The organism is Pseudarthrobacter sp. PvP090, from assembly GCF_040547365.1.
Classification (GTDB): domain Bacteria; phylum Actinomycetota; class Actinomycetes; order Actinomycetales; family Micrococcaceae; genus Arthrobacter.
Window position 1 is genome coordinate 115344 of record NZ_JBEPPO010000011.1, and the last position, 57671, is coordinate 173014.

Sequence of the window (57671 nt, forward strand, 5' to 3'; positions counted from 1 at the left end):
CCAGACATATTCGCCGCTGTCGAGGTACTCCTGGGCGACCTCTTCGCTGGGCTTTTCCACGAATTCGACGACGGTCTGGGCGCTGGGTGCCCCGGACACGCCGAGGTTCTTCCCGGCGCGGATGTAACCGAAACCGGTGGAAGGATGCGTGGGCTTGATGCCGATCGTGACGATCTTCCCGGCCGCGGCCGCGTGGATGGCCTCCCTGACGGCGTCATGGAATAACTCGTCGGGGCTGATCACCTGGTCCGCGGCGAAGGAGCCCATGATCGTGTCCGGGTTGCGCTCGTGCAGGATGGCCGCGGCGAGGCCGATGGCGGCCCCGGAGTCCTTGGGCTCGCTCTCCAGCACCAGGTCCGCGTCGTCAATCTCCGGCAGTTGGTGGCAGACCGCATCGCGGTGGGCCTTGCCGGTCACCACGAGCATGTGCTTGCCGGCGAGAGGTTCCAGCCGGTCGTACGTGGACCGCAGCAGGGTACTGCCCGAACCCGTGAGGTCGTGAAGGAATTTGGGGGCTGCTGCCCGCGACAGGGGCCAGAGGCGGGTCCCCACACCGCCTGCCGGAATCACCGCAATAAACCGGCCCAGGGCCGAATTGTTGAGTGAATCCTGGCTTGTCGCTTTGTCTGTAGTCATCACGGCTACTTTAGCCGAACGCCATGGGCCCGTCCTTTATCTGATGGAGGACACGGCCCCGCACCGGCCTCCCGGGGCCAGCCATGAGGCCGTACGGGTACTCCCCGGCAGACAATCGAATGTGGCGTTTGTCTCAAAACCGGACGAAAACCCCGCCGGGGCGCCGTCACCAACGGGTGGCTGAATTGAATAAGCTGTAAGCGAAGCCTAGATTTAGGCTTGAGCTTACGAGTGCTCTCGCAGCAGGCGTTCCCCCCGCGTGGATCCCATGCCAGCGCCGCTGTGTTGCAGGGAGGTTTATTCAGTGCCGACAAAACCAGCTGGCACCTTGTACCGCGGCCGTGAAGGCATGTGGTCCTGGGTCGGACATCGCATTACCGGTGTAGTGATCTTTTTCTTCTTGTTGGTCCACGTCCTGGACACCTCATTGGTGCGTGTGTCCCCGGAGGCCTACACCGCCGTGATCGGTGCCTACAAGAACCCCCTGATGGCCCTGGGTGAAACGGGCCTTGTCGCAGCGATCGTGTTCCACGCCTTCAACGGCCTGCGGATCATCGCCGTCGACTTCTGGAAGAAGGGCGCCAAGTACCAGCGCCAGATGCTGTGGACGGTGCTCATTCTCTGGGCAGTCGTCATGGTGGGCTTCTCCATCCGCCACCTTTCCCTCGCCCTTGGAGGTCACTAGCCATGAGTGCAACTCAGATTGAGAGCCCGCGCAGCCCCAAGGCGCCCGCTGCAAAGGTCGGCAGCAACCGGATTGCGCCGCAGTACCGCCGCAACGGCAGTTCCAAGGGGAACTTCGAAATGCTCGCATGGCTCTTCATGCGGCTTTCGGGCGTGGTGCTGGTTGTCCTGATCTTCGGGCACCTGACCGTCAACCTGCTGGTGGGCGAGGGCATCCACGCGATCGACTTCGGTTTTGTGGCAGGCAAGTGGGCCGATCCGTTCTGGCAGATCTGGGACCTCGCCATGCTGTGGCTCGCCATGCTGCACGGCACCAACGGTGTGCGCACCATCATCAACGACTACGCCGAAAAGGACGCCACGCGCCTGTGGCTGAAGATCGTGCTGTACGCGGCCACCACCGCCATCATCATCCTGGGCACCCTGGTCATCTTCACCTTTGACCCGTGCCCCGTGGTCAACGGTGTCCAGCTGCCCGGCGGGTTCTGCCCCGCGCCGTAGCGGCGCAGCCCCAGCGGCACCCGATCCCTTGCCTGCCCGGTGCGGGCAAGGGATTTCCACGAGGTTTCACCGGTCTGGCTCCGCCGGCCGGTGCTGTTAGCGAATTTTGAGAGAAAGAGCGTCTGGTATGCAGGTCCATAAGTACGACGTCGTCATCGTCGGTGCCGGTGGCGCCGGGATGCGCGCGGCGATCGAATCAGGTCAGCGCGCCCGAACAGCAGTACTGACCAAGCTGTACCCCACCCGCTCCCACACCGGCGCGGCGCAGGGCGGCATGTGCGCGGCCCTGGCCAACGTCGAGGAAGACAACTGGGAGTGGCACACCTTCGACACCATCAAGGGCGGCGACTACCTGGTTGACCAGGACGCCGCCGAGGTCATGGCGAAGGAAGCGATCGACGCCGTCCTGGACCTGGAAAAGATGGGCCTGCCGTTCAACCGCACGCCCGAGGGCCGGATTGACCAGCGCCGTTTCGGCGGCCACACCCGCGACCACGGCAAGGCACCGGTCCGCCGTGCCTGCTACGCCGCCGACCGCACCGGCCACATGATCCTGCAGACCCTGTACCAAAACTGCGTCAAGCACAACGTCGAGTTCTACAACGAGTACTACGTCCTTGACCTGCTCACGGTCGAGGAAGACGCTGTCCGCGAGGACGGCACGCCGTACAAGCAGAAGCGCACGGCCGGCGTCGTGTCCTACGACCTCGCCTCCGGCGAGCTGCACGTCTTCCAGGCCAAGTCCGTGGTGTTCGCCACCGGCGGCGCCGGCAAGGTCTTCAAGACCACGTCCAACGCCCACACCCTCACCGGCGACGGCATGGGCATCGCGTTCCGCCGCGGCATCCCGCTGGAGGACATGGAGTTCTACCAGTTCCACCCGACAGGCCTCGCCGGCCTGGGCATCCTCCTCTCCGAGGCCGCCCGCGGCGAAGGCGCGATCCTGCGCAACTCCGAGGGTGAGCGCTTCATGGAGCGCTACGCCCCGACCATCAAGGACCTCGCCCCCCGCGACATCGTGGCCCGTTCCATGGCCAACGAGGTCCGTGAGGGACGCGGCTGCGGCCCGAACAAGGACTACGTCCTCCTGGACCTGACGCACCTTGAGCCGGCGCACATCGACGCCAAACTGCCGGACATCACCGAGTTCGCGCGCACCTACCTCGGTGTGGAACCGTACACGGAGCCGGTTCCGGTCTTCCCGACGGCGCACTACGCCATGGGCGGCATCCCCACGAACATCACCGCCGAGGTCCTCCAGGACAACGACACCGTCGTTCCGGGCCTCTACGCCGCCGGTGAGGTTGCCTGCGTCTCCGTTCACGGCTCCAACCGCCTGGGCACCAACTCGCTGCTGGACATCAACGTCTTCGGCAAGCGCGCCGGCATTGCCGCCGCGGAGTACGCCAAGACCGCCGACTTCGTGGATCTCCCCGTTGACCCGGAGGCGTACACCCTGGACCTGCTGAACCACGTCCGCACCTCCGACGGCACCGAGAAGGTCGCTGCGATCCGCAAGGAACTGCAGGACACCATGGACGCCAACATGCAGGTGTTCCGCACCGCCGAGACGCTGAACCAGGTCCTGAGCGACATCGCGTCCTTCGAGGAGCGGTACCAGCGCATCAGCGTCCAGGACAAGGGCAAGCGCTTCAACCTGGACCTGCTCGAGGCCGTGGAGCTGGGCTTCCTGCTGGAGCTCGCCAAGGTCATGACCGTGGCGGCCCTGCACCGCGAGGAATCCCGCGGCGGCCACTTCCGCGAGGACTTCCCCGAGCGCGACGACGACAAATTCATGAAGCACTCCATGGCGTATAAGGATGAGCATGCTCCGGCGGATGGTTCCGCTGAGGCGATCGCGGGCATCCGGCTTGCCACCAAACCGGTGGTCTTTACGCGCTACGAGCCGATGGTGAGGAAGTACTAAGATGACCGCTGAACTCGCTGAGCCAGCCTCCAAGATCGAACTGCCCGCCCACATCGGTGGCGGCGGGGACATCCCGTCCTTCGACGTCCACCTGCGCGTGCGCCGCTACAACCCGGAGGTCTCCGACGAGTCCACCTGGGATGACTTCCACGTGACCATGTACGGCACGGACCGCGTCCTCGACGCCCTGCACAAAGTCAAGTGGGAAATCGACGGCAGCGTCTCCTTCCGCCGTTCCTGTGCGCACGGTGTCTGCGGTTCCGATGCCATGCGCATCAACGGCCGCAACCGCCTCGCCTGCAAGACCCTGCTGAAGGACCTGGACACGTCCAAGCCCATCACGGTCGAGCCGATCAAGGGCCTCCCGGTGGAGAAGGACCTGATCGTGGACATGGAGCCGTTCTTCCAGTCCTTCCGCGAGGTCATGCCGTTCCTGATCAACCGCGGCCACGAGCCCACCAAGGAACGCCTGCAGTCCGCCGAGGACCGCGAACGGTTCGACGACACCACCAAGTGCATCCTGTGCGCCGCGTGCACCTCGTCCTGCCCGGTGTTCTGGACCGACGGCCAGTACTTCGGTCCGGCGGCGATCGTCAACGCGCACCGCTTCATCTTCGATTCCCGTGATGATGCGGGCGACATGCGCCTGGAGATCCTCAACGACAAGGAAGGCGTGTGGCGCTGCCGCACCACCTTCAACTGCACCGAGGCATGCCCCCGCGGCATCCAAGTCACGCAGGCAATCGCAGAGGTCAAGCAGGCCATCCTGTCCCGCAAGATCTAGCGTTAGCTCCACAAGAATCACGACGACGGCGCCTCTCACCTTCCGGGTGGGGGCGCCGTCGTCGTTTTACCGCATGAAACGAAAGGTCCACGTGTCCCGCTCCGAAAAAGTCTCCTTCCAGGGTTCCACCGGCGAGCTTCTCTCCGGCATCGTCGACGTCCCCGAGGGGCCGGTGAAGGGCTGGGGCGTGTTCTCGCACGGCTTCACGCTGGGCAAGGACAGCCCCTCGGCCTCGCGGCTGTGCAAGGCGCTGGCGGACAACGGCGTGGGCATGCTCCGCTTCGACAACCTGGGCCTCGGCGAATCCGCCGGCCTGTGGTCGGAGGGCTCCTTCAGCCACAAGGTGGCGGACACCGTGAAGGCCGCCGAATTCATGCGGGACTCCGGCCGGCCGGTCTCGCTGCTCGTGGGCCACTCCTTTGGCGGAGCCGCCGTGCTGGCGGCCGCGCGGGAGATCCCGGAGCTCGACGCCGTGGCCACCGTGGGCGCGCCGTTCTCCCCCAAGCATGTGGCCCATGTCTTTGACGCCGCCCTGGACCGGATCCTCAGCGAGGGCAGCGCCGAGGTGGACCTGGGCGGCAAACGGGTGGAGATCCGCCGGCACTTCGTGGAGGACCTGGAAAACGCCGACCTAACGGACTGCATCCGGCGGCTGGGGAAGCCGCTGCTGGTGCTGCACTCCCCCACCGACAACACCGTCGGCATCGAGAATGCCAGCACCATCTTCCAGACGGCACGGCATCCGCGCAGCTTCGTGTCGCTGGAGGGCAGCGATCACCTGTTGACGGCCAAAGGCCAGGCGGCCCGCGCCGGGAAGATTATTTCAGCCTGGGCCGACCAGTACCTCGACGCCACCTCGTAGCCGCTGCCGGGCGGTGGCTCTCCCCGGACTCCACGGGAGTCTTGCCCGGCTGGACCCGGCGGGCACCCCACCCGGTCGTTTTGTTGGCGGGCGCCAGGCTGAGGTCCTGCTCTCGGATCGCCACCCACGCGGCGCAGATGACATAGACCTGGCTGACCAGGTTGAACCAGATCAGCAGGCCGATGATGATGGCGAAGGGCGCCAGGATAGGGTTCTTGCCCGCACTGGCCAGCAGCTGCGTGCTGAAGATCTGCAGCACTGTGGTGCCCACCGCGGCGAGGATCGTCCCTTCCAGCAGTGAGCGCCGGGCCGGCTTCAGCCCCGCAGCCACCCGGAACATGATCAGGGCGGTACCCCAGCCGAGCAACAGCGGCACGAGGATCGTGACGGAGGTGGTCAGGGGCCCGGCCAGCAGCGGATCGAGGTCCAGCTGCGCGGCCACCCAGTCCGCCGCGGTGCCGAACACCAGCGAAACGGCCGCGCTGGTCACCAGGGCCACCCCCAGCAGGAGCAGGGTGCCGACGTCGCGCAGGATCTGCAGGACCGGATTCATGCCCCGCGGGCCGAGCTGCATCATGCCCCGCACGCCGTCGCGGACGCCGCTGATCCAGCCCAGGGAGGTAAACACCGTCACCGCGGCGGCGATCACGGCCGCCCAGCCCAGGCTGGCGGGGTTCAGCAGCGCGTACGGGTCAACCAGCCCCTCGCTGCCGTCGACCTGCAACAGGCCGGGCGCGGTCAGGGCCACGCTCTTGATGATCTGGTCCAGCAACGCAGGCTGTCCGCTCAGGAAAAGGCCAGCCAGGGACAACCCGGTGGCCAACAGGCCCGTGACGGAGAAAAACATCCTGAACCCGATGCCGGCGCTCATCAGCGGCCCGTGCTGGCGTCCGTAGTGCTGGAACGCGCGCAGCGGCAGGATCGTGTTGAGCCGGGCCAGCAGCCACGCCACCATTGCCATCAGCGACGCCATGCCCCCGCCGCCGGAACGTCGAACCTTGCCCCAGTCGACCCTCTTCCGGATGACTTCCAGTTTCAGCCCGGCCAGATCGGTGGGAAGGGGCGGTTCAGCGGGCGCCCCGGGCACCGTCCTCGCCTCGGTCGTTGTCACGTTCGGTCCCAAAGTCAAGCTCTTCCCGTAGCTGCCAGATGCCGTTGTCATCGTGCTCGTAAAGTCCCATGCTAGCCACCGGGAACGTGGCCCTGTAATCCTTAAGCGCCGTTTCGGCCTCATCGAGACTCTCGGGGGCGACGTCGTGGGCGACGGTGACGTGCGGGTGGTACGCAAACGGCAGTTCCCGCTCCAGCGGTCCGGCCTGCAGCTGCTGGTGCAGGCTGACGCAGTCCCCGAAGCCGTCCTCCACGTTGAGGAAGACCACCGGAGACACCGGCCGGAAGGACCCGGTCCCGGCGATGGTCACGTTGAAGGGCTCCTGCCTGCTCGCCACGTTGCGCACATGGTTGCGCGTCGCTTCCCAGTCCTGGGTCATGGTGGTGGTCACCAGCGTGATGTGGGCGGGGATGACGCCCGCCATGGGGTCACCGAAGGACGCCCGCCAGCGCTGGAGCTCTTCGGTGATCTCCGTCGGGAACCCCAGGATCACGCCGATGCTGATGCCTTCGGTGCGCTGTCCGTTGCCCGCGGCGTCCTGGATCTCTGCAGCCGCGCTGCCGCCGGCCCGCGCGGTGGTGCGTGCCGGCTTGTTAGCGGTGACTTTGCTGACGGAGGACATTGCGCTAGCGGACTCCCTGGGTTCCGGCGTAGGGCAGGAACCCCACCTTGGCGTAGACGTCGCGGAGGGTGACCGAGGCGATTTCGCGGGCCTTGTCGGCGCCGAGCGCCAGCAGCCGGTCCAGCTCCGCGGGGTCATCCAGCAGTTCGTTGGCCCGGTCCCGGATGGGGGTCAGGCGCTCCGCGACGACCTCGGCGAGGTCGACCTTGAGGTGGCCATACATTTTGCCCTGGTAGGCCGCGACAAGGGACTCCACGCTCTGCCCGGTGATCGCCGAGTAGATGGTGAGGAGGTTGGAGACCCCGGGCTTCGCCTCGCGGTCGAAGCGGATCTCCGTCTCCGCGTCCGTCACCGCGGACTTGATCCGCTTGGCGATGACCTTGGGGTCGTCCAGGAGGTTGATCAGCCCCGCCGGCGACTCCGCCGACTTGGACATCTTGGCGGTGGGGTTCTGCAGGTCGTAGATCTTGGCGGATTCCTTCTGGATGAAGGGCGCGGGCACGTTGAAGGTCTCGCCGAAGCGGGTGTTGAACCGATGGGCCAGGTCGCGGCTGAGCTCCACGTGCTGCCGCTGGTCCTCTCCCACCGGCACGCCGTGCGGCTGGTAGAGGAGGATGTCCGCGGCCTGCAGGACCGGGTAGGTGAACAGGCCAACGCTGGCCTGGTCCGAGCCGTGCCGGGAGGCCTTGTCCTTGAACTGGGTCATCCGGGAGGCCTCGCCGAAGCCGGTGATGCAGTTCAGGACCCAGGCCAGCTGCGCGTGCTCGGGCACCTGGGACTGGACAAAGAGCGTGCACTTGTCCACGTCCACGCCGCCGGCAATATACTGTGCGGCCGTGACCCGGGTGCGGTGGGCCAGTTCGGCGGGATCCTGCGGAACCGTGATCGCGTGCAGGTCCGGGATGAAGAAGATGGCGTCAAACTCATCCTGCATCCGGACCCAGTTCACCAGGGCGCCGAGGTAGTTGCCCAGGTGCAGGGAATCCGCCGAGGGCTGCATGCCGGAGAGGATGCGCTGCCGCGTCCCGGAGGGGGCAGCGGCGGAGGCGGGGGCTGCGGCGGCGGAGGCAGCGGCGGTTTCGGCGGCAGCGTCGCTGACCGGGGTCACGGTGGAAGGAGAAGTCATTCGTGGGAGCCTTAAGACTAGAGCCGGTAGTCCACTACCAGCGGGGCATGGTCGGAGAAGCGGGTGTCCCAGGACGGTGCCCGGTCAACAACGGCTGACACTGCGGCAGCAGCGAGAGCGGGCGTGGCCATGTGGTAATCAATGCGCCAGCCGGTGTCGTTGTCGAAGGCCTGTCCCCGTTGCGACCACCAAGTGTAGGGGCCGTCGACGTTACCCGCCAGGCCCCTGTGAACATCCTTCCAGCCGATATCCTCGCCAAAGAAGCGGTCGAAGTAGGCCCGCTCCTCCGGCAGGAAGCCGGCACGTTTGACGTTGCCCTTCCAGTTCCTGATGTCCAGTTCCGTGTGGCCGACGTTGAGGTCGCCCACCACGAGGGCATGGTCGCTGTGTTTGGCCAGTTCGGGAAGCCGGTCGACCATGACGTCGAGGAAGCGGAACTTGTCGTCCTGCTTCGGGGTGCCCGCCTCGCCGGAGTGCACATAGGCGCTGGCGACGGTCAGCTGCGAGGCCTCCCCCGCCGCGTTGCGGACGGTGTAGTCGGCTTCGACCCAGCGGCCGGCGGTGGCGAAGTAGTCCTCGCCGATGCCCACGCGGGTCTGCAGGGGTTCGGTCCGGGAGGCGATGGCGACGCCCGCGCGGCCCTTGGCCTCGGCTTCCGCGTGCAGGATGTACCAACCCTCGCCGAGCAGTTCGTGGACGATCGCGTCGGGTGCGCGGACCTCCTGCAGGCAGAGGATGTCCACTTCGCGGGGCTCAAGCCATTCCGCCATGCCCTTCTTGTAGGCGGCACGGAGGCCATTGACGTTGACTGATGCGATGCGAAGGTTGTCCTTCTTCAATGCCGAACTCACCCGATCCACTCTAGTCGACAATGGTTCCGGCGACGGGTTCGTCAGCGCCGCCGGAGGACTTGATCATGTCCCGGGCGTTGGTGGCGGTGATCTCGATGGTCTCGAGCGCCCGGCGGATGGTGTCCTGGTCCGAGGCGGCGCCCTTCGCCCGCTCCTGCTCGACAACGCGGACCTGCACCTGCACGATCTTGAAGGAGTGGTCGAGTTTCAGGTCCCGGACCTCGTCGGCTTCGCGGCGGACCTCCACGAGGCGGGTGCTGCCGTGGTCAACACTGCCCGACGACGGCGCCCGGCCGGCGGCCGCGTTGAAGGCGTTCTGCGCCTCGGTGAGCCTGGCGCCGGCCTTCCTGGCTGCCTTCTGGATGCTGAAGACGACGAAGGAGGCCAGGGCGAGCCAGAACCCGGCAATGATCGCCACGATCCAGCCGACGACGTCATTCTGGTTCGCGGCGAAGATGACCGCGACGACGAAGGCGATGATAAACACCATCATCCCGGGACCGCTGATGCGGAACATGGAGAACTTGCCCGTGGCGGTGTTGTACGCGGACGGCTTGGAAGACTCGGAGTTGCCCAGAGATTGCATGAGCCTATTATCGCAAACCCCCGCTGCGCCCCGGCGCGCTTCCACCCGGGGCGAACAGGCGCCCCGCCACGCCCCGGGCCCGGCCGGGACCGCATGCTCCTGTGCCGAAGGACGGCTACTTGAGGAACAGCTTGCGCAGGCGGCTCGTGGTGAGCAGGACGCCGAGGGCAATCATGACGAGGTAGTAGCCGATGTGCACGGCCGTGGCCGGGGTGAAGACCCCCACGCTGATCTGCCGGAGCAGCTCCACGCCGTGCCACAGCGGCATGGCCTGGATGAGCCACTGGATGTACTGCGGGTACACGGTCAGCGGGTAGAAAGTGGCGCTGAACAGGAACATCGGCAGCATCACGAAGTTGATCCAGTCCATTTGCTGGAACGTCTTCATGAAGCTGGTGATGCCCATACCGAAACTCGCGAATCCAAAGGCGATGAGCACCGACGCCGGGATCATCAGGATGGCCCAGGGCGTGGTGATGAGGCCCATGACGCCCATGACGGCCGTGAATCCGGTGGCGTACATGGCCCCGCGCAGCAGGGCCAGGAAGATCTCCCCCATCGCGACGTCCAGCGGCCCCAGGGAGGTGTAGAGCATGCCCTGGTACAGCTTGGCGAAGTTCATCTTGAAGAAGACGTTCCAGGTGGAGTCATAGACGGCGCCGTTCATGGCGGAGACGGCCAGCAGCGCCGGGGCGATGTAGGCGGCGTAGGAGATCTCCCCGCCGCCGGGCCCCTGCACCGTGCCGACGATCGCGCCCAGGCCCACGCCCATCGCGATCAGGTAAAGCACGGGCTCGAAGAAGCCGGAGAGCATGACCATCCAGTTGCTGCTCTTGGTGGCCATGAGCCCGCGGGCGACGACGGCGCGGACGTTGCGGGAGTACAGCGGCCCGAAGCGCCGGCGGCGTGCGGCGTCCGTGACGCTGCGGTCCCCCGCATTGAAACTTCCGGTCAGCACGCTCATGATGCCATCCTTCTGGCGAACCGGCGTTTGGTCAGGACCCAGCCGGCAGCCGCCAGGCCCAGCAGGAAGACGAGGTGGACGATGGTGAGCCATGGCTCTTCCTCGTACCCGTAGCTGACCACGCGGCCGAGTTCCGTTCCGTGCCAGATCGGGGAGATCCAGCCGATCCAGCGTACGGCGAGGGGCAGGGTGTCCAGCGGGAAGAAGGTGCCGGAGAACAGGAACAGCGGCATCACGATGAAGCGCATGACCATGGCGAACTGGCCCTTGTCCTCCCTGATCGAGGCGGCGTAGGCCATCAGCGGCAGGCCGAAGGACAGCCCGGCGAGCGTGGCGATGAGGATCGAAACCCAGGCCCAGGCGCCGGGTGCGGCCCCGAACAGCGCGACGACGGCAAAGTAGATGGCCGACTGCAGCAGGAAGCGGATGCTCACGGCGATGACCTGGCCGCCGGCAATCTGCTCCGGAGTCAGCGGCGAGGCGTGCGGGCCGTAGTAGACCCGGCGCCATTTGAAGCCGTCCATCACCGGGAACGTGAACTCATTGGCGGCCGTCATGACGGCCGCCGAGATCAGCAGGGCCGGCGCGATGAAGGTCAGGTAGCTGACCCCGCCGAAGACGCCCGCGCCGTTGGCCTCGACCAGCGTGGCCAGCCCCACGCCCATCGCGAAGAGGTAGGCCACCGGCTGCCCCACTCCGTACATGACGATGGTCCAGCCGTAGCCCTTCATGACCCGCAGGACCTGTTCGGCGTAGTAGAAGGCGCCCCAGCGCCGGGCCCGGGCGGCCGAGACTTCCGGCGGGTGCGCGCGCAAGCCCGGCGGCGCCGTCGTGCCCGCCGTCGCCTGTGGTGCCGACGCCGGTGTCGCCGACGCCGGTGTCGCCGACGCCGCTTCTCCCTTAGTCAACGAGGCTCCTGCCCGTCAGGCGCAGGAAGACGTCCTCGAGCGAGGACCGGCGCACCAGCGAGGTCACTGGGCGCAGTCCGCGGGCGGAGACCTCTTCGAGGGCGGCCTCGCCGTCGTGAGCGTAGATCAGGACGCGGTCCGGGAGGGTTTCCAGCCGTTCGCCGATGCCTTCGAGTTCGGCGCCGATGGTGGCGTTGCGTTCCGAGCCGAAGCGCAGCTCGAGGACCTCGCGGGTGGAGTATTCGCGGATCAGGCTGGCGGGCGAGCCCTCGGCCATGATCCTGCCCTTGTCCACCACGATCAGGCGGTCGCAGAGCTGCTCGGCCTCGTCCATGTAGTGGGTGGTGAGGATCAGGGTGACGCCCTGCTCCTTGAGCCGGAACAGCCGGTCCCAGAGGATGTGCCGGGCCTGCGGGTCCAGCCCGGTGGTGGGTTCGTCCAGGAGCAGGATCCGGGGTTCGTTAATGAGGGACCGCGCGATCGTGAGGCGGCGCTTCATGCCGCCGGAGAGCGCGTCGACCTTGGACTTGGCCTTGTCCGTGAGCTGCGCGAATTCCAGCAGCTCGTCCGCCTTGGGCCTGAGGTAGCTCATGGGCAGCCCGAAGTAGCGCCCGTAGACCAGGAGGTTGTCCCGGACCTTGAGTTCCTCGTCCAGGTTGTCCTGCTGCGGGACGACGCCCAGGTGCGCGCGGACCTCGGGCCCGTTCTGGTCCGGGTCCAGGCCCATGATGCTCAGGCTCCCGGAGGTCCGCTGGGACACCCCGCCGATCATCTTCATGGTGGTGGACTTGCCGGCGCCGTTGGGGCCCAGCAGGCCGAAGGCCTCGCCGGCGGGCACGGAGAACGAGATACCGTCGACGGCGACGACGTCGCCGTAGCGTTTGGTCAGGTTCTCGGCGGTGATCACATACTGCGGCGGGCCGGTTTCGGCGGGGCTGCTCACTGGCGCGTCCTTTTGGGAGGCTTCCTTGGCTGAGGATTCTCTCGAGACTAGTTCAGGCACCCGAATCACGGTAGTGGATCCCGCCGAACTATGAAAGGGTCTCTTCGTAAAAAATCCAGACGTTTGCCATTCCGTGATGTCCGGGGGCTTAAACGGCGACTTAAACGGCACAGGGCGCCGCCTCCGGGACGGAAGCGGCGCCCGTGGACAGGCGGGCTCAGACGGTGCCGGAAGGGCCCGCCTCCGCCAGGTGGCGTTCGGCGGTTTCCACCACGTTGGCCAGCAGCATGGCGCGGGTCATCGGGCCCACTCCCCCGGGATTCGGGGACAGCCAAGCGGCGACGTCGGCAGCGGCGGGGTCCACGTCCCCGGTGACCACAGCCTTGCCCGAGCCGTCATCGACACGGCTGACGCCGACGTCGAGCACGATAGCGCCCGGTTTGAGGTCCGCCGCCTTGATCATGTGCGGCTGGCCGGCCGCGGCAATCACGACGTCGGCCTGCCGGAGTTCGGCGGGCAGGTCGACCGTGCCGGTGTGGGCCAGGATGACCGTGGCGTTGACGTCCTTGCGGGTGAGCAGCAGTCCCACCGGGCGGCCGATGGTGACCCCGCGGCCCACCACCAGCACGCGCTTTCCGTTGAGGCTGATGCCGTGCCGGGTGAGCAGCTCCACGCAGCCCTTGGGGGTGCACGGCAGCGGGGACTTCATGGGGCCGCTGACGTTGGCCACGAGCCGGCCCAGGTTCATCGGGTGGAGGCCGTCGGCGTCCTTGTCGGGGTCCATGGCCTCCAGGATGACGTCCTGGTCGATGTGCTTGGGCAGCGGGAGCTGGACGATGTAGCCGGTGCATTCCGGGTTGTCGTTGAGCTCCCGGACCACGGCCAGCAGTTCCTCCTGGGTGGTCTCCTCCGGCAGGTCGCGGCGGATGGACGTGATGCCCACCTCGGCGCAGTCCTTGTGCTTGCCGCCGACGTACCAGGTGCTGCCCGGGTCGGAGCCGACCAGGATGGTGCCCAGGCCCGGGACGATCCCGCGGGTCTTGAGCGCGGCCACGCGTTCGGTCAGTTCGGCCTTGATGGTGGCGGCGGTGGCCTTGCCGTCGAGGATGCGGGCCTTTTCAGCCGTGTGTGCAGTCTCTGCAGAGGTCATGGCCTACCACTGCTCGTGCTGCGGGTACAGCGGGAAGTCGGCGGCGAGCTTGTCCACGCGGGACTGGAGCGCCTCGATGTCGGTGGCGGCACCCGCCTTCAGCGCGGTGGCGATGATCTCGGCGACCTCGGTGAACTCCTCGGCGCCGAAGCCGCGGGTGGCCAGCGCCGGGGTGCCGATCCGCAGGCCGGAGGTGACCATCGGCGGGCGCGGGTCGAACGGCACGGCGTTGCGGTTGACCGTGATGCCCACCGAGTGCAGGAGGTCTTCGGCCTGCTGGCCGTCGAGCTGGGAGTTGCGCAGGTCCACCAGGACCAGGTGCACGTCCGTGCCGCCGGTCAGGACGGAGACGCCGGCGTCGGACACGTCGGACTGGTTGAGGCGGTCGGCGATGATCCGGGCGCCCTCGAGGACGCGCTCCTGGCGCTCCTTGAATTCTTCGGTGCCGGCGATCTTGAACGCGACGGCCTTCGCGGCGATCACGTGCATGAGCGGTCCGCCCTGCTGGCCCGGGAAGACGTTGGAGTTGATCTTCTTGGCCCACTCCTTCTTGGCCAGGATCACGCCGGAGCGGGGCCCGGCGAGGGTCTTGTGGACGGTGGAGGTGACGACGTCGGAGTACGGGACCGGGCTCGGGTGCAGGCCGGCGGCCACGAGTCCGGCGAAGTGCGCCATGTCGGTCCAGAGGAGGGCGCCGACTTCGTCGGCGATCGAGCGGAAGGCCTCGAAGTCGAGGTGGCGCGGGTAGGCGGACCAGCCGGCGATGATCACCTGGGGCTTCTCGGCGATGGCCTGCGCGCGGAGCTTGTCCATGTCGAGGCGGAAGTTGTCCTGCTCGACCTGGTACGCGGCGACCTCGTAGAGCTTGCCGGAAAAGTTGAGCTTCATGCCATGGGTCAGGTGGCCGCCGTGGGCCAGGGACAGGCCCAGGATCTTGTCACCCGGGGTGATCATCGCGGAGAGTGCCGCGGCGTTGGCCTGGGCGCCGGAGTGCGGCTGGACGTTGGCGTATTCGGCGCCGAAGAGCTCCTTGACCCGGTCGATCGCGAGCTGCTCGGCGATGTCGACGTACTCGCAGCCGCCGTAGTAGCGGCGGCCGGGGTAGCCCTCGGCGTACTTGTTGGTCAGGACCGAGCCCTGGGCTTCCATCACAGCGCGCGGGGCGAAGTTCTCGGAGGCGATCATTTCCAGGGTGCCGCGCTGGCGGCCAAGCTCCTGGGCAAGGACTGCGGCGATTTCGGGGTCAAGGTCGGCCAGCGGCTGGTTGCTCACGGCGGCTGAGGAAAGGCTAAGAGAGGTGGTCACGGGGAACTCCTGGCTAGGCAACGGGCACTGCTTAAGGTCAGGTTACCGGCTGGCCCGCGGCGGCGCCCCTAGATTACGGCCCCGGACAGCGGGTACGCGACAAGGCGCCGGCACCCGTGCGGGGTGCCGATGCGGGCCGGCAGCTGGTCGCTGCCAACCGGAAAAACATGACCCTCGGCCCAGGCGTACGATCCGTGGTCTTCGTGAGTGCCGCTCCCTGGTGGTTAGCCACCCAACGCCAGTTGCGACCGTTCCAGAGTACCCCAGACCCGCGGCCCGGACCGAGCCCCCGGTGGACCGCGGGTAGGCTTGTCTTCCGTGACTGACGACCAGCTGACTGCTTCCTATATCCTGACCCTCTCCTGCCCGGACCGCCAAGGCATCGTGCACGCCGTGGCGGGCGCCCTGCTCGTCGCGGGCTGCAATATTACGGACTCGCAGCAGTACGGCAGCCAGAGCACCGGCACCTTCTTTATGCGCGTCGAGGCCACGACGGCGTCCTCCCAGCTGGAGCTTCAGGCCGCCCTGGAGCCGGTGGCCCAAGCCTTCGGCATGCAGTGGAGCCTGAACCCGGCCGGGCGGAAGGTCCGCACCCTGCTGATGGCCAGCACGTCGGCGCACTGCCTCAATGACCTGCTGTTCCTGCAGCGCTCCGGCACCCTGCCCATCGAGATCCCGGCCATCGTGTCCAACCACCGTGACCTGGCGGGCCTGGCCGAGTTCTACGGCATCCCCTTCCACCACATCCCGGTCACCGCGGACACCAAGGTCCAGGCCGAGGACGAGCTGCGGAAGCTGATGGCCGAGCATGACATCGAGCTCACCGTCCTTGCCCGCTACATGCAGATCATCTCCGACGACCTGTGCCAGCAGCTGACCGGCAAGGCCATCAACATCCACCATTCCTTCCTGCCGTCCTTCAAGGGCGCCAAGCCCTACCACCAGGCGCACGCCCGGGGCGTGAAGCTCATCGGCGCCACGGCGCACTACGTCACCGCCGCCCTGGACGAGGGTCCGATCATCGAACAGGAAGTCATCCGGGTCGACCACCGCCGCACGGCCGAGCAGTTCGTCCAGATGGGCCGCGATGTGGAGGCCCGCACGCTGGCCCAGGCCGTGCAGTGGCATGCCGAGCACCGGGTCCTGCTGGACGGGAACCGGACGGTTGTTTTCAACTGAGCCCGGTTGGATTTTCCCGGTTGTATTCAGCTGACGCCGGTCATTGAATAGGGGTATGGCACATTCCCCGGAAGACCCGCTGACCGAGTTCGTGGCCCTGCTCAAGGCAGAGGGCCGCAGGGGTGTCCTCGGCCTGGACTGCGGGCAGGGCTCGGACGGGCTGCGCTTTGTCCAGTCCGGCATCCACTTCACCGGCGTCGACCCCTCCGAGGAGAACATCCACACGGCACGGGCCCGGGGCCTGGAAGCCTCGGTCGCGGCGGCCGGCTCCCTGCCCTTTGCCGACTCGGTGTTCCCATCGGTGTGGGCGGTCGACGCCTTCGCGGCGCTGCCCCCCGAGGCATGGGACGACGTCGTCCGGGAACTGGAGCGGGTGGCCGCGCCCGGGGCTCCGATCGCCGTCGTCCTCCCCGAAGACCGCCATCCCGCCCAGGACCCCGAGCAGGACTTTCCAAAACAGGGCCCCGGCGTCACGGTGCTCCGTTCCCCCGCCTGAAAACACCCGTTGCCCTATCACTTTTGGTCGTTCCCAGCGCTCAGAGTGACCATATGTGATAGCGCATCGGGCTCAGGGGCGGCGCACGCTGCGCATGTACCCGCCCAGGAAGCCTCCGACGATCAGCAGGACGCCGCCCAGCCGGGCCAGCTGCACGCCCAGGTCGTGCCGGCCGCGGGAACGTGCGGCCCACGAGGCCAGGAAGACCAGCGTCGCCGTGCCGTTCGCAGCGGCGTGGACGACGCCGACGCGCCGCGTGGCGTGGTCCGCCCGGGCCCATTCGGCCCAGCCGCTGAGTCCGGTGGGGGCGGCCGCGGCGACGCCGAGGGCCACGAGCCGGGTTGCTGCCCGCCGGGTTCCTTCGTCCGGGAAGAGGTCCAGGAAGATCGCCATGAACCAGGCCCCGAACGGCACATCGGTGGCGATCGTGTGCGGCGGGATGCCGGTGGCGTCGCCCCGGAAGAAGCGGCGCAGCCTGGCGTTCGCCACCAGCCGGCCGGCGAGCGGCTCCGCCACCCGGACGGCCGGGTCGAGGCGGTCCGACTGCTCCAGCCGCCGCATCATTCGCAGGAACATCCCGTCTTCCGTCACCACGGACCCACCTTCCGGACAACGCCGTTGATGGCCCCGATCCTACTCAGCCCCGGCGCCCGTTCAACCCCCGTTGACCTATCACTTGTGGTGGTTCTCAGCCCTGAGAACCACCACAAGTGATAGCGCAACGGGCTGGGGGTGTGTCCTAGGGTGGAGGCATGGCTCCCATTTACGCTTTCGCCGGGGACACTCCGGCCGTCCACGAATCCGTCTTCATCGCACCGAGCGCGTCGGTGATTGGCAAGGCAACGCTCGCCGAGAACTCCAGCGCCTTCTACGGCGTCTCCGTCCGGGCCGACACCGCCGCGATCAGCGTGGGCGCCGGCAGCAACCTGCAGGACAACGTGGTGCTGCACGCCGACCCGGGCTTCCCCTGCACGGTCGGCGCCCGGGTCAGCGTCGGGCACAGCGCCGTCGTGCACGGCTGCACGGTCGAGGACGACTGCCTGATCGGCATGAGCGCCACCATCCTCAACGGCGCCGTCATCGGGGCCGGCTCGCTCGTGGCCGCCGGCGCCGTCGTGCTGGAAGGCACCGTGGTTCCGCCCCGCTCGCTGGTCGCCGGGGTGCCGGCCAAGGTCCGCCGCGAACTCAGCGACGAGGAGTTCGCGGGCGTGCAGCAGAACGCGGCGCACTACCAGGAGCTGGCCCGGGCGCACCGCGAACTGCACGGCTGAGCACGCCGGGAAACTCAGTCGAGCGGGATCGGGCCCAGTTCGTCCAGCACGTCGCCCGGACCCGGGTTCCCGGGCGCCGATGACCCGCCCAGGTGGTTGACGACGCCCCAGACGGCGTTCAGTCCGGTGGTCACGGCGCCTTCGGCCCACCCTGCGGTGAAGGACACGTCGTCGCCGGCCAGGAAGATCCCGCGCTGCGCCTCCGGGAGCCGGTCCTGTTTGAAGTGGCTGAAGAGGCGCTGCTGGTAGCGGTAGTGTCCCGGCAGATTGGCTTTGAAGGCCCCCATGAAGTTGGGGTCCGCTTCCCACGAGACGGTGATGGGCTGGCCGACGATGTGGCTGGCGATGTCCACGTCCGGGTAGATCTGCGCGAGCGAGTGCAGCATCAGCTCGACCCGCTGGTCCGCGTCCAGGGACAGCCATTTCAGCGCGTCGTCGTTCCAGGTGTAGGAGAGCAGGATCACCGCGGGCTGGTCCGGCCCGTTGTCCAGCAGGTAGGTGGCACGGTTGAGCCGGTCGGTCAGCGTCATGGACATGACCTCGCGGCCCGTCGCCGGATCGATGTCCTTCCAGAAGGGCCGGTCGACCATCACGAAGGTCTTGGACGACTGCATGTAGTGGGAGCGTTCGATCGCGGTCCACAGTTCTGCCGGGAACAGCGTTTCCTCGGTGTGGATCCGCGTCGACAGCAGCCATGACTGGCAGGTGGTGACGACGGCGGGATAGGCCGCCTCCCGGCCCCATCGTTCCCGGATGCGGAAGTCGCCGCTGCCGTCCCGGGCTATCCGGTCCACGGCGCCCCGCGGGGCGCCGGCGTGCAGTGATGCCAGCGATGTCCCCTCGGGCCAGTGGACCATGCCCGACGGCGCGTGCTCCCAGAGCGCCTCCGGGAGCCGCTGCGCGCCGCCGGCAATGAACCGGTGCGCGTCGTCGGCGTCGGTGTAGACGACGCGCAGGATTTCGAGGATGGAGTTGGGGAAGTCCGTGTCCCAGCCGCCCGTGCCGAAGCCCACCTGCCCGAACGCCTCGCGGTGCGCGAACCCGGCCTGCCTGAACGAGTCGCTGCCGGCGATGAAGCCGTAGAAGGTCTGTTCATCCAGCAGGGGCAGCAGCGCGTTCCACAGCTCTTTGATCCGGGCGGTGTCCCGCGCGCGGATGGCGTCCTGCATCTCGGTGAACTTGGCGCCGTCGTTGACGGCGGCCTTCCAGGCCTCCGCGACTTCCCGGAAGAACGGCGGGAGGTCCGCCGGGGTGCGGGCGTAGTGCTTCTGCCCGGCGAGTTCGATCACCGTGCTGGAGGTCGCCGCCGCCAGCGGGTTGGGGAACTCCCGGGTTTCCAGCCCGAGCAGCTCGACGTAGTGGTAGAAGGCCTTGCCCGAGACGGGGAAGCGCATCCCGCCGAGGTCGGCGACGACGCCGGCGGCGGAGGGGAAGCTCGCGGTCCGCAGCCGGCCGCCGATCCGGTCCGCCTCGTAGAGGACCGGGCGCAGGCCCAGTTTCATCAGCTCGTAGGCCGCCACCAGCCCGGAGAGCCCGGCGCCGACCACGGCCACTTCGGTTCCGTACAGCCGGGGCGGGACGGCGCCCAGGCCGTCCGGATGGGCCAGGTAGTGGTCGTAGCTGAACGGGAAGTCGGGATTGAGCATGGTGATGGGGGCCTGGCCGCCGGAGCCGGGCGCTGCCGGTCCGGGGGCCGGGAGTTCTGTGGCGGTTGTCATGAGTGGTGTGCTTTCATCGGGTCGGGTGTGGGCGGGGTGTCGGAGGGGGCTGCGCCGGATAGTTCACGGTATTCCTCGTGGCTGAGCGCCGCTACCCGGGAGTGCCGGCGGCCGTAGCCGAAGTAGACGGCCAGTCCCACCAGCATCCACAGTCCAAAGACCACCCACGTGTCGGCGCCCAGGTTGAGCATGAGGTAGCCGCACATGGCGGCGCCGAGGATGGGGGTCAGCGGGAACAGCGGGACGCGGAAGCTGCGGGTGAGTTCGGGCCGGTGGCGCCGCAGGTAGATGACGGCGACGTTGACCAGGGCGAAGGCGAAGAGCGTGCCGATGCTGGTGGCGTCCGCCAGCGCTCCGAGCGGGACGAGGCCGGCGGTGAGGGCGACGGCGGTGCCGACAATCAGGGTTCCGGCAACCGGGGTGCCGGTGCGGGGCGAGACGCGGCCGAAGATTCTGGGCACCATGCCGTCCCGTGCCATCGACAGCAGGATGCGGGTCTGGCCGTAGAGGACCGTCAGCACGATGCTGATGATGGCCAGCACGGCCCCGACGGCGAAGACCAGCGCGATCCAGGGCTGCCCGGTGGTCTCCTCCAGGATTTTCACGAGGGCGGCTTCGGTGCCGTCGAACCAGCCCCAGGGCCGCGCGCCGATCGCGGCGACCGCGACGAGCACGTAGATGGTGGTGACGATCAGCATGGACAGCAGGATGGCCCGGGGCAGATCGCGCTTCGGGTTGCGGGCCTCCTCGCCGGCCGTGGAGGCTGCGTCGAACCCGATGTAGGAGAAGAACACCCGGGAGGCGGCGGCGGAGACGCCGGCGGCGCCCATCGGCAGCAGCGGCTCGAAGTGTGCGGCGTTGAAGGCGGTGAAGGCCACGGCGCAGAAGAACACCAGGATGCCGACCTTGACCACCACAATGGCTGTGTTGATCCAGGCGCTTTCCCTGGCGCCGCGGACCAGCAGCGCCGTGGCCAGGACGACAATCACGATCGCCGGCACGTTCAGGACCCCGCCGTCGCCGGGCGGCTGCGAGATGGCGTCCGGCAGCGACAGTCCGAAGACGGCGAGGGCTTCGTTGACGTACTGGCCGGCGCCGACGGCAACGGCGGCCACGGAGACGGCGTATTCCAGCACCAGGCACCAGCCGCAGATCCAGGCCATGCCTTCGCCCATGGTCGCGTACGTGTAGGAGTAGCTCGAGCCGGCCGCCGGCACCATCCCGGCCATTTCGGCGTACGAGACGGCGGAGAGCAGCGCGGCGAGCCCGGCGATTGCGAAGGAGATCCAGATGGCCGGGCCCGCCAGCGGCACGGATTCACCCAGGATCACCAGGATGCCGGTGCCGAGGGTGGCGCCGACGCTGATCATCGTCAGCTGCAGCACCCCGAAGCTGCGGACCAGCCGCGTGCCGCCGTGGCCGGTTTCGGCTTCGCTGACGAGCTGGGCGATCGGCTTGCGGCGAAGCAGCTGCGCGGTCAGTCCGGGACGGCCCGTGGTGGCCGGTGGCCGTTCTCCAATAAGAGTTGGCACAGTCATCGTTGACGTCCGTTCTTCAGTAGTGGTCTTTTTCCCCGCGTCCAGCCTAGGCTTGTGAGCCAGCTCTCACGGTTGTGCAAAATGCCCTATAGTCTTCAGCCATGAGACTTAATGCACCGAAGCACTCGGCCCTGGACCCCCGCGGCAACCCTGCTGACGGTGCCGAGCGGCTGGGTTTTGTCACCCTGGCGCAGTTCCTGCGCCAGCTGCCGCCGGAGCTGTCGGTCCTGCACGACGGTGGCAACGGGGCGGAGCGGCTGCGCTGGGTGGAGCCGAGCGAGCTGGAGGATCCCACCCCGTACCTGCTCGACGGCGAGTTCCTGCTCACCGCCGGCCTCCCGTTCCTGGGCGGGGGCGGCGCCGGTGACCTGGTGGACGCCTATGTCCGGCGGCTGGTCGGTGCGCGCGTCTCCGCCCTAGGCTTCGGCCTGGAACCGTACTTCGACGCGGTGCCCGATGCCGTGGTGCAGGCCTGCCGGCGGCACAACCTGACGCTCGTGGCCGTCCCGAAGACCGTTCCCTTCGCCGCCGTCGGCCTGGAATTCTCGCGGCTGCTGGAATCGGACAACGCCACGACGTTCCGGCAGCTGGCCGACACGAACCGGCAGCTCATGCGCGCCGTGCTGTCGGCGCGGCCGGAACACGAACTCCTGGCCGCCCTCGTGCAGCGGGTTCCGGTCTGGGCGGTGCTGGCGGGCGCCGACGGGCGGGTGCGTGCCCGCGGGACCGCCGGCGCGGAGGGAGCCCCCGCGACGCCGGCGGGACCCCCCAGTACCCCTGACGCGGCAGCGCTGCAGCCCCTGCTGGCGAGGCTGCTCTCCGGCAGCGGCCCGCGCGTGGAGCTGGATTCGTTTGGGACGGCAGGTTCGGCGCTGGTGTTCGGGTATCCCCTGCGCAGCACCCGGGACGCCAACCTGGGCGCGCTGGTCCTGGGCACCGATGCCCCGCTGACCCCGGCCCAGAACAGCGTTGTCTCCACCGCCGTCGGGCTGCTGGAACTGCTCGTGCGCCAGCGCACCAGCGGCTCACTGGCCCCCAGCCAGCTGGCCACCGCGCTGCTGCTGCATCCGGACAGCCTGGCCTCCGGGAGCACCCGCCACGTCAACGGGATCAAGGACCTGCTGGCGCAGAGCGTCTCCTCCACCCGGTCCGGGCAGCTGCGGGTGATCCTCGGCATCCGCCCGGAGGCGGCGGGGACCCCCGCCGGCCGTGCCGGCACCACTGCGCCGGCCGGCGCGGCTGAGCCGGCAGCCACTTCCGAGCCGGCCGGCCCCGCGGGCCCCGCCACACCGGGCCGCGCCGGCCGTGCCGGCGACAGTCCCGTCCGGGAGCTGCTGGAGTGGCGCCGGATGTTCGACACCAAGCTGGTGGAGATCACCGACGACGGTTTTGCCGCCATCACCCGGCTGAAGGTCGACGACGCCCTGCTGGCCGGTGTGGAGCGGCTCGGCTGGCGCCTCGTGGTCGGCAGCGCCACCGAGCTTCCCGGGCTGGCGGAGGCCTACCAGCGGGCGTGGTCCCTTCGCGGCCGCGTCGGGACCACCGGACGCAGCGTCCGGGTTGATGACGTCACGTGGTCCGTGGCCGGGCTGCTCGGCAAGGAGGCGGGTGCCATGCTCGCCGCCCGGCTGCTGGCGCCCGTGCTGGCGCTGGCGCCGGAGCGGCGGGACGCCCTGCTCGGCGTCCTCCGCGCCTGGCTCGGCGAGAACGGCAGCTGGGACGCCACGGCCAAAGCCACCGGCCTGCACCGCAACAGCATCCGGCGGCAGATCGGCATGCTCGCGGAGCTGCTGGAGCTGGATCTCAACCGGGCGCAGGCCCGGGCCGAGCTCTGGATTGCCCTGCAGTACACGGACGAGCTGCCCGGGGTGCCGGCCGGGTCGGCCGCCCCGGATGCGGGTGCCGCTCAGCTGCCCCAGGACCGGTAGATCTCTGGCCGGCGATCAGCCAGGTACGCCACCTCATGCCCGGTCCCGCCGGGCTCCGGCAGTTCGGCGAACAGCAGTTCGGCCCCGGTTCCTGCCGCGGCCAGCAGCCCGCCGTCCGGGGCTGCGATGACGCTGCCGCCCAGGAAGCCGCAGCCGTCCTCGGTCCCGGAGTGGTTGGCATAGGCCACAGTCAGGTGGTTCTCCAGTGCCCGGGCCCTGATCAGCACCTGCGGCACGGCGTCGAATCCCTCCGCGAGGGCCGTCGGCACCAGCAGCAGTTCGGCGCCGCGCACCGCGGCGGCACGGACCGCCTCGGGAAACTCCACGTCGTAGCAGATCACCAGCGAGGTGCTGATCCCGTGGAAGTCCACGACGCCGGGACTGGCCGTGGCGGGGACAAACGCCTGGCGCTCCTCCGGACCGAACAGGTGCACCTTGGCGTAGCTGAGGAGCTCGTCGCCGTGCTCGTCGACGAGGGTGGCGGTGATGTGCCATTCCCCCGCTGCGGTGACGGCGGGGAGGCTGTAGACCAGTGCTATGCCATGCCGGCGGGCCACGTCCGCCAGGGCCTGCCGGAGCGCGGGCAGCACCGCCGGGTCAAGCTCCGCCCGCAGCCGGAGGGGCGCGTACCCCACCGGGAACAGCTCGGGGGTGAGGAGCAGCCGGGCGCCGGCCGCGGCGGCCTTGCCGGCGGCGGCATCCACCGCGGCGCAGTTGGCGTCAACGTCCAGCACGGCGGCGTTCGCCTGCATCAGGGCCAGTAGCACCATTACCACCTCAGCATCCTCCGGGCCCGCCCTGTCGGCGGACTCTCGCTCCTCCAGCGTAGCCATCCGCCGGCACCGCCGTCCCGGTGCATTTCCGCCCGCCCGTGCGGGAAGCAGGGCGGAATGCCCCACGGGCACCGGCCGGCGTCCCGGCGGACGCGGCACCAGCCTGCGCATCGGCCCTGCCAGCCGGCTTCCGGACCTACCATGCGTTAACTTCTTGACTACAAGGCGCGGATGGGGCACTCTTCATTGCATGCCCTCACCAACGCGCTCAACGAGGAGCCGAACCAAAAACCCCGGATCGCAGTCCGCACTCCGGCATCTGAACCAACAGCGGATCATTGAATGCCTTCTCGCCGGGCCCTCCACGCAGGCGGAACTGGCACGGCAGACCGGCCTCTCCACGGCCACGGTCTCGAACATCGTCAAGATCATGCAGGACGCCGGACTGGCCTCCACCGAACCGATCACCAGCTCCGGCCGCCGGGCCCTGAACGTCAGGCTCAACAGCAACGGCGCCGTCGCCGTCGGGATCGATTTCGGCCGCCGGCACCTGCGCGTCGTCCTCGCCTCGCTGAGCTACCACGTGATCGCCGAGGAATCGGTCCTGCTCCCCCTGGGCCACCACGCCGAGGAGGGCATCACCGCCGCCGTCGGGCTGCTGGACCGGCTCCTGGCCAACAGCGGGGTGGAACGCAGCGCGGTGGTGGGCGCCGGCGTCGGCATCCCGGGCCCCATCGACCGCCGCACGGGGACCGTGGCCCAGGGCGCCATCCTGCCCGAATGGGTGGGCATCAACATCCTGCAACGCCTCGAGGAGGCGCTGGATCTCCCGGTTTTCCTCGATAACGACGCCAACCTCGGGGCCCTGTCGGAGGTGACCTGGGGGCCGCACACCGGCATCAGCAACCTGCTGTTCCTCAAGATCGGCTCCGGTATCGGCGCGGGGCTGATCCTGAACGGGATGCCCTACTACGGCAACGTGGGGATCACCGGCGAAATCGGCCACGCGACCATTCACGAGCACGGGCTGGTCTGCCGCTGCGGGAACCGCGGCTGCCTGGAAACCATCGCCTCCACCACCACCATGATCGAGCTCCTGGGCCGCGGCGAGGACGCGCCGCTCACGCCGGAGGACATCGTCCGCAAGGCCCTCGCCCGGGACTCCGCGACCCTGCGCGTGGTGGACGACGCCGGGCTCGCCGTCGGCCGCGCCCTGGGCAATGTGGCCAACCTGATCAACCCCGAAGTGATCGTGGTGGGCGGCCCGCTGGCGGGGCTCGGCGAACTGCTGCTGGACCCGATCCGGCGGGGCCTGGTCCGGCATGCCGTGCCCGTCATCGGCGAGACGACGACGCTTACGATGTCCTCCCTGGGGGACCGCGCCGAGGCCCTGGGCGCCACGGCTTTGGTCTTCCAGCACGCCGGAATCCGGCGCAGCTGAGTCTTTCGTTATCGGGCCGTTGCGTTAAAGACTTGACGACAAGGCCTGTGATCCAGTTTACTTTTCCATCAGACGGCCCTGCGGTTTGCAGGGGCGGACAACGAAGTCATGCATTGGAGGCGTAAGGGCAGATGACGTCCCTCAACACGCACAGCGATCCGATAATTCTCGAGATGCGCTCCATCACCAAAGAGTTCCCCGGCGTTAAAGCATTGTCCGAGGTGAACCTGCGGGTAAAGGCCGGCGAGATCCACGCGATCTGCGGGGAGAACGGCGCCGGCAAGTCCACCCTCATGAAGGTGCTCTCGGGGGTTTACCCTTTCGGCAGCTACGACGGCGACATCGTCTACCAGAGCGAAGTCCAGCAGTTCAAGGACATCCGGGCCAGCGAGCACGCCGGCATCGTGATCATCCACCAGGAGCTCGCGCTGATCCCCGAACTGTCCATCATGGAGAACATCTTCCTGGGCAACGAACCCACGAAGCGCGGGGTGATCGACTGGGCCGAGGCCCGGATCCGCTCCACCGAGCTGCTGGCACGGGTCGGGCTCCGGGAGGACCCGGAAACCCCCATCAAGGAAATCGGCGTCGGCAAGCAGCAGCTCGTCGAAATCGCCAAGGCCCTGAACAAGTCGGTGAAGCTGCTCATCCTCGACGAGCCCACGGCCGCCCTGAACGAATCCGACTCCCAGCACCTGCTGGACCTGATGCTCGGCCTGAAGGGCCGCGGCATCACGTCCATCATCATTTCCCACAAGCTGAACGAGATCGAGCAGATCGCGGACTCCATCACCATCATCCGTGACGGCAAGTCGATCGAGACGCTGGACGTCAAGGCCGACGGCGTCGACGAGGACCGCATCATCAAAGGCATGGTGGGCCGGACCCTGGAATCCCGATTCCCGGACCACGAGCCGAAGATCGGCGAGACCTTCTTCGAGGTCAAGAACTGGAACGTGGGCCACCCGCAGGTGCAGGACCGCATGGTCTGCAAGAACTCCAACTTCTTCGTCCGCCGCGGCGAGATCGTCGGCTTCGCCGGGCTGATGGGCGCCGGGCGCACCGAGCTCGCCCGCTCCGTCTTCGGCCGGTCCTACGGCCGGTTCCTCTCCGGACAGATCTACATGCACGGCAAGGAGGTCGAACTCAAGAGCGTCAAGCAGGCGATCGACGCCGGACTGGGCTACGTCACCGAGGACCGCAAGTCCCTGGGGCTGAACCTGCTGGATGACATCAAAGCCACCACGGTCTCGGCCAACCTCCGCAAAGTCAGCAAACACAACGTCATCGACGCCAACAAGGTCTTCACCGTCGCCGAGCAGTACCGCAAGTCCCTGCGGACCAAGGCGCCGTCGGTGGAGGAGGGCGTGGCCAAGCTCTCCGGCGGCAACCAGCAGAAGGTGGTGCTGGCGAAGTGGATGTTCACCGACCCCGAGCTGCTGATCCTGGACGAGCCCACCCGCGGCATCGACGTCGGCGCAAAGTACGAGATCTACGGCATCATCCAGCAGCTGGCCAACCAGGGGAAGGGCGTCATCGTCATTTCCTCGGAGCTGCCCGAGCTGCTGGGCCTCTCGGACCGCATCTACACCATCTTCGAAGGCGCCATCACCGGCGTGCTCAACAAGGACGAAGCGAGCCAGGAAACCCTCATGAAACTCATGACGTCGGCCCGCAAGACCGCCTGACCGCTGTGGCAAACCGCTCCGATAACTGACGGAAACAAGGACTGAAATAATGAACGCGCTCAAGAAGCTCTTTGGCGGCAACACCCGCCAATTCGGCATGATCTTCGCCCTGGTGGCCCTGATCATCTTCTTCCAGATTGCAACTGACGGCCGCACGCTCACCCCGGGCAACGTCATCAACCTCTTCAACGGCAACTCCTACATCCTGATCCTCGCCATTGGCATGGTCCTGGTCATCATCGCCGGCCACATCGACCTCTCCGTCGGCTCGGTGGCGGCGTTCGTGGGCGTCTGTGTGGCCCTCTTCATCCGGGACTGGGGCATCCCCTGGTACCTGGGCATCCTGATGGGGCTGGGGCTGGGCGTGCTGATCGGCGCCTGGCAGGGGTTCTGGACGGCGTACGTCGGCATCCCGGCGTTCATTGTCACGCTGGCCGGCATGCTTATCTTCCGCGGCGCCAACCAGTACGTCGGCAAGTCGAACACCATCCCGGTGCCCGCCGACTTCCAGAAGATCGGTTCCGGTTACCTGCCCGAGGTCGGGCCGGACACCAGCTATAACAACCTCACGCTGCTGCTGGGCCTGCTGGGCGTCGCGTTTGTGATTTTCAGTGAGATCCGTTCCCGCCGCAACGCCAAGGCCCTCGGCGCCGAGGTGCCCGAAGCCTGGGTCAGCGTCGTCAAGCTGGTCCTGATCTGCGGCGCCATCCTCTACGCGACGTACCTGTTCGCCACCGGCCGGCCGGGCACGTCCTTCCCGATCCCGGGCCTGATCCTGGCGGCGCTGGTGCTCATCTACGGCTTCATCTCCTCCAAGACCGTCATCGGCCGCCACATCTACGCGGTCGGCGGCAACCGGCACGCCGCCGAGCTCTCCGGCGTGCAGTCCAAGAAGGTCAACTTCCTGGTGATGATGAACATGTCCGTCCTGGCCGGCCTCGCCGGCATGATCTTCGTCGGCCGTTCCACCGCCTCGGGCCCGTTCGACGGCGTCGGCTGGGAACTGGATGCCATCGCGGCCGTGTTCATCGGCGGCGCCGCGGTGACCGGCGGCGTCGGCACCGTGATCGGCTCGATCGTCGGTGGCCTGGTCATGGCCGTCCTGAACAACGGCCTGCAGCTCCTCGGCGTCGGCGCCGACCTCACGCAGATCATCAAGGGCCTTGTGCTCCTGATCGCCGTCGCGTTCGACGTCTACAACAAGTCCCAGGGCAAGAAATCCATCATCGGCATGCTGATGAAGAACTTCGGCCGCAGCAGCGAGATCAAGGCCGACGAGACCACGTCCACCAAAGAGGTCATCTCACGGGGCATCTAATCCGCTCCCCTGATCCGCTCCACTTCGATTCTCCGCACACCATCTAAAGAAAGTGAACCAAACAATGCGACTGATTGGTAAAGCAGGAAAGGCAGCAGCAATCGCTGCTATTGCGGCACTGGCGCTGACAGCCTGCGGCCGCGCCGACACCGGGACCACCGGCGGTTCCACCACCGGCGGGGAAGCATTCCCGAAAGACTCCCTGATCGGCGTCGCGCTCCCCCAGAAGACCAGCGAAAACTGGGTCCTGGCGGAGACGCTCTTCAACGACGGCCTCACCGCCGCCGGCTTCAAGCCGGACGTGCAGTTCGCCAACGGCGGCGTGTCGGAACAGCAGAACCAGATCAGTGCCATGATCACCAAGGGCGCCAAGGTCATCATCGTCGGTGCCATCGACGGTGCACAGCTGGGCACCCAGCTCCAGCAGGCCAAGGAATCCGGCGCCACGATCATTGCCTACGACCGTCTGCTCCTGAACACGGCCAACGTGGACTACTACGTCGCCTACGACAACTTCAAGGTCGGTGAACTCCAGGGCCAGGCGCTGCTGGAGGGCATGAAGGCCAAGAAGCCGGAAGGCCCGTACAACATCGAGCTCTTCGCCGGCTCCCCGGATGACGCCAACGCGAAGGTCTTCTTCGACGGCGCCATGAGCGTCCTGAAGCCGAAGATGGACGACGGCACCCTGAAGGTGCTGTCCGGCCAGACCACCTTCGAGCAGGCCGTGACCCAGGGCTGGAAGGCAGAGAACGCCCAGCGGCGCATGGACACCCTGCTCGCCGGCACCTACACCACTGAAACGCTCGACGGTGTGCTGTCCCCGAACGACACGCTCGCCCGCGCGATCATCACCTCGGTGAAGGCCGCCGGCAAGCCGATCCCGGTCGTCACCGGCCAGGACTCCGAAGTTGAGTCCGTGAAGTCCATCATGGCCGGGGAGCAGTACTCCACCATCAACAAGGACACCAGCAAGCTCGTCGAGCATGCCATCACCATGGTCAAGGACCTCCAGGCCGGCAAGACGCCTGAGATCAACGATGACAAGTCGTACAACAACACGGTCAAGGTGGTTCCGGCGTACCTGCTGGAGCCGGTTATCGTGACCGCGGAGAACGTCAAGACGGCCTACGTCAACGATCCGGTACTCGGACCGCTGACCCAGTAGTTCCTGTTTAGGCAGCACCACGAAGAGCCCCGGCTCCGCCTCCCGGCGGGCCGGGGCTCTTTGCTGCCCGGCTTTTCCGCGCGGCCCTTCACAGCGGATCCACAGCTCCGGGTGGCGGTCCGCACAGCAGCCCGTACCACTGTGGGATCAGCCGCCGGCCATTCCGGCCGGCCCAAGATCCCTAGGAGTCACGTGAGCGTCCTTGCCCGGAGTATAGGCAACGCCTTTCGAAACAAGGTCCGGACAGCGGCCGTGGTGGCCGTGCTGGCGGTTGCCATCGGCCTCGCGCTGGCCATGCTGGTGGCCAACAAGGCCGTCGCGGGGAAGGTCGCGGAGCTGAACGCCTCAGTGGGCACCGTGCTGACCGTCAATCCCGCCGGCGGCCAGGGCTTCGAAGGCGGCGGCGAGCCGCTGACCGGCGAACAGGCCGCGACGGCGGCCGCGGTGCCCAACGTGAGCACCGTCGTCGGCACCAAGGCGCTGCGGCTCCGCAACGCCGCTGCCGCCGCCCAGACCGGGACAGGAGGTCCCGGCGGCCAGGGAGGTCCCGGCGGCCAGTCCGCCACCACCGTAACCACGAGCCTCACGGCCGCCGTCGACGCCGGGACACTCGGCACCCGCAACCAGGCCGCGGAGGGCACGACGGGAACGTCCGGCACCGCCACCGCCGCGCCGGCGTTCTCCGTGCCCGTCACGGCCACCGGCATCGGGGCCGAAGTGGACGCCACCGGCAAGGCCCTGGAACTGACGCAGGGCACGGGCCTGGGCGACTACACGGCGGCCTCCACCGGCGCCCTGCTGGGCACCACCCTGGCCGAGAAGAACGGGCTCAGCGTCGGCTCAACGTTCACCGTCAACGACCAGACCTTCACCGTGGCGGGCCTGTTCGACGCCGGCACGGCCTTCGGCAACAACGCCCTCTACCTCACGCTCCCCACGGCCCAGACGCTCGCGGAACTCCCCGGGGAACTGTCCACGATGATAGTCACGGTGAATTCCCTGGAGAACGTCGACGCCGCCAAGACTGCTTTGCAGGCCGCGCTCGGCACCGACGCGGCGGACGTCAGCCAGGGCGAGCGCAACCTCGAAAACGCTGTCAGTTCGCTCGGCAGCGTCAAGAACATCTCCTTCATCGCCTTCGTGGCGGCCCTGGCCACCGCCGGGCTGATCATCCTCCTGATCATGGTCATGCTGGTCCGCGAGCGCCGCCGGGAAATCGGGGTGCTGAAGGCAATCGGCGCCCCGAACCGCACCATCGGCCTGCAGTTCGTGCTGGAGGCGCTGGTCCTCGTGGCCCTGGGCAGCGTGGTGGGTGCCGCCGTCGCGTCCTTCGCCAGCGGCGGCATCGCCTCCGCGCTCATCAGCTCCAACACTGCCACGGCCACCGCCATGCCCGGCCAGCGCGGGGGGCAGGGTCTTCCCGGTGGGATCCCCGGCGGGATTCCTGGCGGGATTCCCGGCGGGAACCCCCTCGGCGGGGCCAGCCAGCTGCTGACCTCCGTCACGGCGAGCGCCTCCCCCGGCGTCATCGCCGCGGGCATTGCCGCCGTGTTTGGCGTCGCCATCATCGGGGCGCTGGTGCCGGCCCTGCTCACCGCCCGCATCCGTCCCATCGAAGTCCTCCGAGGAGAGTAGCCATGATCGAAGTCAAGAACCTGGTCCGCACGTTCAAGTCCGGCGACCGCACCATCAAACCGGTCAACGACGTCAGCTTCATGCTCGAGCAGGGCACTCTGGCCTCGATCGTGGGCAAGAGCGGCAGCGGCAAGAGCACCCTGCTGTCCCTGCTCGGCGCCCTCGACAAACCCACCAGCGGGAATGTGCTCGTCAACGGCGTGAGCCTGGCCGGCATGCCGGACGGCAAACTCACCGAGTACCGCCGGCGGGACATCGGCTTTGTGTTCCAGCAGTTCAACCTGATTCCCAACCTCTCCGCGGTGGACAACGTCATGCTGCCGATGGAGTTCGCCGGGATCCGGAAGGCCGCCCGCCTGGAGCGTGCCCGCGGGTTGCTGGAGCAGGTGCAGCTCGACCCGGACAAGCATGTGCGCCGCATCAACCGGCTCTCCGGCGGCGAACAGCAGCGGGTGGCGATTGCCCGTGCGCTGGCCAACTCCCCCAAACTGATCCTCGCGGACGAGCCCACGGGCAACCTGGACGAGCAGACCGGCGAGCACATCATCGAGCTCCTCAGCTCGCTCAGCCGGGACCACAACACCACCATCCTCGTGGTCACCCATGACCGCTCGCTGGCCAACAAGACCGACCGGCGGTTCCGGCTCCAGCAGGGCAAGCTGACCGAGGAGGCTGCGCGCAGCCGGCCGGCCGGGGCTCCCGCGTAACGACCCCCAGAGTACGGGCGCACGGCCGCCGCGGCCTCGGCGGCCCACACCCCCGACGCTCCCTCAGCTTCGGCGGCCCACACCCCCGACGCTCCCTCAGCTTCGGCGGCCCACACCCCCGACGCTCCCTCAGCTTCGGCGGCCAACGCCGCGACGCTCCCCGTACGGGTGAGAAGATGGCTCCATGACTGCCCACATCGCCACACCCTGGCTGTTCAGCCAGCCGGACCCCGATCCCCGCACGGCAACCGGCGCGAGGCTGCGCTGGGGCGTTATCGCCACGGGTGGCATCGCGGCGTCCGTGACGCGCGACCTGGAACTCCTGGCCGACGCTGAGCTCTACGCAGTCAGTTCGCGCACCCAGGCTGCAGCGGAAGCCTTCGCCGCGGATTTCGGCTTCGCCCGGGCATATGGGGACCTCAACGGGCAGACCGGCTACGAACGCCTTCTCGCAAATGACAACGTCGATGTCGTGTACGTCGCCACGCCGCACGCCCACCACCACGAAATCGCGCTGGCGGCCCTGAACGCCGGCAAGCACGTGCTGTGCGAGAAGGCGCTCACGGTCAACGCGCGGGAGGCCTCCGAGCTGGTCGCCCTGGCGCGGGCCAAGGGCCTGTTCCTGATGGAAGCCATGTGGAGCCGCTTCCTGCCGAGCATGCAGCGAGCCTTCGAGATCGCCTCCTCCGGCGAGATCGGCGAGGTCAAGTGGGTGGGGGCGGATTTGGGCTTCCCGGCACCGTATTCGCCCGCGTCACGCCTCTGGGCCCCGAAGGATGGCGGCGGTGCGTTGCTGGACCTCACCGTGTACCCGCTGCTCTGGGCTCTTGGCACCCTGGGCTTCCCGCAAACCGTCAGTGCCACCGGCTGGCTGAACGACGACGGCGTGGACGCCCAGAATGCCCTGACGCTCGGCTACCACCACGGCGCCCAGGCGCAGCTGACGTCGTCCCTGCTGGCGCACGGCCCGCGGACTGCCAACGTGGCCGGCAGCGAAGGGTTCCTGCAGTCCATCGGGTCGATCAACAACCCCAAGGAACTCCTGGTCCGGGTCGGCTTCGACGATCCCCGCAGCGAGACGTTCGACGTCGTGGGGCGCGGCTACAGCTACGAACTGCGCGAGGTAACCCGCTGCATCCAGCACGGGCTCACGGAGAGCCCCGTGATGCCGCTCGAGGACTCCCTGAACACCATGCGGCTGTTCGATGGCGTGCGTGCCCAGTTGGGTGTCAGCTACCCAAATGACGCGCGGTGACGCCGTTTACGGCTCCTGAGGCCGCCGGGTTTACGGCGTACTCTGGACTCGCTCCGCGCGCGGACTTACCCTATAGGGACCGTGGGGCTTTCGGGGAAATGGGGTGCGCGCGTGGATCCAGCATCAGTCCCGTTACGCCCGCGCCGTCCACTCCGGCGGGTAATCCTGGGCGGCGCGGCCGGACTCACCTGGCTGGCTCTCTCTGCGGCAGCTGCCAGCGCGGACAACCATGCGACTCCCGCTCCCACGATCGGTGCCACTGTCTCGGGGACCAGCCCTTTCACTGCGGCCGCCGTCCCCGCGCCCACACTTGCAGTGCCACTAGCCCCAGCGGTTGTCGACGCCCCGGCTGAGGCCGGACTCGCGCCCGGGGGAACGCCCTGGGCGACTGTTCCGCATCTCTCCCCTATCGGGGAGCCGACGCCGGATCCAGCCGTCCCGGCGCCCACGGTCGCCCCGACCGAGCCCGCTGTGCCCGCCCCGGTTTCGGAGCCGGCCCCCCCACCCACTGCCCTGCCGACGACCCCGCAGTCGCCCCCACCGCCAGCTCAGCCGACCACGCCGCCGACACCCGAGCCCGTGACCGAACCGGTCCCCGAACCGGTCCCCGAACCAGTCACCGAACCAGTCACCGAACCAGTCACCGAACCAGTCACCGAACCGGTCCCCGAACCAGTCACCGAACCGGTATCGACCCCCGTTAACTCCGGCCGGACGCCCTCGCCTGCTCCGGACCCGGCCGTGTCGTATCCGGCTCCCGCACCCGATCCAGCCGCCCCCGTCGTCGGTCCCGGGCCGACACGGCCCGTCACTCAGCCGGTAATCGACCCCAAGCTGCCTGGAACCGACCCAGTGATGAAGGAGCCGGCGACAAAGGACCCAGCCGCGAAGGACCGGGGGGCGAAGGACCGGGGGGCGAAGGACCCCGCCACCAAGGACCGTGGCGCCAAGGATACGAAGGACCGAACGGCCAAAGACCCGTCAACAAACGACCGGAACGCGAAGGACCCGAAGACCAAAGACCCGGCAACCAAGGACCGTACAACCAAGGACCCGGCAACCAAGGACCCGGCAACCAAGGACCCGGCAACCAAGGACCCGGCAACCAAGGACCCGAAGACCAAGGACCCGGCAACCAAGAACCCGAAGACCAAGGACCCGGCAACCAAGGACCCGGCGACCAAGGAAGGGCTGCCCGCGGAGCCTGCCGTCACGGACGGGGCAACACCGGCAGAGCCCGGGGCTTCAGATCAGGCCTTCGTTGACGCAGCACTCCCGGGCGGGTTGGCCCCGGCTCCCGTTCCCCCGGACCCGGCTGCCGCCGCAGACTCCGGCGTCCTTCCGGACTGCGACGTTGCCGGCGATCTTTTGACTGACCTGAAGAAACCTGCGCCCGCCAGCGTCAAGGTCTTCCGAGCCGCCTTGTACATCCCTGCCCTGAACACCGCTGTCCGGCCGGGAACGGACAGCCAGCAAGCGGAAAGCGTTCCCCCGGCAGGCGCCACGCCGGCGGGCACCGTACCGCCAGCACCAGCCGGCAAGGACGGCCCCACGCCCTGGCCCAACGGAACGGGCCTGCCCGCTCCGGATGCTCTGCCCGCGGCTCCCGGCGCTGGATCGGGAAGCACCGCCTCGTCGGGCGGAACCGGCGCTGGAGCTGCCTGGTTGCCCAGCCCGTACCTCGTAATTCCCACCGCCAGCGCTGATCCAATCCGTGGTCCGCTGCAGCACGTACACTCCGTCGACGCCGCCGACCCCGGTTCATCTCCTGACTAGTTAGCCGTCTCTGCCCTCCACAGAGCACGGCCAATCGGGCTGCCCTGGGCGCCCGCCAACAGTCATTCAGGAGATCCCCCAATGGACGGCACCGTCCGCCGGTATTCCGGCGCCCCATCTTGCCCTCTCGCATCCCCCGCCAAGGACCAGACTTCTTCAGCGCTTGCGGCAATTCACGCTGCACAGGCCCTCCCCGCCGGATTACCACTCCGCCGCAAACCGTCCCCGCACCATGAGGAACGCCCACCCTAGGAGCGATCTCGCTTGCGCCAAGGTCTTGTGAGGCCGGAGTGAAGTCGTTGGGTCCGCTGGGGGACTCAACGGCATCGCAGGCTCCGGCAAGGCACTCCGTCGTTGGGTCCGCTGGGGGACTCAACGGCATCGCAGGCTCCGGCAAAGCACTCCGTCGTTGGGTCCGCTGGGGGACCCAACGGCATCGCAGATGCGCCAGCATAAACTCGCACTGCGGTCGTCGGTCGGCGGCCGCAGTGCGAGGAGCCGATACCCGTCCCGGTATCATTCTTGAGGGGCGCCGCCGTGGCGCACGGGGAAGAAACGGGGACAGCGTGGACAGCAGTTCGCCCAATAGCGTCACGGCAGAACTCTTGAGCGGCCGCTACCGGCTGGGGGAAGTGATCGGCCGGGGCGGAATGGCGTCCGTCTATAGCGCCAAGGACCTGAACCTCGGCCGCGACGTGGCGCTCAAGCTCTTTGCCCCGCAGTCCGCCGATCCTGACGAACTCCGGCGTCAGGAAGCCGAGATTGAGCTCCTGGCCACCCTGAACCATCCGAGCCTGGTGACCCTCTTCGATGCCGGCACGGACACCCGTGTCCCCGAGGAACCCCGGCCGTTCCTGACCATGGAACTGGTCGACGGACAAGATCTCCGGTCCCGCATCCGGCACAGCCCGCTGCCGCTGGCTGAGATCGCCGTCATCGGAGCCGGCGTGTCCGACGCCTTGGCCTATGTGCACTCTCTCGGGATCGTCCACCGGGACATCAAGCCCGCAAACATCCTGCTCGTTCCGGTCCGCCCCGGCGAGCCCCTGCGTCCGAAACTCACCGACTTCGGGATCGCCCGGATGGTGGATGGCACCCGACTGACCGCCACCGGCACCATGGTGGGGACCGCCGCATACCTCAGCCCGGAACAGTCCCGCGGTGCAGACCTGGGTCCGGCAAGCGACATTTACTCCCTGGGGCTGGTCCTGCTTGAGTGCATTAAGGGTGAGCTCGAGTACCCCGGCGGCGCCGTGGAATCCGCCGTCGCGAGACTGCACCGGGCCCCGGCCATCCCGGATTCCGTGCCAGCTGAATGGGCCCGGCTGATCCGGGCCATGACAGCCCTGGAGCCCTTGGACCGTCCTTCCGCCGCGGACCTCGAAGTGTCGCTGCGGCATGCCCTGGTCTCCCCCGAGGCGCTCCCCGGGCTCCTCGCCGAAGAGCGCACCCGCGTTCTACCGGCCCCGCCCGCCCGGCCCCCGCGGCTGACCTCGGCCGGAGCGGGCGCCGTCCCCGGGACGCTTGCCACCCTGGTAAATGACCCTGACGCCGGCACCACCGCGCCGCAAAGCCGCGGCTCCGTGCAGTCCCGGACCGCCTCGCGCTTCCGGCTGGCCCGCCGCCGCACCCAGATCCTGCTGTCCCTCGCGCTCCTGGCGCTCGTGACGGGTGCCGTCACGGCCGCCGTCGTCCTCGCGGCACCCGAACCGCCCGCCGTCGTCCCCTATCCGGCCGTGCCCGGGGACCTGGGGCAGCACTTGCAGGAGCTGCAGAAGAGTGTGGAACCATGAACCTGACAACCCATCCGACCCAGCATGCCCCGCGCCGCTCGCGGCCCCTCCGCACCCGTCCGCTCCTCGCGGGTTGTCTCCTCGGCACGGCGCTGCTCACCGGCACCTTGGCCGGCTGCGCCGCGGCGCCGGAGCTGGACCGCAATGCCGCCGGGCAACTGCAATCCCAGGTCCTTGCCGCGACCGAGGCCGCCGCGGCCAATGATCATGCAGGGTCGCTGAAGCACCTCGACGAGCTCGTGCTGGCATTGGACGAGGCGGCCGCCCGAGGCGAGGTGTCCTTCAAACGGCACCGGAGCATCCGGAAGTCCGTCGACACAGTCCGCGCGGACCTCAACGCCCGTCAGGCCGAAGCCGAAGCCGCCCGGCTCGCCGCCGAGCAGGAAGCGGCAGCGCAGGCCGCTGCAGCCGCAGCCGCCGCCCAGGCCGCAGCTGCGGCAGCAGCTGCGGCAGCAGCAGCGGCTCCCCCGCCCGCCGTCGCCCCCGCGCCGCCATCCGACGGTGGCAAGGGTAAAGGCAAGGGCAAGGACGACGACTAGGGACGCGCCGGCCCTCAACCGACGCTGAGGAGGGAGGAGTCCGCGGGCTCCTCCCTCCTTCCGTGTCCGGCCGTAGGCCCTGGCCGCCGGCCGGGTCGACAGGGGTGCTAGACCCCGGCCGGCGGGAAGCGTTCCCAGGCCCGGTGCGCGGCGAGCAGTCCGGTAAGCTGCGCCACGACGTCGTCGGGCCCCTCCCCGAGTGCCACGCCGGCTGCGTCCGGCGGGATGCTCGCCCCGTCGAGGCACGTGACGGCCGGGCCCCAGCCGCCGATGGCCTTGGCGTGCCGGAACATCTCCGACAGGAGCAACACAACGCGCGGATCCAGCGACGCCCCCGGCTCGCCGGCCTTGGCGTCCCGTCCCTGGGCGGCGTCCGCCGCCGGTGCGCCCGAAGCGGCAACCAGGACGGCGTCGAACTCGGTCGAGCGGGCAGTGAGGTAGGTCCGCTGGACCGGGATGCCGCCGTCGTCTCCGCCGAGGAAGCCTCCGGCCGGTGCAATCACCAGCGGCACGATCCCGGCGGCATCGAGGGCGGTCCGGGCGGCCCGGACGGAGTCCAGGTCGCTGTCCCCGTCTGCGATGATGCCGACCACCCGGCCGGCCACCGGCCAGGACCCTCCCAGTTGGGAGACCGCCGGGCTCGGGGCAGCGTCTTCCACGGCCTCGCCGGCCTGCGGGGCGGGCATTCCGAGCCCCGCAGCCACCGCTGCGCAGAGGGCGGCGTCGATGTTGGCCAGCGCCAGCAGCTGGCGCTGGCGGACGGCCTCCTCGCGGCACTTCCCGAGTTCGAAGGTGTACGCCTGGATCACGTGGTCCTGTTCCACCGGTGTGAGGCTGCGGAAGAACAGCCGCGCCTGGCTGTAGTGGTCATCGAAGGATGCCGGTGACTTCCGCTCCTTCACCGCGGCCGCGAGTTCCTCGGGGACGTCGATGAACGTCCCGAGGTCGGCGCCGGCCAGGAACGGACAGCCGCCGTCGAGCGAGTTCGGGTGGTACGGGGCCGCTCCCCCGTGCACCGCCGTCTGGTGCATGCCGTCCCGCAGCATGTCGTTGACGGGGGCGTGCGGCCGGTTGATCGGGAGCTGGCTGAAGTTGGGGCCGCCCAGACGGCTGATCTGGGTGTCGATGTAGGAGAACAGCCGGACCTGCAGCAGCGGATCGTTGGTGCCGTCGATGCCGGGGACGAGGTGGCCGGGGTGGAAGGCGACCTGCTCGGTTTCGGCGAAGTAGTTCACCGGGTTGGCGTTGAGGGTCATGATGCCGATGGGCTGCACGGGCGCTAGCTCCTCGGGGACGAACTTGGTGGGGTCGAGCAGATCGATCCCTTGGAAGAATTCCTCCTCGGTGTCCGGAAAGACCTGCACGCCGAGTTCCCACTGCGGGAAGGCGCCGGCCTCGATCGCGTCCGCGAGGTCCCGCCGGTGGAAGTCCGGGTCCATGCCGTTGATGAGCTGGGCTTCCTCCCAGAGCAGTGAGTGGACGCCCTGCTTCGGCTTCCAGTGGAATTTCACCAGGCTGGTCGCGCCATCGTTGTTGACGAAGCGGAAGGTGTGGACGCCGAAGCCCTCCATGGTCCGGTAGGAGCGCGGGAGGGCCCGGTCGGACATGTTCCACATGGTGTGGGCCTGGGCTTCGGTGTGCAGCGAAACGAAGTCCCAGAAGGTGTCGTGGGCGCTCTGGGCCTGCGGAATTTCGCGGTCCGGGTGCGGTTTTCCGGCGTGGATGATGTCCGGGAACTTGATGCCGTCCTGGATGAAGAAGACCGGGATGTTGTTTCCGACCAGGTCGAACGTGCCCTCGTCGGTGTAGAACTTGGTTGCGAAGCCCCTGGTGTCCCGGACGGTGTCCGCCGAACCGCGGGAGCCCAGGACGGTTGAGAAGCGGACGAAGACAGGGGTCTCGACGTCTTTGGCCAGGAATCCGGCGCGCGTGATGTTCGACGCCGAACCGTAGGACCGGAAGACGCCGTGAGCTCCGGCACCGCGGGCGTGGACAACGCGTTCCGGGATGCGCTCGTGGTCGAAGTGGGTGATCTTCTCGCGCAGGTGGTGGTCCTGGAGCAGCACCGGGCCGCGCCGGCCGGCCTTCAGCGAGTGGTCCGTGTCGGAGAGCCGAAGCCCCTGGGCCGTGGTGAGGTACGCACCGGACTGCGCCCGCGAGTTCACCGGGGCGCCGGTGGGGGTACCGGTCGGCGAAACGGCTTCGGGTCCCTGCTGGTCAGGCTTGGGCGGAAGCGGTTCCCGCGGAGCGGTGGGCTCCTCGAGCGCGGGCGCTTCCACGGCCACTGCACCGGGGATCTGGATGTTGCTGTCTGCTGGCATGCGACGACTCCTCAGGGTAGGCAACCTTGGCCCCGCACCGGCGGCCCTGGGGGCGCCAGCCGAAACTAAGCGTGCTTAGTACCCTAAGTGACGGCGTCGGCCCAGGCAACAGTAATCCGGTGGCCGGCCCCGGAAACGCCGAACGGCGCACCGGGAATCTCCGGTGCGCCGTTCGGGGTGGAACGCTGTGCGGGGTCAAGCAATACCGGCAGGACGCCGGCCCGTGGACCTAGCCCAGCATGGACAGGACGTCGCTGAACTTCGCCGAGGGCCGCATGGCCGCGGTGACCTTGGCCTCGTCCGGGTGGTAGTACCCGCCGAGGTCCACCGGGGAGCCCTGGACGGCGAGGAGCTCGCCGAGGATGGTCTCTTCGGAGGAATCCAGCGCTCCGGAGACAGCAGCGAACGCCGCGGCCAGCTCGGCGTCGTCGGTCTGGCGGGACAGTTCCTGGGCCCAGAACTTGGCCAGGTAGAAGTGGCTGCCGCGGTTGTCGAGCTCGCCGGCCTTGCGCTTCGGGGACTTGTCCTCCAGCAGGAAGGTCCCGGTGGCGCGGTCCAGCGTGTCGGCAAGGATCTGCGCGCGGGCGTTGCCCGTGGACGTGGCCAGGTGCTCGAAGCTGACGGCGAGGGCCAGGAACTCACCCAGGCTGTCCCAGCGCAGGTGGTTTTCCTTGAGCAGCTGCTGCACGTGCTTCGGGGCCGAGCCGCCGGCGCCGGTCTCGAAGAGGCCGCCGCCGTTGATCAGCGGAACCACCGAGAGCATCTTGGCGCTGGTGCCCAGTTCCAGGATCGGGAAAAGGTCGGTGAGGTAGTCGCGCAGCACGTTGCCGGTCACCGAGATGGTGTCCTCACCCTTGCGGATGCGCTCCAGGGTGAAGGCCGTGGCCTCCTCCGGGGACATGATGCCGATCTGCAGGCCCTCGGTGTCGTGCTCCTTGAGGTACTCCTCAACCTTCGCGATCATCTGGGCGTCGTGGGCGCGGCCCTTGTCCAGCCAGAAGATGGCCGGCATGGCGGAGGCGCGGGCGCGGGTGACGGCCAGCTTGACCCAGTCGCGGACCGGGACATCCTTGGTCTGGCAGGCGCGCCAGATGTCGCCCGGGGCGACCTTGTGCTCGATCAGCACGGTGCCGGCGTCGTCGACCAGCTGGACGGTGCCGGCGGACTGGATCTCGAAGGTCTTGTCGTGGCTGCCGTATTCCTCGGCGGCCTGCGCCATCAGGCCGACGTTCGGGACGGTGCCCATGGTGGTCGGGTCGAAGGCGCCGTGGGCGCGGCAGTCGTCGATGACGACCTGGTAGATGCTGGCGTAGCTGCTGTCCGGGAGGACGGCGAGCGTGTCGGCTTCCTGGCCGTCGCGGCCCCACATGTGGCCGGAGCTGCGGATCATGGCCGGCATGGAGGCGTCCACAATCACGTCGGAGGGGACGTGCAGGTTGGTGATGCCCTTGTCGGAATCGACCATGGCCAGCTCGGGGCCGTCGTTCAGGCCCTTCTTGATGGCCGCCTCGACGTCGCCGCGGATTTCCTCGGGGAGGTCCTCGAGGCCGTTGAGGATGGAGGCCAGGCCGTTGTTCGGGCTCAGGCCGGCGGCGGCGATCTGGGCGCCGTAGGTGTCGAAGAGCTCGGCGAAGTACGCCTTGACGACGTGACCGAAGATGATCGGGTCGGAGACCTTCATCATGGTCGCCTTGAGGTGGGCGGAGAACAGCACGCCCTCTTCCTTGGCGCGGGCCACCTGGGCTGCGAGGAAGCTGTCCAGGGCGGCGGCGCGCATCACGGTGCCGTCGATGATCTCGCCGGCGAGGACGGGGAAGGCCCGCTTGAGGACCTTGACCGTGCCGTCTTCCTTGACCAGCTGGATCTTGACGTTTCCGTCAGCCTTGATGACCACGGACTTCTCGTTGGAGCGGAAGTCATCGGTGTCCATGGTGGCGACGTTGGTCTTGGACTCGGCGGTCCAGGCCCCCATGCTGTGCGGGTTCTGGCGGGCGTAGGCCTTGACCGAGAGCGGTGCGCGGCGGTCGGAGTTGCCTTCACGCAGCACCGGGTTGACGGCGGAGCCCTTGATCTTGTCGTAGCGGGAGCGGATGTCCGTCTCTTCGTCCGAGGAGGGGTTGTCCGGGTAGTCCGGGAGGGCGTAGCCCTGGCCCTGGAGCTCCGCAATGGCGGCCTTCAGCTGCGGCGTCGAGGCGCTGATGTTGGGCAGCTTGATGATGTTGGCTTCGGGCTTCTTGACGAGGCCGCCAAGTTCGGCCAGGGCGTCACTGACGCGCTGCTCTTCGGTGAGGTAGTCGCCGAACGCGGCGATGATACGGCCGGCCAGCGAGATGTCGCGGGTCTCCACTTCCACACCGGCCGTCGAAGCGAAGGCTTCAACAATCGGCAAGAACGAATAGGTGGCCAGCATCGGCGCTTCGTCGGTGTGGGTATAGATAATCTTTGCCATTGCTCGGGCGTCTCCCTGAAGGTCTGGGTATTTCCGGAAATTTTGTGCCAATTCAACACCCCTAACTTACCCGAGGGAGTAGGGTGGCCGCCTACCGGCGTCGCACGCCCCGGACTCCGTGACGCCGGCAACATGCCGTGACAAGAATTGACAGGAAGCTTTACACCCTGGTCAAAGTCCCGTAGTTTCGTTCCCATCACAGCGGCCACCACCGGAGGCCGCACCGCACTCCACCGGTTAGGACAACCATGAGAACACCCAAGACTCTGGCCACCAGCCTCCTCAGCCTCTCGGCAGCGGCACTGTTGGCTCTGAGCGCTGCGGGCGCAGCGAGCGCAGCCCCGGCACCCGGCAACACGCCGGCGGAAACGTCCGGGGTCAGCAGCCACACCGTCGTCGAGACCGGCGGAGCGGAGTACTGGACGGAAGAACGGATGCGCAGCGCCATCCCCGGTGACGTGCTGGCCGAGCGGGCCATGCAGAAGAGCGCCAACTCCAAGGTCGCTGTGAACCGCCCGGCTGAAGCGGGATCGCCCAGCACCGTCGAGTCCCAGGCACCGAGCCTGCAGGCGAAGGAAGTCCAGAGCAAGGCGAACGCGAGCGAGACCCCGGTCAAGCACATCGGCAAGGTCTTCTTCACCCTGGGCGGCTCCAACTACGTCTGCTCCGGCAACTCGGTGTCCTCCACGAACAAGAGCACCGTCTCCACCGCCGGGCACTGCCTCAACGAGGGCCCCGGCGCCTTCGCCACCAAGTTCACCTTTGTCCCGGCCTACCTCGACGGCGCCGCACCCTACGGCATGTGGACGGCCAAGTCCCTCCACGCCCCGACTCAGTGGAGCTCCGGCGGCGACATGACGTACGACACCGGCTTCGCGGTCATGAACACGCTCAACGGGCAGACCCTCTCGGACGTTGTGGGGGCCTCGGGCGTGCAGTTCAACGCGGCCCGCGGCCTCACCTACAAGGCGTTCGGCTACCCCGCGGCCCGGCCCTTCACCGGCGAGTCCCTGAAGAGCTGCAGCGGCACCGCCACGAACGATCCCTACAACCCGCAGTTCAACTCCCAGGGCATCCCCTGCAACATGACCGGCGGATCCTCGGGCGGCCCGTGGTTCATCGGCACCAGCTCCACCGGCTACCAGAACTCGGTCAACAGCTACGGCTACGGCAGCAAGTCCACCACGATGTACGGCCCGTACTGGGGCTCCGTCATCCAGCAGGCCTACAGCACCGCGGCCGCGTCCTAGGCAAACACCCAGCAACACACACACCAGCGCGGGGTCACTCGCGGCCCATCTCCAGCAGCGGGGATGGGCCCAGGTGGCCCCGCGTTGCCGTGTGCCGGGGCTGGGGACAGGGCGGGGTTGACTGGACATGCCCCGCGGGCACCGGCACCACTGGACGTGTCCCCCGCAGCTTTGGGACATGCCCAACGCACGGACGTCGCACTGGACATATTCCCAATATGCCCAGTCCTTGGCTCCAAAAATGAGCATGTCCCGCGCGCGCCACCACTCCGTCCGCGACCATGGTCCTCCCCACCCCACGGGACATGTCCCCCGCTAAACGCAGAGTCTGGACATAATCCCCATGTGCCCACCCGCAGCCACGAAAAATGGACATGCCCTCCGGGAAAGGGAGGGCATGTCCATTCGTGGAGAGGCCGGGCACGGAGGCCGGGTGCGCGCGGATCCCCGCGCGTCCGGGTTTGCCTAGCCCTTAGTGGAAGAAGTGCCGGGCGCCGGTGAAGTACATCGTGATGCCCGCGGCGTTGGCTGCGGCGATGACTTCCTCGTCACGGACCGAGCCGCCGGGCTGGACGACGGCGCGGACGCCGGCGTCGATCAGGATCTGCAGTCCGTCGGCGAACGGGAAGAACGCGTCCGACGCCGCCACGGCGCCGCGGGCCCGCTCCGGGGCTCCGGCGGCGTCGGCGTTGGAGGCACCGCCGGGGGCATCGCCCCCAACAGCACCGTCGGAGTCCACAGCTACGCCCAGCGAGTTGGCCCGCTCGACGGCGAGCTTGCAGGAGTCGAGCCGGTTGACCTGGCCCATGCCGATGCCCACCGCGGCGCCGTGGTTGGCCAGCAGGATGGCGTTGGACTTGGCCGCGCGGCAGGCGGTCCAGGCGAAGGCGAGGTCGGCCAGGGTGCCGGCGTCGGCGGCCTCACCGGCGGCGAGCGTCCAGTTGGCGGGGTTGTCGCCCTCGGCGTCGACCCGGTCCGACATCTGCACCAGCACACCGCCGGAGACCTGGCGGATTTCGGAGGGGTAGCGGCCGTAGCCCTCGGGCAGGGCGAGGAGGCGGATGTTCTTCTTCTTGGACAGGATCTCCACGGCCTCGTCCTCGAAGCCCGGGGCGATGACGACCTCCGTGAAAATGCCCGCGACCGTCCGGGCCATGCCGGCGGTGACCGTACGGTTCGCCGCGATCACACCGCCGAACGCGGACACCGGGTCGCAGGCGTGCGCCTTGGCGTGCGCGTCCGCGATGGAATCCGCCGCGGAGGCGGACCCCACGGCCACGCCGCAGGGGTTGGCGTGCTTGATGATCGCGACGGCGGGCTCGGCAAAGTCGAATGCGGCGCGCAGGGCGGCGTCGGCGTCGACGAAGTTGTTGTAGCTCATGGCCTTGCCGTGCAGCTGGTCGGCCTGCGCGATGCCCGCCGGGGCGGCCTTGTCCACGTAGAGGGCGGCCTGCTGGTGCGGGTTTTCGCCGTAGCGCAGCACCTCGGAGCGCTCGAGCGCCAATCCGGCGTAGGCCGGCCAGTCGATGACGCCGTCGCCGTCCTCGTCCAGGAACTGGCTCGCGGTCCAGCTGGCCACCGCCGTGTCGTAGGTGGCGGTGTGCGCGAACGCCTTGGCGGCCAGCCGGCGTCGGGTCTTCAGGTCAAACCCGCCCGAGGCGGCGGCAGCAACGACGTCGTGGTACGAGGACGGGTCCACCACAATGGCGACGGCGGCGTGGTTCTTCGCGGCGGAGCGCACCATCGCGGGGCCGCCGATGTCGATCTGCTCAACAACGTCGTCCTGCGCGGCGCCCGACTTCACCGTCTCCACGAACGGATAGAGGTTCACGACGACGAGGTCGAACGGCTCGATGTCCATCGACACGAGCGTGTCCATGTGGGCCGGGACGCGGCGGTCGGCGAGGATGCCGCCGTGGACGCGCGGGTGGAGGGTCTTGACCCGGCCGTCCAGCATTTCCGGGGAGCCGGTGACTTCCTCGACTTCCTGCACAGGGATGCCGGCGGCGGCGATTTTCTTGGCGGTGGAGCCGGTGGAGACGATCTTGACGCCGGCGTCGTGCAGGCCCCGCGCGAGCTCCTCCAGACCGGTCTTGTCGTAGACCGAAATCAGGGCCCGGCGGATGGGAACACGGTCGATGGATACACGGTCAAGCTGCGTGAAGCTCACAAAAGTCTCCGTCTTATATCGCGGCGGGGCCGCGGGTGGTGGGGATGCGGCCAGTTTATCGCGTCGGCGCGCTCTGCCGTCCCGCCGGGATGCCCGCGCGCCGGAGTATGAAGCGCACGGCACCCCCGCGCGGCCACGTAGAATTTTCCCCGGAGGCTGAGATGAATACGTACACGACTGTGCCCAGCGGCGAGCAGGTGGTCCAGGAACTGCCCTGGCGCTGGAAGGTGCAGGGCCGGATTTTCCTGATCGGCGGCCTGGGCTTTATGTTCGACGCCTGGGACGTCACGCTCAACGGCATCCTGATTCCGCTGCTGTCCAAGCACTGGTCCCTCAGCCCGGGCGAGGCCGCCTGGATCGGCGCCTCGAACCTAATCGGCATGGCTCTGGGCGCCTTCATCTGGGGCACCATCGCGGACACCATCGGGCGCAAAAAGGCCTTCACCGCGACCTTGCTGATCTTCTCGCTCTTCACCGTGCTGGGCGCCTTCTCCCCCGACTTCCTCTGGTTCGTGGCGTTCCGGTTTATGGCCGGCTTCGGTCTGGGCGGCTGCATCCCGGTGGACTACGCGCTGGTGGGCGAGTTCACGCCCCGCAAGCAGCGCGGCAAGGTCCTCACCGCGATGGACGGCTGGTGGCCGATCGGCGCCGCGCTGTGCGGGTTCGTGTCCGCCGGCCTCGTGGCCCTGTACGGGGACTGGCGGCTGACCATGCTGGTGATGGTGCTGCCGGCGCTGCTGGTGTTCTGGGTCCGCCGCAGCGTGCCCGAATCCCCGCTGTTCCTGATCCGCAAGGGCCGGCGGGACGAGGCCGCCAAGGTGATCGATGAGCTCGTCGCGGCGACCGGGGCCGAGCCCCGCGTCTACAGCCTCCCCGAGGCGCAGGACGCGCCGCGGCTCTCCGCTGGCAGCGCCTGGACGCAGCTGCGCCTGCTCTGGCAGTACGACTGGAAGATCACGACGGCGGCCTGGTCACTGTTCTTCAGCATCCTGCTGGTGTACTACCTGTCGCTGACGTGGATGCCGCGGATCCTGATCGGCGCCGGCTTCGAGGAGTACAAGGCCTTCCTCACCACCGCCTCCATGGCCGCCGTCGGGCTCCTGGGCGTGGTGGTGGCCGCGCTGCTGGTGGAACGAGTGGGCCGGAAATGGATCCTGGCGATCACCGGCCCGCTGTCCGCGCTGACCCTGGTGATCGTGGCGATCGTGGTGGACATCCCGACGGCGGCCGTGTTCTGGCTGCTGGTGTTCGGCTTTGTGGTGCAGGTGGCCATCCCGGTGCTCTACGCGTATGTCTCGGAGCTGTATCCGACGGAACTGCGCGGCTCGGGCTTCGGCTGGGCCTCGACGTTCTCCCGGCTCGGCGCCGGCTTCGGCCCGCTGGTCTTCGCGGCGTTCCTCTGGCCGGAACTGGGCCTCGCGACCTCGTTCGCCATCGCCGGGGTGCTGGTGCTGCTGAGTGTGCTGTGGATGGCGTTCTTCGCCCCCGAGACCAAGCAGCGCCACCTCTCTTAAGCCCGCCCGTTCCCCCGGATGCCCTATCACTTTTGGTGCTTCTGAGCCCCTGAGAAGCACCAAAAGTGATAGGGCAACGTGGGGTGGTGGGGGTCAGGCAGGTGGGGGTCAGCGGGGGTTCAGGGGGTCTTCGCGGCGGCGAGGGACGCCAGCGTGGAAACCAGGAGCCTGCGCTCCACTACCTTGATCCGTTCGTGCAGGGACTCCTCGGTCTCGCCGTCCGCGACCGCCACGGCTTCCTGCGCGATGATCGGGCCGGTGTCCACGCCGGCGTCGGCCCAGTGCACGGTGCAGCCGGTGACCTTCACGCCGTAGGCCAGCGCGTCGCGGACCCCGTGCGCGCCGGGGAACGAGGGCAGCAGGGCCGGGTGGGTGTTGAGGTATTTGCCGCCGAACGCGTCGATGAAGTCCGCGCTGACGATCCGCATGAACCCTGACGACACAACGACGTCGGGCGAGTACGCGGCCACCGCATCGGTGAGCGCGGCGTTCCACGCGGCCCGGTCCGGGTAGGCCTTGAAGTCCACCACGAAGGTCGGGATTCCGGCGGCGGCCGAGCGCTCCACCCCGTACGTGCCGGGCCGGTCCGCGCCGACGGCGGCGATCTCGACGTCGAGCCGGCCCTCCTTCACGGCGTCGATGACGGCCTGGAGGTTGGAGCCGGTGCCGGAGACGAGGACTACGATGCGCATTGTCCTAGCTTATGGGGCCGCTCGCGTAGGCTGGAAAACATGAATCCCCCGAACGACTCCGCCGGCAGCACAGGCGGCCAGCCGCAAGGCCAGCACCCGCTCAGCGACGCGGCCAAGGCCTCGCAGGCCAAAACCCATAATCTGTTCCGCAGCTTCATTGTGGCGGTGCTGGGATCGTTCTTCGTCTACCAGCTGGACCTCAACTACCTCTGGCTGAGCGCACTTCTGACGGCGGCCGGCATCGTGCTGGGCGTCATGGTGCTGGTCCGGTACGCCAGGTTCAAGGAATCCAAGCTCGTGCTGTTCGGGACGATCTCGGGGATGGTGGTCCTGGCCGTGCAGGTGCTGCTGCTCCTGACCTCGGCGCTGTTCTTCAACCAGGTCCGCGACTACCAGCAGTGCAGCCGCCAGGCGCTCACCCAGCAGGCCGCCTCGATGTGCCAGACCCAGCTGGAACAGTCCCTCCCGCGGTTCCGCTAGAAGGCCCGGGGCCGCGTCACAGGGACGCCGTCTCCAGGTCCGCTTCGCGCAGCTTCTGCTGGCGTTCCAGCCACGGTCCTGCGGCGTAACCGATCACGACGCCGACTGCCACCTCCGCGGCCAGGAACAGTGCCGTCCGGAGCGGGTCGGGTCCGATCTCCGTGAGCCGTCCGATCCCGGCGGAGCCCCGGGCCAGCCAGGCAAGTCCCGCTGCCAGCAGCCCGACGACGCTGCCGACCATCGCGCCGAGCGCCAGGGTGGAGACCGTGGCGGTGAACCAGCGAGCATGGATCTTTATCGAAAGCCATTCGTCGAAGTGGTTTTCGCCTTCGCGCAGGAACCACCAGCCAGCCAGGGTTCCGGCGAGGACCGGCACCACGAGCACGGCCAACGCGAAGTCCAGCGGCCCGGCCGGCAGCGCCGCAAACACGGGGATCGACGGCAGCGGCCCGACGGCGGTGCCCAGCGCCCCGGCCTGGGAGCCGACGCCCAGAGCGAAGCCGGCCCCGGAGATCCAGGCGAGCGCGAACACCGCCAGGTTGGGCAGGAAGCCGAGTTGCGCGATGGTGAGTACGGCACCACCCATCGCCCCGCCGTCGAGCGCTTCGTAGACCGCGATCACTAGGTTCCAGTGGATGAAGAAGGTGGCGGCGAGTAGCGCGCAGGACATCGCCAGGCTGGCCATCAGCGCCACGAAGCCGGCTTTGATTGCGGACCCCAGGTAGGAGCCGGCCCAGCGCGAGTGCTGGCTGGTGCGGGAGAGCCAAGCGACGGCGTCGACGCCGATCAGGCGGCTCCAGGAGCCTGCCTCGCGGCGGGCGCCGATCACCATGCCAAGACCGAACGGGATCAGCGGGATGAGGGCGGCGGACCAGAGGCCGACGCCGACGTCGTCCGTGCGGCAGACAAAGCCGGTGGTCAGACCGAATGCGGAGTACATCAGCCAGGAACCCAGCAGCGCTTGCCAGAGCTGGTCCGTGTACGAGGCCCGGGCCAGCCGCCGGCCGGCGCGCCAGGCCAGCAGGAACGGGATCAGTGTCAGCCCCAGCGGGGTGAGCGACAGGACGCCGGACTGCGGATGGGCGGCTGCGGTGCCCACGCCCGCGGTGTCCAGCAGCAGCGGGACGCCGTGAATCAGCAGCCAGGCCTGGCCGGCGAGGCGGGCCAGGGCGTCGGGGCCGGCGTTCAGGAACCCGGCGGTGGCCCACACGGCGAGAATCGGCGCGGCCACCACCAGGGCGGAGATTATGGCTGCCTGCGCGGACTCGAGGGCTCCCTGCAGCCACAACGGCATCGGAAGTCCACGTTCCCCGGTCTGATCAGCGCGCAGTTTCATCGTGTTCCATGGTGCCACGTACGCGGGTTTCCGCCCGTTCCGACAGGCTCAACCGGCCGATTTGGCACGGATTCTGCCCCGTTCCAGGTAGTGCGCCCTCAGTTCAGCAGGTGCGCTTTTCGGCGCTTTTTTCCCTACCCGGCCGTAAAATTGTAATGTCCGCAATCATTGGTTGGAGGCAGAAAATGACTACCGCATCTCCACATGCACATGGCGTTCATTTCGGACGGACGGATGTCCAGAACGTCGGCATGGGTGTAGGTATCGCTCTCATAGTCGTGGGCATCCTGGGGTTCATCCCCGGAATCACCACGCAGTACGACTCATTGGCGATCGTTGGACCGAATTCCACGGCCCTGTTCCTGGGCCTGTTCCAGGTATCGATGCTGCTAAACATCATCCAGGCCCTCATCGGCGCCCTCGGCGTAGTGATGTCCCGGAACAACCCTATGGGCGCCCGGAACTTCCTCATGGGCTTTGGCCTGCTGTACATCGTCCTGAGCGTCTATTCGCTCATTGTCGGTGTGGGGTCGGTGGCCAATTTCCTGTCGCTGAATGTCATGGGTGCGTGGGGTTTTATGATCCTGGGCGTAGCAATGGTACTCGCCGGCTGGCTGCTGTCGAGGCACCTGTCCGACGACGCAAAAACCCGGTAAGCAACAACCGGGACAAAGGGAGCCGCGAATGAGTAACGTTTCATAGCAATCCGAAAATTCGTACTACCTGCTGGTGCAGTCGCCTCGCGGAAACGCAGCGACTGCACCAGCTTTATTTGTGCGGGGGCTGGTGGCTTGGTGGCGGTGCAGGCTTGGGGCTTGGTGTTGCGTCGGGGGTTTGCGGGCGTGCGGGGCATGCGCGGCGTGCGGATGAACGCCTCGCGTGGGTCTCGCGCGGCGCCGGGCCCCCAAGCAACCGCCAATTCGCCACGAATGGCCGCTATGAGCCTCGGCGGGTTCACCCATTCGCCGCGAATGGCCGCTATGAAGCGCCGAATAGCGGCCATTTGCGTCAGATCACTGCCCGGCAGGGAGGAGTCGAAGCCCTCCCTGCCGCTCTACCGATGTGTCTTCCGTTAGGCCGCGACCATCCTGTGGTGAGGGCCGAGCCGGTGGCGGTCCGCTGACCGGTGGCGCTGCGCCACGCCCCATCCATCTGTCACGAATGGCCGCTAAGCACCATCGCTAAGCGGCCATTCGCGTCCAATCGTTCACATGAGAGCGGCGGGCTAGAAGCGGACCAGGGAGTACGGCAGGCTCGGCAGGTTCCCCGCGGTCCAGGGCCGTTCGGACTTATCCACCGGAATGAGCCCGCGGCCGTCGCGAACCACCAGCACCACCGTGCCAACGATGGCGACCACGGCAACCGCAGCCAGGATAATCAGCAGAACCACAATGGACCCGGTCATGACCAACACCTCTAAGATCAATTTTACTGCGGTCCGCTCCTGCGAGAATGGCCAGATGACCGCCATCATCCTGGGCTGGAACCCGGACCGCTGGAATGACTGGAACTACGCCGCCGCCGTCGACCGTGTGGCCGAGACCGGGGTGCACCTTGAGCGCTGGAGCGTGGGCCGCCGCAGGAGCATCGCCGCGGGTACCGACGCCTGGCTTCTCCTGCAGGGTGACCATGGCCGGGGACTCATCGGCCATGGCGTCGTGGTCTCGGTCCAGCCCGAAACCGGCCCGCACCCGCTCGCCACACACGACGCCGCGCCGGCCGAGCCCCCGGTGTCTGTGCAGGTGGCCTTCGACGCCCTCCTGCCGCCCGGCGAGCAGATCGCCGTCGACGTTCTCACTGAGGCACTGCCCGCGGTCCCGTGGGACAGTGATGATGGCGCCGAGCTGAGCGTTGAGCCGGCCGAGGAAGCGGTCATCAGGGCCCTGTGGCGGGATGTCGGGCCTCCGCCGGGCCCCGACCCCACCCGGCCCGGTCCCGGCACCTACCCGCAGGACGCGGTCACCCGGGTCGTGGTGAACAGGTATGAACAGGACCCCGACGCGCGGCGGGCCTGCATTGCGCACCACGGCAGCAGCTGCGCGGCCTGCGGGTTCTCATTCGAGCAGAAATACGGCGAGATCGGGCTGGACTTCGTCCCGGTCCACCACCTCGTCCCGGTCTCCCAGCTCGGCAGCGGCTACGAACTCGATCCCATCACGGACCTCGTGCCGCTCTGCAACAACTGCCACGCGATGGCGCATGTCGGGGTGGGGACGCCGCGGACCGTCGCCGAGCTGCGGCGGATCATCGGCGACGCCGGGTTCCTCCGCGGATCCACGGTCACCGACGAACAGCTCGAGGCCCAGCGGCAGGCCCGCGAGCTCCTGGGACCGCAGTAGGTCCGCCGCGGCACCGCCGCCCGCCTTGCCCGCCAGGTCGTCCCGGCAGCATAGCCCTCAGGCGGACCAGACCTGCCGGAACTTGCCGCCGCGGTCGGTCCGGGGCGGCTCTTCCGCATGGTCGATGGTGACTGGTCCGGCCCCCTGGGCGGCGAAGAAGCTGCCCAGCCGCTCCTCGACTGTCTTTTGCACCCGCGCCCGGTCGGCGCCCGCACTGACCTCCAGCCGCAGGCGCAAGGTCTGCGGGCCGGTGCGGATCGCCTGGAACCGGCGAACTCCGGCGGTTCCCTCGATCACCGAGCCCAGGGCCAGCGGAACCACTGTGACCGTTCGGCCGTCTGGTGCCCCGAAGGACACCAGATCCCCGGCACGCCCCTCGATCGTCACTGCAGGAAAAGGACTCCCACACAGGCACGGCGACGCTGCCACCGTGACACGGTCGCCGAGGTCGTAGCGGATGATGGGCTGCACGCGGTTGGCCAGGTTGGTGACGAGCACCGTGTGCGAGGTGACGCCCGCGGGGACGGGCCGGTAGTCCGCGTCCACCGGCTCAAGGATGTACCAGTCGGTATTGACGTGGAACGCCCCGTTCCGGCACTGGCTGGTCAGGGCAGGGACTTCCGAGGAAAGATAGCGTTCGGTCACCCTGCAGCCAAGCGCCGCTGCGATGGTCGCGCGTCCGACGGCGGACAGGTTCTCGCCGGAGCTGATGGCCACGACGGGACGGATCCGCAGCCGCCCGGCCTGCTGCTCCGCGGCCAGTTGCAGCATGGCGCTCGGGTAGCCGTACAGCAGGGTGGGCTGAAAATCGTTGAGCTCCTGCACCAGGTCGGCGAGGGGCCTGAGCACGGAGAAGACCCGGACCCGCCGGGCGATGATGGGGGCTCGCCGCCGTGCTGATTCCGTCAGCACCACGCCAGCGAAGTGGGCTCCTCCCGCGACGAGGGCCGCAGCCCGCAGCCCGCGCCGTAGGAACGCCCTAACGTCCACAGCCCGGACCAGGGTCCGGCGCTCGCGGACCCGCACCACCAGGTTGACCACGACCCACGAGAACCGGTCGTGAACCAGGACGGCCGGCTCCCCGGTGGTCCCGGATGTGGTCACCACCAGGTACTTCCCGCGGTAGTAGCTCCCGAGCCGGGAGAGGTCGGACAGCAGTTCGGATCTTAGTTTCGCCAGGGTGAGGTGCGGGTCCGTCACCCAGTCGTCAAAGTTCTCCATCAGCTCCCGTTTGCCCACCCGGGGAAGCTGGCGCGGATCCGAGATGACATCCGGCACGTCCCGGTACAGGCGGCGGTAATACGGCGAAGCTGACCGGGCAAACTCCACGAGCTCCGCGAGCCGCGTCTGCTGCCGGCGGGCGATCCCCGTCGGGCCCTCCGACTCGGCCCGCCAGGTATCCCAGGCGATCCCCATCATCGTTTCGGATACGCCGCGCATCGCGAGACACCTTCCCGGAACCTCCCGCGGCCCCACGCCCACTCTTCCACCGCCGCAGACGCCTCAACAGGGGCTTTCGTCCCCGCGGCCCGGTGGAAACCGGCCCAGCAATGGGCCCAGATGGCCACCAGGCGGGGGTGGACATGCTCATTGTTCGCCACCACGACAGGGCATATGGGCACTATGTCCAGGCGCCGGCCCGAGCGGAGGGCATGCCCATGGGCGGGGCGGGCTAGCAGCAATGAGCGGAGCATTTCACAAGTGGACATGCTCATTCTTCGCCACCACGAGCGGGCATATGGGCACTATGTCCGGCCCTGGGCGCGCACGGAGGGCATGTCCAGCGGGCGGGGTGGCCGAGCGACCATTGCGGAGGACATGCCCAATGGACCATGGACCCCGCGCCCGCACCCCACCCCGCACCACGCCCGTTAACCCACTCTTCCCTCCCCCGCCACACACACAACCCCGCACCGCAAGCCGGCCCGCGCAGGGTGGAGGGGTGAGGATCGCAATTGTTGCTGAGTCATTCCTGCCGCTGATGAATGGGGTCACCCACTCGATCCTGCGGGTCCTGGAGCATCTGCAGGAGCGCGGGGACGAGGTGCTAGTGATCGCGCCGTCCACGCAGGACACGGAGGCCACCGACGAGGTCTTCGGGGCGCATGTCCACCGGCTGCCGTCGGTTCCGCTGGCCGGCTACGCGAACGTGCGGGTGGCGATGGGCGGTGTCTCTCGGGTCAAGCGAATCCTTGCCGAGTATGCGCCGGACGTGGTCCACCTGGCGTCACCGTTCGTGCTCGGCTGGCGCGCGGCCCAGGCCGCCCACCAGTTGGGGATCCCCACCGTGGCCATCTACCAGACCGAAGTCCCGGGCTACGCCGGGCGGTACGGGGTCCCCTTCCTGGAAAACTGGGCGTGGAACCGGGTGGAGAACATCCACCTGCTGGCCTCCCGGACCCTCGCCCCCTCCAGCTTCGCGCTTAACCAGCTCCGCGGCCGCGGCATCCCGCGGGTCGAGATGTGGCGGCGCGGAGTGGACACGGAACGGTTCTCCCCGGGAAAGCGCGACGACGGCTGGCGGGCGGCTTTGGCCCCGGCCGGCGAGCGCCTCATCGGCTACGTGGGCCGGCTCGCGGTCGAAAAGCAGGTGCAGGACCTCGCCGTGCTGGCCGATGTGCCCGGCACCCGGCTGGTGATTGTGGGCGACGGCCCCCAGCGGCAGGCCCTCGAGGACGCCCTGCCGGACGCGGTCTTCACCGGGTTCCTCGGCGGCGAGGACCTGGCCCGTGCGGTGGCGTCCTTCGATCTCTTCGTGCACCCCGGCGAGTTTGAAACCTTCTGCCAGACCATTCAGGAGGCGATGGCCTCCGGCGTGCCGGTGGTGGCCACGGGCCGCGGCGGCCCGCTGGACCTCGTCGAGAACTCCCGCACCGGCTGGCTGTATGAGCCGGGCAACCTGGCCGCACTGCGTTCGCACGTGGTGGACCTGATGGGCGACGACGCCAAGCGCCGCGCGTTTGCAGCAGCGGCCCACGCTTCGGTCCAGGGACGGACGTGGTCCGCTCTGGGTGCCGAGCTGGTCCGGCACTACCAGGCTGTCCTCGCCGTCAGCGTTCCCAGGACCAGCACTCCGGCTGTCGCCCTGTAGGGGTTGCCGGGATCGGCCGGGTCCCCCGGAACCCTCATCAGCGCCGACGGGACACTCTCGGCACAGCCCGCCGACAGGCCGGGCGCGGAAACCCTGCCGTTGAAACGCCGGGCGCACGTGGTCACCGCCCAGCCGTGAGGCCCCTAAGATTTCCTGAGGGGAGGGACTCTAAATGAATTACTGGTGGGCTCACATTCGTTCGGCGGTGGCACAGTGACGGCTTCCTCGCACCCGCCGCCCGGCATCGAATCGGTGCTGGAATCCAGCCCCGATGCCCTTCTGGTGATCTCGGAGGACGGCACCATCCGCCTGGTCAACGCCGCCACCGAGCGAATGTTCGGCTACACCCGCGAGGAGCTCGTGGGCCAGGACCACCGCATGCTCCTCGCCGAAGGCTTCCGCGGCGGCCTCCACCGGCTCTTCTTCGCCCTCCGCACGGGCGCCGTCTCGGAGCCCGACGCCGAGTCCGTCATCGAGTCCGGCCCCACCTCCGCCACCCCCGGCTTCCCGCCGATCGAGGCCTACGGGGTGCGGCGCGACGGCACCGAGTTCCAGGGCGAGGCGGCCTGCTCGCTGATGATCCCGGACACTGCCGGCGCCCCCATGAGCATGGCCGTCGCCGTCCGCGACACCTCGCACCGGCTCGCCGCGGACGCGGGACTGCGCGAAGCCCTTTCCCTGCTCAGCGCCACGCTGGAATCCACGGCCGACGGCATCCTCGTCGTCGGCGGCGACGGCCGGATCGCCGGCGTCAACAACCAGTTCGTCTCCATGTGGGGCGTCCCGCGGGAGTTGCTGGCCACCCAGGACGACGAGGCCGTGATGGGCTTCGTCCTGGACCAGCTGGTGGACCCCGCGCAGTTCGTCGAAAAGATCACCGCGCTCTACGCCGATCCGGACGCCGAAAGCCACGACGTCCTGGACTTCCGTGACGGCCGCACCTTTGAACGCTATTCCCGCCCGCAAAAGGTCGCGGACCGGGTCGTGGGCCGCGTGTGGAGTTTCCGCGACGTCACCCCGGCCCGGGTTGCGCAGGACCTGATCACCCGGGCCATGGCCGATCTTGCCGAGCAGGCCGCCCAGCTCAAGGCCCTCGCGTTCCAGGACCCGCTGACCGGCCTGTCCAACCGGCAGCTCTTCAACGACCACCTCGAAGCGGCCCTGCGCGGGCCGTGCGGCACCGCCGTCGACGTCCTGCTCCTGGACCTGGACGACTTCAAGGAGGTCAACGACATCCTGGGCCACCACGCCGGGGACCAGCTGCTGATCGAGGTCGGCCGGCGCCTGCGCGAGTGTGTCCGTCCCAACGACGTTGTAGCACGCCTGGGTGGTGACGAATTCGTGGTGCTGCTGGTCGGTTCGCTGGACCCCGGCGCGGTGGCCGAGCGGATCGTCGCGTCCCTGCGGGTGCCCCTCCGGATCGACGGGACCATGCTGCGCCCAAGCCTCAGCCTGGGCCTGGCGTCGATCAACGAGGGCGCCGTGGACGCCTCCGAGCTGCTGCGACGGGCCGACATCGCGATGTACGCGGCGAAAGCCGCCGGGAAGAACCGGTACCTGCGGTTCCACGCGGAGATGATGAAGTCCCTCGTGGAACGCACCGAGTTGGAGGCAGGCCTGCGGCTGGCCGTGGATGCCGGCGAAATCGCCGTGCACTACCAGCCCATTGTTTCGACCCGGCGCGGCGTCGTGGTGAAGGTCGAGGCGCTGGCCCGCTGGGAGCGCGACGGCAGCATCGTCCCCCCGGCGCAGTTCATCCCTGCGGCGGAGCGCAGCGGACTGATCGTCGAAATCGGCACGGAGGTGCTGCTGAAGGGCTGCGCCGAGCTGGGACCCTGGCTGGCGGCGGACTCCGCGCGCGCCCTCGCCGTCAACGTCTCCGGCGTCCAGCTGCAGCACGGGGACTTCGCCGAGCTGCTCCTCGCCGTCGCCAGGAACACCGGAGTGGAGCCGCGGCAGCTGGTCGTGGAGGTCACCGAAAGTGTCTTCTTCGTCGACGACTGCCACGTGATCCAGCAGCTCACCGCCCTCCGGAACGCCGGCGTGCGGGTGGCGCTGGATGACTTCGGCACCGGCTTCTCCTCGCTGGGACGGCTTCAGGGGCTCCCCGTGGATACCCTGAAAATCGACCAGTCCTTCACCTCCATGATCCGCACCGGGGACGAGAAACTGCCGATCCTCAGCTGCATGATCGCCATGGCGCACGGCCTGGGCCTGAGCGTCACGGCGGAAGGCGTCGAGACGCCGGCGCAGGCCGACTACCTGATGAAACTGGACTGCGATTCGCTGCAGGGCTTCCTGTTCTCCCGCCCCACCGCCGGGCCCGGGCTGCGGTCCGCCATTGCCAGGTCCAACGACGCGTTCACCGCCCTCCAGGGGGAACGGGTGTCCGGTCCGCGGTGACCCGGAGCGTTCCGTAGCCCGCGTGCTGGACAAGCGGGCAGCGGACCCTATGATTCAGGAACGCATTGTCCGCGGCGCCGCCGCCGGAACCGTCATCAACACATCAAACGTCGCTTCGGGAGCCGGTATTACCGTGGGAACTGGGATTGAAGGAAGCCTGCTGGAGCAGGGTCCCGATGCTGTGTTGTTGCTGACCGCGGACGGAACCATCGCGTTCGTGAATGCGGCCGCCGAGCGACTCTTTGGCTATGCCCGCGAGCAGTTGCTCGGAGCACAGCACACCGTCCTGCTCTCCGACGACGAGCGTGGCGGCTTCCTGCGGGTCTTCAGCCGGCTGGGCCGCGGCAGCCTGTCCGGCAGCCGGCCGTTCGCGGCGGCAGGCCGGCGTCGGGACGGCCGCGAGCTGTCCCTCGAAGTCACATGCTCGCTGGTGACGCTCGACGACG

The 57671-nt window shown here is 68.2% G+C and carries 49 protein-coding genes and 1 riboswitch (2 of these 50 cut by a window edge); of the genes, 27 read left to right on the plus strand and 22 right to left on the minus strand.

Annotated features, from left to right (window positions below):
- On the minus strand, nt 1-636 hold the 5' portion of the coding sequence (locus ABIC21_RS14110) for a mannose-1-phosphate guanylyltransferase (protein WP_354351011.1). The gene continues 510 nt to the left of window position 1, outside the view; 636 of the gene's 1146 nt are visible here — the first part of the coding sequence; it begins with the start codon at nt 634-636; its stop codon lies beyond the left edge, outside the window.
- A gap of 304 nt (nt 637-940) precedes the next feature.
- Between ABIC21_RS14110 and sdhC the strand changes: the two genes are divergently transcribed.
- The 5 genes from sdhC to ABIC21_RS14135 all read left to right on the plus strand — a co-directional run bounded on the left by sdhC (nt 941) and on the right by ABIC21_RS14135 (nt 5394).
- Nucleotides 941-1321, plus strand: coding sequence for a succinate dehydrogenase, cytochrome b556 subunit (sdhC, locus tag ABIC21_RS14115; protein ID WP_082492811.1), 381 nt, complete (start codon nt 941-943; stop codon nt 1319-1321).
- Nucleotides 1322-1323: 2 nt separating this feature from the next.
- Nucleotides 1324-1821: a succinate dehydrogenase hydrophobic membrane anchor subunit gene (locus tag ABIC21_RS14120; RefSeq protein ID WP_354351012.1), complete on the plus strand. Its 498-nt coding sequence runs from the start codon at nt 1324-1326 to the stop codon at nt 1819-1821.
- 127 nt (nt 1822-1948) lie between these two features.
- Nucleotides 1949-3748, plus strand: coding sequence for a succinate dehydrogenase flavoprotein subunit (sdhA, locus tag ABIC21_RS14125; RefSeq protein ID WP_354351013.1), 1800 nt, complete (start codon nt 1949-1951; stop codon nt 3746-3748).
- 1 nt (nt 3749) lies between these two features.
- Nucleotides 3750-4532 carry a succinate dehydrogenase iron-sulfur subunit gene (locus tag ABIC21_RS14130; protein WP_226774031.1) on the plus strand — a complete coding sequence of 261 codons (783 nt, stop codon included), beginning with the start codon at nt 3750-3752 and terminating at the stop codon, nt 4530-4532.
- 91 nt (nt 4533-4623) lie between these two features.
- Nucleotides 4624-5394, plus strand: coding sequence for an alpha/beta hydrolase family protein (locus ABIC21_RS14135; protein WP_354351071.1), 771 nt, complete (start codon nt 4624-4626; stop codon nt 5392-5394).
- Here the strand turns inward: ABIC21_RS14135 and ABIC21_RS14140 are convergent.
- The 10 genes from ABIC21_RS14140 to glyA form a co-directional block, all read right to left on the minus strand.
- A complete protein-coding gene (locus tag ABIC21_RS14140) occupies nt 5351-6517 on the minus strand; it encodes a YihY/virulence factor BrkB family protein (protein ID WP_502936005.1) in 1167 nt (388 codons plus the stop codon). The two genes, ABIC21_RS14135 and ABIC21_RS14140, sit on opposite strands and share 44 nt — an antisense overlap.
- Nucleotides 6462-7127 (minus strand): 2'-5' RNA ligase family protein, encoded by a 666-nt coding sequence (locus tag ABIC21_RS14145; protein WP_354351014.1) that lies wholly within the window; start codon nt 7125-7127, stop codon nt 6462-6464. The genes ABIC21_RS14140 and ABIC21_RS14145 overlap by 56 nt, the downstream gene beginning before the upstream one ends.
- Before the next feature lie 4 nt (nt 7128-7131).
- Nucleotides 7132-8253: a tryptophan--tRNA ligase gene (trpS, locus tag ABIC21_RS14150; RefSeq protein ID WP_354351015.1), complete on the minus strand. Its 1122-nt coding sequence runs from the start codon at nt 8251-8253 to the stop codon at nt 7132-7134.
- A 17-nt stretch (nt 8254-8270) separates the two neighbouring features.
- Nucleotides 8271-9104, minus strand: a complete 834-nt coding sequence (locus tag ABIC21_RS14155; RefSeq protein WP_354351016.1) for an exodeoxyribonuclease III — start codon at nt 9102-9104, stop codon at nt 8271-8273.
- A 10-nt stretch (nt 9105-9114) separates the two neighbouring features.
- Entirely contained in the window at nt 9115-9690 is a 576-nt protein-coding gene (locus ABIC21_RS14160; protein ID WP_354351017.1) for a hypothetical protein, read from the minus strand.
- A gap of 115 nt (nt 9691-9805) precedes the next feature.
- Nucleotides 9806-10654 carry an ABC transporter permease gene (locus ABIC21_RS14165; RefSeq protein WP_354351018.1) on the minus strand — a complete coding sequence of 283 codons (849 nt, stop codon included), beginning with the start codon at nt 10652-10654 and terminating at the stop codon, nt 9806-9808.
- On the minus strand, nt 10651-11469 hold the full coding sequence (locus ABIC21_RS14170; RefSeq protein ID WP_354351073.1) for an ABC transporter permease: 819 nt from the start codon (nt 11467-11469) through the stop codon (nt 10651-10653). Before ABIC21_RS14170 ends, ABIC21_RS14165 begins: the two co-directional genes overlap by 4 nt.
- Nucleotides 11470-11554: 85 nt before the next feature.
- The gene (locus ABIC21_RS14175) at nt 11555-12505 is read right to left on the minus strand and encodes an ABC transporter ATP-binding protein (RefSeq protein ID WP_354351019.1); all 951 of its coding nucleotides are present in this window, start codon (nt 12503-12505) and stop codon (nt 11555-11557) included.
- 217 nt (nt 12506-12722) lie between these two features.
- Nucleotides 12723-13655, minus strand: a complete 933-nt coding sequence (locus tag ABIC21_RS14180) for a bifunctional methylenetetrahydrofolate dehydrogenase/methenyltetrahydrofolate cyclohydrolase (protein WP_354351020.1) — start codon at nt 13653-13655, stop codon at nt 12723-12725.
- A gap of 3 nt (nt 13656-13658) precedes the next feature.
- Nucleotides 13659-14960: a serine hydroxymethyltransferase gene (gene glyA, locus ABIC21_RS14185; protein ID WP_354351021.1), complete on the minus strand. Its 1302-nt coding sequence runs from the start codon at nt 14958-14960 to the stop codon at nt 13659-13661.
- A 170-nt stretch (nt 14961-15130) separates the two neighbouring features.
- A riboswitch (ZMP/ZTP riboswitch) is annotated at nt 15131-15216 on the minus strand.
- 62 nt (nt 15217-15278) lie between these two features.
- Between glyA and purU the strand changes: the two genes are divergently transcribed.
- Both purU and ABIC21_RS14195 read left to right on the plus strand, forming a co-directional pair.
- Nucleotides 15279-16139 carry a formyltetrahydrofolate deformylase gene (purU, locus tag ABIC21_RS14190; protein ID WP_354351022.1) on the plus strand — a complete coding sequence of 287 codons (861 nt, stop codon included), beginning with the start codon at nt 15279-15281 and terminating at the stop codon, nt 16137-16139.
- 55 nt (nt 16140-16194) lie between these two features.
- Nucleotides 16195-16635 carry a class I SAM-dependent methyltransferase gene (locus ABIC21_RS14195; protein ID WP_354351023.1) on the plus strand — a complete coding sequence of 147 codons (441 nt, stop codon included), beginning with the start codon at nt 16195-16197 and terminating at the stop codon, nt 16633-16635.
- Between the two features lie 72 nt (nt 16636-16707).
- Here the strand turns inward: ABIC21_RS14195 and ABIC21_RS14200 are convergent, their stop codons facing one another.
- On the minus strand, nt 16708-17229 hold the full coding sequence (locus tag ABIC21_RS14200; protein WP_354351024.1) for a hypothetical protein: 522 nt from the start codon (nt 17227-17229) through the stop codon (nt 16708-16710).
- Nucleotides 17230-17387: 158 nt separating this feature from the next.
- Here ABIC21_RS14200 and ABIC21_RS14205 point away from each other — a divergent pair, with 158 nt between their 5' ends.
- Complete coding sequence (locus tag ABIC21_RS14205) at nt 17388-17906, plus strand: gamma carbonic anhydrase family protein (protein WP_354351025.1); 519 nt, start codon at nt 17388-17390, stop codon at nt 17904-17906.
- 14 nt (nt 17907-17920) lie between these two features.
- Here ABIC21_RS14205 and ABIC21_RS14210 read toward each other — a convergent pair whose 3' ends face one another.
- Nucleotides 17921-19624, minus strand: a complete 1704-nt coding sequence (locus ABIC21_RS14210) for a flavin monoamine oxidase family protein (RefSeq protein WP_354351026.1) — start codon at nt 19622-19624, stop codon at nt 17921-17923.
- Complete coding sequence (locus tag ABIC21_RS14215) at nt 19621-21162, minus strand: amino acid permease (RefSeq protein WP_354351027.1); 1542 nt, start codon at nt 21160-21162, stop codon at nt 19621-19623. Before ABIC21_RS14215 ends, ABIC21_RS14210 begins: the two co-directional genes overlap by 4 nt.
- A gap of 101 nt (nt 21163-21263) precedes the next feature.
- Here ABIC21_RS14215 and ABIC21_RS14220 point away from each other — a divergent pair, with 101 nt between their 5' ends.
- Entirely contained in the window at nt 21264-23090 is a 1827-nt protein-coding gene (locus ABIC21_RS14220; protein WP_354351028.1) for a PucR family transcriptional regulator, read from the plus strand.
- Here ABIC21_RS14220 and ABIC21_RS14225 read toward each other — a convergent pair.
- Nucleotides 23069-23860, minus strand: a complete 792-nt coding sequence (locus ABIC21_RS14225; protein ID WP_354351074.1) for a nitrilase-related carbon-nitrogen hydrolase — start codon at nt 23858-23860, stop codon at nt 23069-23071. The two genes, ABIC21_RS14220 and ABIC21_RS14225, sit on opposite strands and share 22 nt — an antisense overlap.
- A 253-nt stretch (nt 23861-24113) precedes the next feature.
- On the opposite strand from ABIC21_RS14225, the gene ABIC21_RS14230 reads away from it, so the two are divergent.
- The 10 genes from ABIC21_RS14230 (at nt 24114) to ABIC21_RS14275 (ending at nt 37180) form a co-directional block, all read left to right on the plus strand.
- Complete coding sequence (locus ABIC21_RS14230) at nt 24114-25304, plus strand: ROK family transcriptional regulator (protein ID WP_354351029.1); 1191 nt, start codon at nt 24114-24116, stop codon at nt 25302-25304.
- 131 nt (nt 25305-25435) lie between these two features.
- Nucleotides 25436-26992: a multiple monosaccharide ABC transporter ATP-binding protein gene (mmsA, locus tag ABIC21_RS14235; protein ID WP_354351030.1), complete on the plus strand. Its 1557-nt coding sequence runs from the start codon at nt 25436-25438 to the stop codon at nt 26990-26992.
- A 49-nt stretch (nt 26993-27041) separates the two neighbouring features.
- On the plus strand, nt 27042-28310 hold the full coding sequence (gene mmsB, locus ABIC21_RS14240) for a multiple monosaccharide ABC transporter permease (protein ID WP_354351031.1): 1269 nt from the start codon (nt 27042-27044) through the stop codon (nt 28308-28310).
- A gap of 64 nt (nt 28311-28374) precedes the next feature.
- Nucleotides 28375-29475 (plus strand): substrate-binding domain-containing protein, encoded by a 1101-nt coding sequence (locus tag ABIC21_RS14245; RefSeq protein WP_354351032.1) that lies wholly within the window; start codon nt 28375-28377, stop codon nt 29473-29475.
- A gap of 192 nt (nt 29476-29667) precedes the next feature.
- Complete coding sequence (locus ABIC21_RS14250; RefSeq protein WP_354351033.1) at nt 29668-31110, plus strand: ABC transporter permease; 1443 nt, start codon at nt 29668-29670, stop codon at nt 31108-31110.
- A 2-nt stretch (nt 31111-31112) separates the two neighbouring features.
- Nucleotides 31113-31817 (plus strand): ABC transporter ATP-binding protein, encoded by a 705-nt coding sequence (locus ABIC21_RS14255; protein ID WP_354351034.1) that lies wholly within the window; start codon nt 31113-31115, stop codon nt 31815-31817.
- A gap of 184 nt (nt 31818-32001) precedes the next feature.
- Entirely contained in the window at nt 32002-33072 is a 1071-nt protein-coding gene (locus ABIC21_RS14260) for a Gfo/Idh/MocA family protein (protein ID WP_354351035.1), read from the plus strand.
- 852 nt (nt 33073-33924) lie between these two features.
- Nucleotides 33925-34848, plus strand: a complete 924-nt coding sequence (locus ABIC21_RS14265; RefSeq protein WP_354351036.1) for a hypothetical protein — start codon at nt 33925-33927, stop codon at nt 34846-34848.
- Nucleotides 34849-35498: 650 nt separating this feature from the next.
- Nucleotides 35499-36641, plus strand: a complete 1143-nt coding sequence (locus tag ABIC21_RS14270) for a serine/threonine-protein kinase (RefSeq protein WP_502936006.1) — start codon at nt 35499-35501, stop codon at nt 36639-36641.
- Complete coding sequence (locus ABIC21_RS14275; RefSeq protein WP_354351038.1) at nt 36638-37180, plus strand: mucin-associated surface protein; 543 nt, start codon at nt 36638-36640, stop codon at nt 37178-37180. The genes ABIC21_RS14270 and ABIC21_RS14275 overlap by 4 nt, the downstream gene beginning before the upstream one ends.
- Before the next feature lie 107 nt (nt 37181-37287).
- On the opposite strand, the gene ABIC21_RS14280 is transcribed toward ABIC21_RS14275, so the two are convergent.
- Nucleotides 37288-39501, minus strand: a complete 2214-nt coding sequence (locus ABIC21_RS14280; protein WP_354351039.1) for a catalase — start codon at nt 39499-39501, stop codon at nt 37288-37290.
- A 229-nt stretch (nt 39502-39730) separates the two neighbouring features.
- Nucleotides 39731-41950, minus strand: a complete 2220-nt coding sequence (locus ABIC21_RS14285) for an NADP-dependent isocitrate dehydrogenase (protein WP_354351040.1) — start codon at nt 41948-41950, stop codon at nt 39731-39733.
- Between the two features lie 248 nt (nt 41951-42198).
- Between ABIC21_RS14285 and ABIC21_RS14290 the strand changes: the two genes are divergently transcribed.
- A complete protein-coding gene (locus ABIC21_RS14290) occupies nt 42199-43200 on the plus strand; it encodes a trypsin-like serine peptidase (RefSeq protein ID WP_354351041.1) in 1002 nt (333 codons plus the stop codon).
- Between the two features lie 472 nt (nt 43201-43672).
- On the opposite strand, the gene purH is transcribed toward ABIC21_RS14290, so the two are convergent.
- Nucleotides 43673-45370: a bifunctional phosphoribosylaminoimidazolecarboxamide formyltransferase/IMP cyclohydrolase gene (gene purH, locus ABIC21_RS14295; protein WP_354351042.1), complete on the minus strand. Its 1698-nt coding sequence runs from the start codon at nt 45368-45370 to the stop codon at nt 43673-43675.
- Nucleotides 45371-45531: 161 nt separating this feature from the next.
- Between purH and ABIC21_RS14300 the strand changes: the two genes are divergently transcribed.
- Nucleotides 45532-46884 carry an MFS transporter gene (locus ABIC21_RS14300; RefSeq protein WP_354351043.1) on the plus strand — a complete coding sequence of 451 codons (1353 nt, stop codon included), beginning with the start codon at nt 45532-45534 and terminating at the stop codon, nt 46882-46884.
- 119 nt (nt 46885-47003) lie between these two features.
- Here the strand turns inward: ABIC21_RS14300 and purN are convergent, their stop codons facing one another.
- Nucleotides 47004-47576 carry a phosphoribosylglycinamide formyltransferase gene (gene purN, locus ABIC21_RS14305; RefSeq protein ID WP_354351044.1) on the minus strand — a complete coding sequence of 191 codons (573 nt, stop codon included), beginning with the start codon at nt 47574-47576 and terminating at the stop codon, nt 47004-47006.
- Nucleotides 47577-47615: 39 nt separating this feature from the next.
- Here purN and ABIC21_RS14310 point away from each other — a divergent pair, with 39 nt between their 5' ends.
- Nucleotides 47616-48056 carry a hypothetical protein gene (locus ABIC21_RS14310; RefSeq protein WP_354351045.1) on the plus strand — a complete coding sequence of 147 codons (441 nt, stop codon included), beginning with the start codon at nt 47616-47618 and terminating at the stop codon, nt 48054-48056.
- Nucleotides 48057-48072: 16 nt separating this feature from the next.
- On the opposite strand, the gene ABIC21_RS14315 is transcribed toward ABIC21_RS14310, so the two are convergent.
- On the minus strand, nt 48073-49392 hold the full coding sequence (locus ABIC21_RS14315) for a cell division protein PerM (RefSeq protein WP_354351046.1): 1320 nt from the start codon (nt 49390-49392) through the stop codon (nt 48073-48075).
- Nucleotides 49393-49643: 251 nt separating this feature from the next.
- On the opposite strand from ABIC21_RS14315, the gene ABIC21_RS14320 reads away from it, so the two are divergent.
- Nucleotides 49644-50048 (plus strand): DUF4383 domain-containing protein, encoded by a 405-nt coding sequence (locus ABIC21_RS14320; RefSeq protein WP_354351047.1) that lies wholly within the window; start codon nt 49644-49646, stop codon nt 50046-50048.
- 569 nt (nt 50049-50617) lie between these two features.
- On the opposite strand, the gene ABIC21_RS14325 is transcribed toward ABIC21_RS14320, so the two are convergent.
- Nucleotides 50618-50797: a hypothetical protein gene (locus ABIC21_RS14325; protein WP_354351048.1), complete on the minus strand. Its 180-nt coding sequence runs from the start codon at nt 50795-50797 to the stop codon at nt 50618-50620.
- Here ABIC21_RS14325 and ABIC21_RS14330 point away from each other — a divergent pair.
- Nucleotides 50796-51731, plus strand: a complete 936-nt coding sequence (locus ABIC21_RS14330) for an HNH endonuclease (protein ID WP_354351049.1) — start codon at nt 50796-50798, stop codon at nt 51729-51731. The two genes, ABIC21_RS14325 and ABIC21_RS14330, sit on opposite strands and share 2 nt — an antisense overlap.
- Before the next feature lie 57 nt (nt 51732-51788).
- Here the strand turns inward: ABIC21_RS14330 and ABIC21_RS14335 are convergent, their stop codons facing one another.
- Nucleotides 51789-53171, minus strand: coding sequence for a phenylacetate--CoA ligase family protein (locus tag ABIC21_RS14335; RefSeq protein WP_354351050.1), 1383 nt, complete (start codon nt 53169-53171; stop codon nt 51789-51791).
- A gap of 502 nt (nt 53172-53673) precedes the next feature.
- Between ABIC21_RS14335 and ABIC21_RS14340 the strand changes: the two genes are divergently transcribed.
- The 3 genes from ABIC21_RS14340 to ABIC21_RS14350 form a co-directional block, all read left to right on the plus strand.
- A complete protein-coding gene (locus ABIC21_RS14340) occupies nt 53674-54822 on the plus strand; it encodes a glycosyltransferase family 4 protein (protein ID WP_354351051.1) in 1149 nt (382 codons plus the stop codon).
- 213 nt (nt 54823-55035) lie between these two features.
- On the plus strand, nt 55036-57225 hold the full coding sequence (locus ABIC21_RS14345; RefSeq protein ID WP_502936007.1) for a sensor domain-containing protein: 2190 nt from the start codon (nt 55036-55038) through the stop codon (nt 57223-57225).
- 49 nt (nt 57226-57274) lie between these two features.
- Nucleotides 57275-57671, plus strand: partial view of a putative bifunctional diguanylate cyclase/phosphodiesterase gene (locus ABIC21_RS14350; RefSeq protein WP_354351053.1) — the beginning only. It continues 1790 nt past the right edge of the window; 397 of the gene's 2187 nt are visible here — the first part of the coding sequence; the start codon lies at nt 57275-57277; the stop codon falls past the right edge of the window.

Coding starts and splice junctions, on each gene's coding strand:
- ABIC21_RS14120 (WP_354351012.1), top strand. CDS start 1,324: ATGAGTGCAACTCAGATTGAGAGCCCGCGCAGCCCCAAGGCGCCCGCT.
- sdhA (WP_354351013.1), top strand. CDS start 1,949: ATGCAGGTCCATAAGTACGACGTCGTCATCGTCGGTGCCGGTGGCGCC.
- ABIC21_RS14130 (WP_226774031.1), top strand. CDS start 3,750: ATGACCGCTGAACTCGCTGAGCCAGCCTCCAAGATCGAACTGCCCGCC.
- ABIC21_RS14145 (WP_354351014.1), bottom strand. CDS start 7,127: ATGTCCTCCGTCAGCAAAGTCACCGCTAACAAGCCGGCACGCACCACC.
- trpS (WP_354351015.1), bottom strand. CDS start 8,253: ATGACTTCTCCTTCCACCGTGACCCCGGTCAGCGACGCTGCCGCCGAA.
- ABIC21_RS14160 (WP_354351017.1), bottom strand. CDS start 9,690: ATGCAATCTCTGGGCAACTCCGAGTCTTCCAAGCCGTCCGCGTACAAC.
- ABIC21_RS14165 (WP_354351018.1), bottom strand. CDS start 10,654: ATGAGCGTGCTGACCGGAAGTTTCAATGCGGGGGACCGCAGCGTCACG.
- ABIC21_RS14180 (WP_354351020.1), bottom strand. CDS start 13,655: ATGACCTCTGCAGAGACTGCACACACGGCTGAAAAGGCCCGCATCCTC.
- ABIC21_RS14195 (WP_354351023.1), top strand. CDS start 16,195: ATGGCACATTCCCCGGAAGACCCGCTGACCGAGTTCGTGGCCCTGCTC.
- ABIC21_RS14205 (WP_354351025.1), top strand. CDS start 17,388: ATGGCTCCCATTTACGCTTTCGCCGGGGACACTCCGGCCGTCCACGAA.
- ABIC21_RS14210 (WP_354351026.1), bottom strand. CDS start 19,624: ATGACAACCGCCACAGAACTCCCGGCCCCCGGACCGGCAGCGCCCGGC.
- ABIC21_RS14215 (WP_354351027.1), bottom strand. CDS start 21,162: ATGACTGTGCCAACTCTTATTGGAGAACGGCCACCGGCCACCACGGGC.
- ABIC21_RS14220 (WP_354351028.1), top strand. CDS start 21,264: ATGAGACTTAATGCACCGAAGCACTCGGCCCTGGACCCCCGCGGCAAC.
- ABIC21_RS14225 (WP_354351074.1), bottom strand. CDS start 23,860: ATGGTGCTACTGGCCCTGATGCAGGCGAACGCCGCCGTGCTGGACGTT.
- ABIC21_RS14230 (WP_354351029.1), top strand. CDS start 24,114: ATGCCCTCACCAACGCGCTCAACGAGGAGCCGAACCAAAAACCCCGGA.
- mmsA (WP_354351030.1), top strand. CDS start 25,436: ATGACGTCCCTCAACACGCACAGCGATCCGATAATTCTCGAGATGCGC.
- mmsB (WP_354351031.1), top strand. CDS start 27,042: ATGAACGCGCTCAAGAAGCTCTTTGGCGGCAACACCCGCCAATTCGGC.
- ABIC21_RS14245 (WP_354351032.1), top strand. CDS start 28,375: ATGCGACTGATTGGTAAAGCAGGAAAGGCAGCAGCAATCGCTGCTATT.
- ABIC21_RS14255 (WP_354351034.1), top strand. CDS start 31,113: ATGATCGAAGTCAAGAACCTGGTCCGCACGTTCAAGTCCGGCGACCGC.
- ABIC21_RS14260 (WP_354351035.1), top strand. CDS start 32,002: ATGACTGCCCACATCGCCACACCCTGGCTGTTCAGCCAGCCGGACCCC.
- ABIC21_RS14270 (WP_502936006.1), top strand. CDS start 35,499: ATGGCGTCCGTCTATAGCGCCAAGGACCTGAACCTCGGCCGCGACGTG.
- ABIC21_RS14275 (WP_354351038.1), top strand. CDS start 36,638: ATGAACCTGACAACCCATCCGACCCAGCATGCCCCGCGCCGCTCGCGG.
- ABIC21_RS14280 (WP_354351039.1), bottom strand. CDS start 39,501: ATGCCAGCAGACAGCAACATCCAGATCCCCGGTGCAGTGGCCGTGGAA.
- ABIC21_RS14285 (WP_354351040.1), bottom strand. CDS start 41,950: ATGGCAAAGATTATCTATACCCACACCGACGAAGCGCCGATGCTGGCC.
- ABIC21_RS14290 (WP_354351041.1), top strand. CDS start 42,199: ATGAGAACACCCAAGACTCTGGCCACCAGCCTCCTCAGCCTCTCGGCA.
- ABIC21_RS14300 (WP_354351043.1), top strand. CDS start 45,532: ATGAATACGTACACGACTGTGCCCAGCGGCGAGCAGGTGGTCCAGGAA.
- purN (WP_354351044.1), bottom strand. CDS start 47,576: ATGCGCATCGTAGTCCTCGTCTCCGGCACCGGCTCCAACCTCCAGGCC.
- ABIC21_RS14310 (WP_354351045.1), top strand. CDS start 47,616: ATGAATCCCCCGAACGACTCCGCCGGCAGCACAGGCGGCCAGCCGCAA.
- ABIC21_RS14315 (WP_354351046.1), bottom strand. CDS start 49,392: ATGAAACTGCGCGCTGATCAGACCGGGGAACGTGGACTTCCGATGCCG.
- ABIC21_RS14320 (WP_354351047.1), top strand. CDS start 49,644: ATGGGTGTAGGTATCGCTCTCATAGTCGTGGGCATCCTGGGGTTCATC.
- ABIC21_RS14330 (WP_354351049.1), top strand. CDS start 50,796: ATGACCAACACCTCTAAGATCAATTTTACTGCGGTCCGCTCCTGCGAG.
- ABIC21_RS14325 (WP_354351048.1), bottom strand. CDS start 50,797: ATGACCGGGTCCATTGTGGTTCTGCTGATTATCCTGGCTGCGGTTGCC.
- ABIC21_RS14335 (WP_354351050.1), bottom strand. CDS start 53,171: ATGCGCGGCGTATCCGAAACGATGATGGGGATCGCCTGGGATACCTGG.